Source organism: Streptomyces sp. NPDC048484, assembly GCF_040651415.1.
In the GTDB taxonomy this organism is placed as follows: Bacteria; Actinomycetota; Actinomycetes; order Streptomycetales; family Streptomycetaceae; genus Streptomyces.
This window is the reverse complement of record NZ_JBEZJY010000050.1, coordinates 1-56,860: the sequence shown is the minus strand read 5'-3', so window position 1 is coordinate 56,860 and position 56,860 is coordinate 1. Positions and strand designations below refer to the sequence as shown.

At 70.6% G+C, this 56,860-nt stretch carries 50 protein-coding genes (1 of these 50 cut by a window edge); 25 read left to right on the top strand and 25 right to left on the bottom strand.

What is annotated here, in order from left to right:
- Positions 1–1,164, bottom strand: partial view of a hypothetical protein gene (locus tag AB0D14_RS36835; protein WP_362787477.1) — the 5' portion only. It extends 504 nt beyond the left edge of the window; only the first 1,164 of its 1,668 coding nucleotides appear in the window; the start codon lies at positions 1,162–1,164; its stop codon lies off the left edge, out of view.
- 176 nt (positions 1,165–1,340) lie between these two features.
- Positions 1,341–2,015 carry a PH domain-containing protein gene (locus tag AB0D14_RS36830; RefSeq protein WP_362787476.1) on the bottom strand — a complete coding sequence of 225 codons (675 nt, stop codon included), beginning with the start codon at positions 2,013–2,015 and terminating at the stop codon, positions 1,341–1,343.
- A gap of 218 nt (positions 2,016–2,233) precedes the next feature.
- On the opposite strand from AB0D14_RS36830, the gene deoC reads away from it, so the two are divergent.
- From deoC to AB0D14_RS36815, 3 genes are read left to right on the top strand one after another with little or no spacing between them, the layout of a single operon-like run.
- The gene (deoC, locus tag AB0D14_RS36825) at positions 2,234–3,223 is read left to right on the top strand and encodes a deoxyribose-phosphate aldolase (RefSeq protein ID WP_362787475.1); all 990 of its coding nucleotides are present in this window, start codon (positions 2,234–2,236) and stop codon (positions 3,221–3,223) included.
- 6 nt (positions 3,224–3,229) lie between these two features.
- Entirely contained in the window at positions 3,230–4,666 is a 1,437-nt protein-coding gene (locus tag AB0D14_RS36820; RefSeq protein WP_362787474.1) for an aldehyde dehydrogenase family protein, read from the top strand.
- The gene (locus AB0D14_RS36815) at positions 4,659–5,648 is read left to right on the top strand and encodes an aldehyde dehydrogenase family protein (RefSeq protein WP_362787473.1); all 990 of its coding nucleotides are present in this window, start codon (positions 4,659–4,661) and stop codon (positions 5,646–5,648) included. The genes AB0D14_RS36820 and AB0D14_RS36815 overlap by 8 nt, the downstream gene beginning before the upstream one ends.
- A 160-nt stretch (positions 5,649–5,808) precedes the next feature.
- Here the strand turns inward: AB0D14_RS36815 and AB0D14_RS36810 are convergent, their stop codons facing one another.
- Positions 5,809–6,222, bottom strand: coding sequence for a hypothetical protein (locus tag AB0D14_RS36810; RefSeq protein WP_362787472.1), 414 nt, complete (start codon positions 6,220–6,222; stop codon positions 5,809–5,811).
- A 127-nt stretch (positions 6,223–6,349) separates the two neighbouring features.
- Between AB0D14_RS36810 and AB0D14_RS36805 the strand changes: the two genes are divergently transcribed.
- Entirely contained in the window at positions 6,350–7,006 is a 657-nt protein-coding gene (locus AB0D14_RS36805; RefSeq protein ID WP_362787471.1) for a uridine kinase, read from the top strand.
- A 336-nt stretch (positions 7,007–7,342) separates the two neighbouring features.
- Here AB0D14_RS36805 and AB0D14_RS36800 read toward each other — a convergent pair whose 3' ends face one another.
- A complete protein-coding gene (locus AB0D14_RS36800) occupies positions 7,343–8,104 on the bottom strand; it encodes a SigE family RNA polymerase sigma factor (RefSeq protein ID WP_362787470.1) in 762 nt (253 codons plus the stop codon).
- A gap of 330 nt (positions 8,105–8,434) precedes the next feature.
- On the opposite strand from AB0D14_RS36800, the gene afsQ1 reads away from it, so the two are divergent.
- The 5 genes from afsQ1 (at position 8,435) to AB0D14_RS36775 (ending at position 12,581) form a co-directional block, all read left to right on the top strand.
- Positions 8,435–9,112, top strand: a complete 678-nt coding sequence (afsQ1, locus tag AB0D14_RS36795; RefSeq protein WP_159027094.1) for a two-component system response regulator AfsQ1 — start codon at positions 8,435–8,437, stop codon at positions 9,110–9,112.
- Positions 9,109–10,758: a HAMP domain-containing sensor histidine kinase gene (locus AB0D14_RS36790; protein ID WP_362787469.1), complete on the top strand. Its 1,650-nt coding sequence runs from the start codon at positions 9,109–9,111 to the stop codon at positions 10,756–10,758. The genes afsQ1 and AB0D14_RS36790 overlap by 4 nt, the downstream gene beginning before the upstream one ends.
- Positions 10,758–11,405 (top strand): hypothetical protein, encoded by a 648-nt coding sequence (locus tag AB0D14_RS36785; RefSeq protein WP_362787468.1) that lies wholly within the window; start codon positions 10,758–10,760, stop codon positions 11,403–11,405. Before AB0D14_RS36790 ends, AB0D14_RS36785 begins: the two co-directional genes overlap by 1 nt.
- Before the next feature lie 301 nt (positions 11,406–11,706).
- On the top strand, positions 11,707–12,276 hold the full coding sequence (locus AB0D14_RS36780; RefSeq protein WP_362787467.1) for a VanZ family protein: 570 nt from the start codon (positions 11,707–11,709) through the stop codon (positions 12,274–12,276).
- Positions 12,277–12,377: 101 nt separating this feature from the next.
- Positions 12,378–12,581: a PspC domain-containing protein gene (locus AB0D14_RS36775; RefSeq protein WP_362787466.1), complete on the top strand. Its 204-nt coding sequence runs from the start codon at positions 12,378–12,380 to the stop codon at positions 12,579–12,581.
- Positions 12,582–12,675: 94 nt separating this feature from the next.
- Here AB0D14_RS36775 and AB0D14_RS36770 read toward each other — a convergent pair whose 3' ends face one another.
- Positions 12,676–13,020 (bottom strand): ATP-binding protein, encoded by a 345-nt coding sequence (locus AB0D14_RS36770; RefSeq protein ID WP_362787465.1) that lies wholly within the window; start codon positions 13,018–13,020, stop codon positions 12,676–12,678.
- A gap of 125 nt (positions 13,021–13,145) precedes the next feature.
- Entirely contained in the window at positions 13,146–14,318 is a 1,173-nt protein-coding gene (locus AB0D14_RS36765; protein ID WP_362787464.1) for an adenosine deaminase, read from the bottom strand.
- 113 nt (positions 14,319–14,431) lie between these two features.
- Between AB0D14_RS36765 and AB0D14_RS36760 the strand changes: the two genes are divergently transcribed.
- The gene (locus tag AB0D14_RS36760; RefSeq protein ID WP_362787463.1) at positions 14,432–15,193 is read left to right on the top strand and encodes an alpha/beta hydrolase; all 762 of its coding nucleotides are present in this window, start codon (positions 14,432–14,434) and stop codon (positions 15,191–15,193) included.
- On the opposite strand, the gene AB0D14_RS36755 is transcribed toward AB0D14_RS36760, so the two are convergent.
- The gene (locus AB0D14_RS36755) at positions 15,190–16,674 is read right to left on the bottom strand and encodes an MDR family MFS transporter (RefSeq protein WP_362787462.1); all 1,485 of its coding nucleotides are present in this window, start codon (positions 16,672–16,674) and stop codon (positions 15,190–15,192) included. The genes AB0D14_RS36760 and AB0D14_RS36755 overlap by 4 nt on opposite strands.
- Positions 16,675–16,765: 91 nt before the next feature.
- On the opposite strand from AB0D14_RS36755, the gene AB0D14_RS36750 reads away from it, so the two are divergent.
- Positions 16,766–17,326, top strand: coding sequence for a TetR/AcrR family transcriptional regulator (locus AB0D14_RS36750; protein WP_362787461.1), 561 nt, complete (start codon positions 16,766–16,768; stop codon positions 17,324–17,326).
- Between the two features lie 99 nt (positions 17,327–17,425).
- Here AB0D14_RS36750 and AB0D14_RS36745 read toward each other — a convergent pair whose 3' ends face one another.
- Positions 17,426–18,385 (bottom strand): LysR family transcriptional regulator, encoded by a 960-nt coding sequence (locus AB0D14_RS36745; RefSeq protein ID WP_362787460.1) that lies wholly within the window; start codon positions 18,383–18,385, stop codon positions 17,426–17,428.
- A gap of 62 nt (positions 18,386–18,447) precedes the next feature.
- On the opposite strand from AB0D14_RS36745, the gene AB0D14_RS36740 reads away from it, so the two are divergent.
- Together AB0D14_RS36740 and AB0D14_RS36735 are read left to right on the top strand one after the other, a co-directional pair.
- Positions 18,448–19,740 (top strand): MFS transporter, encoded by a 1,293-nt coding sequence (locus tag AB0D14_RS36740; protein ID WP_362787459.1) that lies wholly within the window; start codon positions 18,448–18,450, stop codon positions 19,738–19,740.
- Between the two features lie 219 nt (positions 19,741–19,959).
- Positions 19,960–20,967 carry a sigma-70 family RNA polymerase sigma factor gene (locus tag AB0D14_RS36735; protein ID WP_362787458.1) on the top strand — a complete coding sequence of 336 codons (1,008 nt, stop codon included), beginning with the start codon at positions 19,960–19,962 and terminating at the stop codon, positions 20,965–20,967.
- Here the strand turns inward: AB0D14_RS36735 and AB0D14_RS36730 are convergent.
- Positions 20,860–21,246 (bottom strand): STAS domain-containing protein, encoded by a 387-nt coding sequence (locus AB0D14_RS36730; protein WP_362787457.1) that lies wholly within the window; start codon positions 21,244–21,246, stop codon positions 20,860–20,862. The genes AB0D14_RS36735 and AB0D14_RS36730 overlap by 108 nt on opposite strands.
- Positions 21,247–21,417: 171 nt before the next feature.
- Between AB0D14_RS36730 and AB0D14_RS36725 the strand changes: the two genes are divergently transcribed.
- Positions 21,418–22,338 carry an AEC family transporter gene (locus AB0D14_RS36725; protein ID WP_362787456.1) on the top strand — a complete coding sequence of 307 codons (921 nt, stop codon included), beginning with the start codon at positions 21,418–21,420 and terminating at the stop codon, positions 22,336–22,338.
- Positions 22,339–22,554: 216 nt separating this feature from the next.
- Here AB0D14_RS36725 and AB0D14_RS36720 read toward each other — a convergent pair whose 3' ends face one another.
- The 8 genes from AB0D14_RS36720 to AB0D14_RS36685 all read right to left on the bottom strand — a co-directional run bounded on the left by AB0D14_RS36720 (position 22,555) and on the right by AB0D14_RS36685 (position 32,664).
- A complete protein-coding gene (locus tag AB0D14_RS36720) occupies positions 22,555–23,838 on the bottom strand; it encodes a thymidine phosphorylase (protein ID WP_362787482.1) in 1,284 nt (427 codons plus the stop codon).
- Between the two features lie 98 nt (positions 23,839–23,936).
- A complete protein-coding gene (locus tag AB0D14_RS36715) occupies positions 23,937–24,353 on the bottom strand; it encodes a cytidine deaminase (protein WP_362787455.1) in 417 nt (138 codons plus the stop codon).
- Positions 24,350–25,612 carry an ABC transporter permease gene (locus tag AB0D14_RS36710; RefSeq protein WP_362787454.1) on the bottom strand — a complete coding sequence of 421 codons (1,263 nt, stop codon included), beginning with the start codon at positions 25,610–25,612 and terminating at the stop codon, positions 24,350–24,352. The genes AB0D14_RS36715 and AB0D14_RS36710 overlap by 4 nt, the downstream gene beginning before the upstream one ends.
- Complete coding sequence (locus AB0D14_RS36705; protein ID WP_362787453.1) at positions 25,609–26,733, bottom strand: ABC transporter permease; 1,125 nt, start codon at positions 26,731–26,733, stop codon at positions 25,609–25,611. Before AB0D14_RS36705 ends, AB0D14_RS36710 begins: the two co-directional genes overlap by 4 nt.
- A complete protein-coding gene (locus AB0D14_RS36700) occupies positions 26,730–28,451 on the bottom strand; it encodes an ABC transporter ATP-binding protein (RefSeq protein WP_362787481.1) in 1,722 nt (573 codons plus the stop codon). Before AB0D14_RS36700 ends, AB0D14_RS36705 begins: the two co-directional genes overlap by 4 nt.
- Before the next feature lie 229 nt (positions 28,452–28,680).
- On the bottom strand, positions 28,681–29,730 hold the full coding sequence (locus AB0D14_RS36695; protein WP_362787452.1) for a BMP family ABC transporter substrate-binding protein: 1,050 nt from the start codon (positions 29,728–29,730) through the stop codon (positions 28,681–28,683).
- A 330-nt stretch (positions 29,731–30,060) separates the two neighbouring features.
- Positions 30,061–31,140 (bottom strand): BMP family ABC transporter substrate-binding protein, encoded by a 1,080-nt coding sequence (locus AB0D14_RS36690; RefSeq protein ID WP_362787451.1) that lies wholly within the window; start codon positions 31,138–31,140, stop codon positions 30,061–30,063.
- Positions 31,141–31,413: 273 nt separating this feature from the next.
- Positions 31,414–32,664, bottom strand: a complete 1,251-nt coding sequence (locus AB0D14_RS36685) for an amidohydrolase (RefSeq protein WP_362787480.1) — start codon at positions 32,662–32,664, stop codon at positions 31,414–31,416.
- A 494-nt stretch (positions 32,665–33,158) separates the two neighbouring features.
- On the opposite strand from AB0D14_RS36685, the gene AB0D14_RS36680 reads away from it, so the two are divergent.
- Positions 33,159–33,962, top strand: coding sequence for a class I SAM-dependent methyltransferase (locus tag AB0D14_RS36680; protein ID WP_362787450.1), 804 nt, complete (start codon positions 33,159–33,161; stop codon positions 33,960–33,962).
- Positions 33,963–33,997: 35 nt separating this feature from the next.
- On the opposite strand, the gene AB0D14_RS36675 is transcribed toward AB0D14_RS36680, so the two are convergent.
- The 4 genes from AB0D14_RS36675 to AB0D14_RS36660 all read right to left on the bottom strand — a co-directional run bounded on the left by AB0D14_RS36675 (position 33,998) and on the right by AB0D14_RS36660 (position 39,365).
- Entirely contained in the window at positions 33,998–35,224 is a 1,227-nt protein-coding gene (locus AB0D14_RS36675) for a hypothetical protein (protein WP_362787449.1), read from the bottom strand.
- 88 nt (positions 35,225–35,312) lie between these two features.
- Positions 35,313–36,251, bottom strand: a complete 939-nt coding sequence (locus AB0D14_RS36670; RefSeq protein ID WP_362787448.1) for an N-acetylneuraminate synthase family protein — start codon at positions 36,249–36,251, stop codon at positions 35,313–35,315.
- A gap of 14 nt (positions 36,252–36,265) precedes the next feature.
- Complete coding sequence (locus tag AB0D14_RS36665) at positions 36,266–37,798, bottom strand: N-acylneuraminate cytidylyltransferase (protein ID WP_362787447.1); 1,533 nt, start codon at positions 37,796–37,798, stop codon at positions 36,266–36,268.
- Between the two features lie 145 nt (positions 37,799–37,943).
- Positions 37,944–39,365: a DUF6716 putative glycosyltransferase gene (locus AB0D14_RS36660; RefSeq protein WP_362787446.1), complete on the bottom strand. Its 1,422-nt coding sequence runs from the start codon at positions 39,363–39,365 to the stop codon at positions 37,944–37,946.
- 198 nt (positions 39,366–39,563) lie between these two features.
- Here AB0D14_RS36660 and AB0D14_RS36655 point away from each other — a divergent pair, with 198 nt between their 5' ends.
- The 4 genes from AB0D14_RS36655 (at position 39,564) to AB0D14_RS36640 (ending at position 44,522) form a co-directional block, all read left to right on the top strand.
- Positions 39,564–40,541 (top strand): glycosyltransferase family 2 protein, encoded by a 978-nt coding sequence (locus AB0D14_RS36655; RefSeq protein WP_362787445.1) that lies wholly within the window; start codon positions 39,564–39,566, stop codon positions 40,539–40,541.
- Complete coding sequence (locus tag AB0D14_RS36650; RefSeq protein WP_362787444.1) at positions 40,538–41,896, top strand: polysialyltransferase family glycosyltransferase; 1,359 nt, start codon at positions 40,538–40,540, stop codon at positions 41,894–41,896. The genes AB0D14_RS36655 and AB0D14_RS36650 overlap by 4 nt, the downstream gene beginning before the upstream one ends.
- A 198-nt stretch (positions 41,897–42,094) precedes the next feature.
- The gene (locus AB0D14_RS36645) at positions 42,095–43,330 is read left to right on the top strand and encodes an acyltransferase (RefSeq protein ID WP_362787479.1); all 1,236 of its coding nucleotides are present in this window, start codon (positions 42,095–42,097) and stop codon (positions 43,328–43,330) included.
- Between the two features lie 277 nt (positions 43,331–43,607).
- Positions 43,608–44,522 carry a class I SAM-dependent methyltransferase gene (locus tag AB0D14_RS36640; protein ID WP_362787443.1) on the top strand — a complete coding sequence of 305 codons (915 nt, stop codon included), beginning with the start codon at positions 43,608–43,610 and terminating at the stop codon, positions 44,520–44,522.
- A 66-nt stretch (positions 44,523–44,588) separates the two neighbouring features.
- On the opposite strand, the gene AB0D14_RS36635 is transcribed toward AB0D14_RS36640, so the two are convergent.
- Positions 44,589–45,239: a TetR/AcrR family transcriptional regulator gene (locus tag AB0D14_RS36635; protein ID WP_362787442.1), complete on the bottom strand. Its 651-nt coding sequence runs from the start codon at positions 45,237–45,239 to the stop codon at positions 44,589–44,591.
- Positions 45,240–45,310: 71 nt separating this feature from the next.
- Between AB0D14_RS36635 and AB0D14_RS36630 the strand changes: the two genes are divergently transcribed.
- Positions 45,311–46,798: an FAD-dependent oxidoreductase gene (locus tag AB0D14_RS36630; protein ID WP_362787441.1), complete on the top strand. Its 1,488-nt coding sequence runs from the start codon at positions 45,311–45,313 to the stop codon at positions 46,796–46,798.
- 214 nt (positions 46,799–47,012) lie between these two features.
- Entirely contained in the window at positions 47,013–47,795 is a 783-nt protein-coding gene (locus tag AB0D14_RS36625) for a L,D-transpeptidase family protein (RefSeq protein ID WP_362787440.1), read from the top strand.
- A 207-nt stretch (positions 47,796–48,002) separates the two neighbouring features.
- Here the strand turns inward: AB0D14_RS36625 and AB0D14_RS36620 are convergent, their stop codons facing one another.
- Both AB0D14_RS36620 and AB0D14_RS36615 read right to left on the bottom strand, forming a co-directional pair.
- On the bottom strand, positions 48,003–49,397 hold the full coding sequence (locus AB0D14_RS36620; protein ID WP_362787439.1) for a hypothetical protein: 1,395 nt from the start codon (positions 49,395–49,397) through the stop codon (positions 48,003–48,005).
- Positions 49,397–50,116: an RNA polymerase sigma factor gene (locus AB0D14_RS36615; RefSeq protein ID WP_362787438.1), complete on the bottom strand. Its 720-nt coding sequence runs from the start codon at positions 50,114–50,116 to the stop codon at positions 49,397–49,399. The genes AB0D14_RS36620 and AB0D14_RS36615 overlap by 1 nt, the downstream gene beginning before the upstream one ends.
- A gap of 603 nt (positions 50,117–50,719) precedes the next feature.
- On the opposite strand from AB0D14_RS36615, the gene AB0D14_RS36610 reads away from it, so the two are divergent.
- The 3 genes from AB0D14_RS36610 to AB0D14_RS36600 all read left to right on the top strand — a co-directional run bounded on the left by AB0D14_RS36610 (position 50,720) and on the right by AB0D14_RS36600 (position 51,737).
- On the top strand, positions 50,720–50,986 hold the full coding sequence (locus AB0D14_RS36610; RefSeq protein WP_362787437.1) for a type II toxin-antitoxin system Phd/YefM family antitoxin: 267 nt from the start codon (positions 50,720–50,722) through the stop codon (positions 50,984–50,986).
- Positions 50,979–51,257, top strand: coding sequence for a type II toxin-antitoxin system RelE/ParE family toxin (locus AB0D14_RS36605; RefSeq protein WP_362787436.1), 279 nt, complete (start codon positions 50,979–50,981; stop codon positions 51,255–51,257). The genes AB0D14_RS36610 and AB0D14_RS36605 overlap by 8 nt, the downstream gene beginning before the upstream one ends.
- Before the next feature lie 312 nt (positions 51,258–51,569).
- The gene (locus tag AB0D14_RS36600; RefSeq protein WP_362787435.1) at positions 51,570–51,737 is read left to right on the top strand and encodes a CPCC family cysteine-rich protein; all 168 of its coding nucleotides are present in this window, start codon (positions 51,570–51,572) and stop codon (positions 51,735–51,737) included.
- A gap of 85 nt (positions 51,738–51,822) precedes the next feature.
- On the opposite strand, the gene AB0D14_RS36595 is transcribed toward AB0D14_RS36600, so the two are convergent.
- Positions 51,823–53,328 (bottom strand): ATP-binding protein, encoded by a 1,506-nt coding sequence (locus tag AB0D14_RS36595; protein ID WP_362787434.1) that lies wholly within the window; start codon positions 53,326–53,328, stop codon positions 51,823–51,825.
- A 478-nt stretch (positions 53,329–53,806) separates the two neighbouring features.
- Between AB0D14_RS36595 and AB0D14_RS36590 the strand changes: the two genes are divergently transcribed.
- Positions 53,807–56,605, top strand: a complete 2,799-nt coding sequence (locus AB0D14_RS36590; protein ID WP_362787433.1) for an FG-GAP-like repeat-containing protein — start codon at positions 53,807–53,809, stop codon at positions 56,603–56,605.
- The last annotated feature ends 255 nt before the right edge of the window (positions 56,606–56,860 follow it).

The following is a 56,860-nucleotide window of genomic DNA, read 5'->3' as shown; positions in this document are numbered from 1 at the left end:
CGCTCGCCAGCGGCGCATACGGGCGGGGACGCGGCCCACAGCCGCTTCCCGTGCCCGCTCCTCCAGTTCGCGGTTCTGCTCCTCTCTCACCTTCTCCCTGGCGATACGCCGTACACCGGCGCTCGGCGACAACGGGCGGACCGGTCCCGCCGACCACTCCGTCAGCGGCGGCTGGTCCGGGTCCTCGTCGGCGCTGAGGACCACGACCTCGGCACCGTCGAAGGGGGCGCCGAAGAGGACGGCCTCCCGGACCGGTCCGGGAGTGTCGTCGTCCACCGCGTCGAGGAGCCGCTCCAGTTCCTCCTCGGCTCCGGCGTCGGCCTCGGCGGCGGAATCCGCCTCGTCCTCGTCGTCCTCCTCGGCTTCACCGTCGTACGACGTCAGGTCCACCGTGAACAGCGGCCGCGTCACCGCGAGGTCGTCCGCCGCGTACACCTCGGTGGTGCCCTGCGCGTCGTCGCGTACGAGAACGCGCAGGACGGGTGCGGGGGCCCGGCGCAGCGCGACGGCCCGGTGCCGGCCGAGCCACGCCGAGACCAGGGCGGTCGCGCCGAGCCCGGCCAGGAAGTAGGCCATGACCCAGGAGCCGCGGTGGTCGTCGGGCGTGCCCCACAGTTCCGCGGTGGCGCCGGTGAGCACACCGAGCCCGAGCACGGTCAGGCCGAGCGGGAGCAGGAAGCGGCCACGCCGCACCGGGGCGTCCGCGCCGGGTATCCGTGCCGTGCCGTCCCCGGAGACCTCCAGTGCCCGCTCCAGCTGGGCTCCGCGGGACCGCAGGCGTACGGCGACGGCGGCCCAGGAGGCCACCACGACCAGCGCCCCGAAGGCCGTCACGGCCCATGGCAGCGACGGCGCCTCCACAGCGAGCCCGAGCAGCAGCGCGGGCGCCCCGACCCAGACCAGTTCGGGCCGCGCGAGCACCCACAGGACGTACACGGCGAGGCCCGCCGCGACGAACGGCCACAGTCCGCCGAGCATCGCGGCCCAGGCGCCCGCGCAGAGCGCGAAGGTGGTCACGGCTCCGGCGATCGACCTGCGCACCCGCAGGAAGGTCCAGCGCGGCGGCAGCGCCGCCGACCAGCCCGCCGCCCGCCCGGCCGTCCAGTCCCGGCAGTCGTCGGGTATCGCGGCCGCGGGCAGCCGCAGCGGCTCGTCGTACGACACATGCACTCCTGGATCGCGTGGAAACGCCGGTGCCGACACCAGCGCGGGCACCGGTGGTGACAGTAGCGACCAAAACGCACCACCCAGGCCGGCGTACGCCCCGGCCCCCGGTACAGGTGCCACCCACTCGTACGGCCGAACGTGTCCATCGCCTCAAGGCCGCAGGCTCAAGACTCCTACGTCAACTGCAGGATGACCAGCAGTACGGCCCCGGCCGCCGCGGGTGCCACGACCTCGTAGGCCCACCGCACCGAGACGTCACCCTGGGCCCGCGGATCCTTGCCGCGCGCCTCCATCAGCTCGCGCAGCTCGTCCATGATCTGGTCGCCCTGGGCGCGTACGGGGCCGTCGGCCGTCGGTGCGGGCTGGGGTGACCGGCCGCGGCCGGCGCCCGCCGCGTCCCCCCGGGCCGCCCCTCGGGCCTCCCCCCTCGCCTCCCTGCGAGCCGCTCGCTTACGTCCCCGCAGGGAGACCGGCACGGCCCACACCTGGTACTTGGTGCCGGCCGTGTCGAGCACCTCGTTCGAGTAGCCGGACCGGAACGTCTCGACCGTTCCCCAGGGCAGCGTGATCACCCGGAAGGGATTACGGATGCGCAGCCGCTGTTCGTTCGCGTACACGGCCGGGCGCAGGGTGAAGGCGGCGACCAACGGCACCAGCAGAAGCAGCGCGGCCAGCGCCACCCACGGTGCCCGGCCCTCGCCCGTGACCAGCGCGTCGATGCCGAGCCAGCCCGCGATCGCGAGCAGCAGCGCGCCGCCCGCGATGCCGGACGGCGACCGGTAGACCCGGTCCTTGAACTGGGGTTCCGGTGTGTCCGGTGCGGGTGGCTGGTGGTCCGGGGTCGTCATGGTCCCGATTCTGCCCGACCGCCCCCTCGGCGCTCGCGGGGGTGCCGTTCGCTCGGCGGGCGTTCGCTCGGCGGGGGCCGCCACGATGGCCGCCTGTCCCTTGCCGCCCGTCACCTGACCTGTCGCCCGTCACCGTCACCTGTCACCCGCGGGCCCGAGGGGAAGCAGATCCGGGGGTGTACAGCCGCTACGCGCGTAGATATGCTCGTCTGGTGACCATGCCCACCACTGCATCCTCCCCCACCGCTGAGCGCGCGGGAGGTACCCCCAGCGCTCACGCACTCACGGACGTGACCGGGTCAGACAGTTCGCTGCGCCGCTTCCTCCACGGACTGCCCGGCGTCGACACGGTCGGCCTGGAGGCACGCGCCGCCTCGCTCGGTACCCGTTCCATCAAGACGACCGCGAAGGCGTACGCCATCGACCTCGCCATCTCGATGGTCGACCTGACGACGCTGGAAGGCGCGGACACCCCCGGCAAGGTCCGGGCGCTCGGCGCCAAGGCGGTCCACCCGGACCCCACGGACCGTACGGCCCCGACGACGGCGGCCGTCTGCGTCTACCCCGACATGGTGACCGCCGCGAAGGAGGCCGTCGCCGGTTCCGGTGTGCTGGTCGCCTCCGTCGCGACCGCCTTCCCGGCGGGCCGCGCCGCGCTCGACGTGAAGCTGGCCGACGTGCGGGACGCCGTCGCCGCGGGCGCCGACGAGATCGACATGGTCATCGACCGCGGGGCGTTCCTCTCGGGCAGGTACCTGAAGGTGTACGACGAGATCGTCGCCGTGAGGGAGGCCTCGGGCGCCGCACGGCTGAAGGTCATCTTCGAGACCGGTGAGCTGTCGACGTACGACAACATCCGGCGCGCGAGCTGGCTCGGCATGCTGGCGGGCGCGGACTTCATCAAGACCTCGACGGGCAAGGTCGCGGTCAACGCGACGCCCGCGAACACCCTCCTCATGCTGGAGGCCGTCCGCGACTTCCGCGCGCAGACCGGGGTCCAGGTCGGCGTGAAGCCCGCCGGCGGCATCCGCACCACGAAGGACGCCGTCAAGTTCCTGGTGCTGGTCAACGAGACCGCGGGCGAGAACTGGCTGGACAACCACTGGTTCCGCTTCGGCGCGTCCTCACTCCTGAACGACCTGCTGATGCAGCGCCAGAAGCTGGCCACCGGCCGCTACTCCGGCCCCGACTACGTGACGGTGGACTGATCCCTCATGGCTTCCGCATTCGAGTACGCACCCGCGCCCGAGTCCCGCTCCGTCGTCGACATCGCGCCCTCCTACGGCCTGTTCATCGACGGCGAGTTCACCGAGGCCGCCGACGGCAAGGTCTTCAAGACGGTCAGCCCGAGCACCGAAGAGGTCCTCTCCGAGGTCGCGCAGGCAGGCACCGAGGACGTCGACCGCGCGGTGCGGGCCGCCCGCAGGGCCTTCGAGAAGTGGTCCGCGCTGCCCGGCTCCGAGCGCGCCAAGTACCTGTTCCGCATCGCGCGGATCATCCAGGAGCGCAGCCGCGAACTGGCCGTCCTGGAGACGCTGGACAACGGAAAGCCCATCAAGGAGACGCGTGACGCGGACCTCCCCCTGGTGGCCGCGCACTTCTTCTACTACGCGGGCTGGGCTGACAAGCTCGACCACGCCGGTCTCGGCGCGAACCCGCGCCCGCTCGGTGTCGCCGGCCAGGTCATCCCCTGGAACTTCCCGCTCCTGATGCTGGCGTGGAAGATCGCCCCGGCGCTCGCGACCGGCAACACGGTCGTCCTGAAGCCCGCGGAGACCACTCCCCTGTCGGCCCTGTTCTTCGCGGACATCTGCCGTCAGGCGGGCCTGCCCAGGGGCGTCGTCAACATTCTTCCCGGTTACGGGGACACGGGCGCGGCGCTCGTCGCGCACCCGGACGTCAACAAGGTGGCCTTCACCGGCTCCACCGCCGTCGGCAAGGCCATCGCGCGCCAGGTGGCCGGCACGAAGAAGAAGGTCACGCTCGAACTCGGCGGCAAGGGCGCGAACATCGTCTTCGACGACGCTCCCATCGACCAGGCCGTCGAGGGCATCGTCACCGGGATCTTCTTCAACCAGGGCCAGGTCTGCTGCGCGGGCTCCCGGCTGCTGGTCCAGGAGTCCCTCCACGACGAGCTGCTCGACTCCCTGAAGCGCAGGCTCTCGACCCTGCGCCTGGGCGACCCGCTCGACAAGAACACCGACATCGGCGCGATCAACTCGGCCGAGCAGCTCGCGCGCATCACCTCGCTCGTCGAGCAGGGTGAGGCCGAGGGCGCCGAGCGCTGGTCCCCGTCCTGCGAACTGCCGTCCTCCGGCTACTGGTTCGCCCCGACGCTCTTCACGAACGTCACCCAGGCGCACACCGTCGCCCGCGACGAGATCTTCGGCCCGGTCCTGTCCGTCCTCACCTTCCGTACCCCGGACGAGGCGGTCGCGAAGGCCAACAACAGCCAGTACGGCCTCTCGGCGGGCATCTGGACCGAGAAGGGTTCCCGGACCCTGGCCGTCGCGAACAAGCTGCGCGCGGGCGTCATCTGGTCCAACACGTTCAACAAGTTCGATCCCACCTCGCCGTTCGGCGGCTACAAGGAGTCGGGTTACGGCCGCGAGGGCGGTCGCCACGGCCTGGAGGCGTACCTCGATGTCTGACAAGCCGAAGAACACCGAGAAGACTGAGAAGACCGACAAGAGCTCCAGGAGCTCCAAGAACGACAAGGCCGAGAAGGCAGCGAGGACCGAGACGTCGGAGCAGCGGCGCCTGAGCGTCTTCAAGACCTACAAGCTGTACGTCGGCGGGAAGTTCCCGCGTTCGGAGAGCGGGCGGGTGTACGAGGTGACCGACTCGAAGGGCACGTGGCTGGCCAACGCGCCCCGGGCGAGCCGCAAGGACGCCCGTGACGCGGTCGTCGCCGCCCGCAAGGCGTTCGGCGGCTGGTCCGGCGCGACCGCGTACAACCGCGGCCAGGTCCTCTACCGCGTCGCGGAGATGCTGGAGGGCCGCAGGAGCCAGTTCGTCCACGAGGTCGCCGACGCCGAGGGCCTGTCGAAGGCCGAGGCCGCCGACCAGGTCGAGGCGGCGATCGACCGCTGGGTCTGGTACGCGGGCTGGACCGACAAGATCGCCCAGGTGGTCGGTGGCGGCAACCCCGTGGCGGGCCCGTTCTTCAACCTCTCGACCCCCGAGCCGACGGGCGTGGTGACGGTCCTCGCCCCCCAGGAGTCGTCCTTCCTCGGCCTGGTCTCGGTGATCGCCCCGGTGATCGCGACCGGCAACACGGCGGTCGTCATCGCGAGCGAGCGCTCCCCGCTCCCCGCGCTGTCGCTGGGCGAGGTGCTGGCGACCTCCGACCTGCCGGGCGGCGTGGTGAACGTCCTCACCGGCGGGACGGCGGAGATCGCGACCCCGCTCGCCGCACACCAGGACGTCAACGCGATCGACCTGGCCGGCGCCGACGAGGCCCTCGCGAAGGAACTGGAGATCGCGGCCGCCGACAACCTCAAGCGGGTCGTCCGCCCACAGCCTGTGGATTACTTCGCCACGCCGGGCATCGAGCACCTCACCGCCTTCCTGGAGACGAAGACGGTCTGGCACCCGACGGGCGCCCTGGGCGCGTCCGGCTCGTCGTACTAGGACAGGCCACCAGGGCGCGAGCCCCCGTACGGGAGAGCCGTGCTTCCCCTCCGTCCGGGGGAGGCGCGGCTCTCTCTTCCTTTTCGTCTTCCGTCTTGCCGTCTCTCACGAGTCCGTACGGTTCACCTCATCCGTACGGACTCGGCCCGTCCGTACGGTTTCAGCTGCCCAGCACTCTCGCCAGGTGGTCCAGCACCGGAACGCTGCCCAGCGACGGGGCCTGCGTGACCGGCGCCGTCAGCATGGTCGTCGCCAGCGGGGGGAAGTCGGCCACCTTCGTGCTGACCCCGTTGTCGAGCGGGTCGACGCCCGTGCCCGCCAGCGGGTTGGGCTTCAGTGCCGCGACCGGCCCGGTCACGTACCTGACGGTCCCGGTCATCGCCTGAAGTCCGGACCGCGGGTCGAGCTTGCCCGCCGAGGTCGGCCGGGCAAGGATCGCGTCCACCCCGGGTGCGACGTCAGCGGCCGCCGAGGTCGCGCCCCCGCCCACCGCGACCCCAGCGATCCCCGCGGTCGTGAGGGCCAGCAACGCGCGCCGAGCGGTCGGGGTCTGGAAGGCCGAATGTCGTGCCATGGCTGCCGCCACCTTCTGCTGCTCAAAGTAATCAGGTCGATACACAGGGTAGTTGAGGAGTGACGTGCACTCCAAAGGCGACCCGCGGGCTCGGCCGTGCGCGCGGGATGCCGCACACTGGTGTCTCGTGAGTTCTTATCCTCCGAATTCCGCGACAACCGCGCGCGTCGTACTGCTGTGCGGTCCCTCCGGCTCCGGCAAGTCCCTCCTCGCGGCCCGCTCCGGCCTTCCGGTGCTGCGGCTCGACGACTTCTACAAAGAGGGCGACGACCCGACGCTGCCGCAGGTGGAGGGGAGTTCGGACATCGACTGGGACCACCCGCTGTCCTGGGACGCGGACGTCGCCCTCGCGGCGATAACGCAGCTCTGCGGGACGGGGCGTACAAGTGTTCCGGTGTACGACATCTCCCTGAGCGCGCGTACCGGCTCGGAGACCATCGACTTCGGAGGAACGCCGGTCTTCATCGCCGAGGGCATCTTCGCCGCGGAGATCGTGGAGCGGTGCCGGGAGGCCGGAGTGCTGGCCGACGCGCTGTGCCTCAGCCGGGGCGCGGTGACCACGTTCCGCCGGCGGTTCCTGCGGGATCTGCGCGAAGGCCGCAAGTCCGTGCCGTTCCTGCTTCGGCGGGGATGGCGGCTGATGCGGGACGAGCGGTCGATCGTGGCCCGGCAGACGGCGCTCGGCGCGTACGCGTGCGGCTGGGGCGAGGCGTTGGACCGCCTGGCCTCCGCGGCCACGGAACAGCGCGCGGCGCCGGTCCCGGCGCGAAAGACGCCGGCCTAGAGGCGCGAAAGGCGCCGGTCCAGGCGCAAGAGGCACCGGCCCAGGCGCAGAAGAACCAGGCGCAAGAGACGCCGACTCAGACGCAAAAGAAGAAGCGGGACCGGATGGACCCCCCGGCCCTCCGGTCCCGCTTCTCTTTGTGCTCCCCCGTGTGTTTCCCCCGCGGTCCCCCGTGACCCCGTTGGTTCCCCCCGGTGTTGCTTCCCCGAGTCGTCCGCCGCCTCCCCCGAAGTGACGGACTCCCCCGTGGTGTCCGCCGCCTCCCCCCGGAGTGACGAACTTCCCCCCCTGTCGTCCGCCGCCTCCCCCGAAGTGACGGACATCCCCCCACAGCCTTCAGGCGACGAGCTCCCCGAAGGACTCCTCCTCGTCACGGCCGAAGCTGAGGACGTCGTCCTCACGCAGCCGGCGGAGCGACCGCCAGATGCTGGACTTCACCGTGCCGACACTGATGTCGAGGATCTTCGCGATCTCCGGGTCCGTGCGGCCCTCGTAGTAACGGAGGACGAGCATGGTGCGCTGGAGTTCGGGAAGCCGGGCGAGCGCCTGCCACAGGACCGCGCGCAGCTCGGTGCCACGCATCGCGTCCGTGTCGCCGGCCGTCTCCGGCAGCTCCTCGGTCGGGTATTCGTTCAGCTTGCGGCGGCGCCACGCGCTGATGTGCAGATTGGTCATGGTGCGGCGGAGGTAGCCCCCGACCGCGGCCTTGTCGCTGATCCGGTCCCACGCCCGGTACGTCGAGAAGAGGGCGCTCTGCAGCAGATCCTCGGCCTCGAAGCGGTCGCCGGTCAGGTGGTAGGCGGTTGCGTACAGGGAGGCGCGGCGCTCCTGGACGTAGGCGGTGAACTCCGCCTCCGACTCCGAGCGACGCTCCCCCGTGACCTCCCCGTACGCTGCCCCGGTCCCCCCGTGGGCAACCCCCGTACCGCTTCCCCCCGTACGTGCGTCAACCACCGTCATGTACGACCCGGTGTGCTGACGCCCGGTGCCGCGAGCGCACCCCCGCCCGCTCACGGCACCGGACTTCTCCGCACTCTTCGTGACGTCGTGGAGCCGCGTGACAACTGCGCCAGTAATGGTGCTGTGCAGCGTGTTCATCTCGCGCCCCCCGTCGTTGAGTGCCGGCAGTCCGGTACTTCGTGCCGCGCTTGCTTCGTGTCGTGCTTGCTTCGTGTCGTGCTTTCTTGCTTGTGACGAAAAGCTTGCCGGGGCCACTTCATGACGGTGTCCTCCGACTGTCACAGACCTGTCACAGGGGAGCCGGCCAAGGCTCCCCACCGATCGACCACCGATCGACCACCGATCGATCACAGAGAAGCGTCGTACGGCTACTCATCCGACACACTCGCCACGCACTCGTAGGTGGGACATGTGTGGGAGCGCTCCAACAGTCGATACGCACCCACGTCATGGGACAGAATGACGTCCGTGCCTTCCCTGTTGCTGATCGAGGACGACGACGCCATCCGGACGGCCCTGGAGCTCTCGCTGACGCGCCAGGGACACCGGGTGGCTACCGCTGCCACCGGCGAGGACGGTCTGAAGCTACTGCGCGAGCAGCGGCCGGATCTGATCGTTCTCGACGTGATGCTGCCAGGCATCGACGGATTCGAGGTGTGCCGGCGCATCCGGCGAACGGACCAGTTGCCGATCATCCTGCTGACCGCGCGCAGCGATGACATCGACATCGTGGTCGGGCTGGAGTCCGGGGCCGACGACTATGTGGTGAAACCCGTGCAGGGCCGGGTGCTCGACGCCCGGATCCGGGCCGTGCTGCGGCGCGGTGAGCGCGAGGCCAACGACGCGGCGACGTTCGGCTCGCTGGTGATCGACCGTGCCGCGATGACCGTGACGAAGAACGGCGAGGACCTGCAGCTGACGCCCACCGAGCTGCGTCTGCTGCTGGAGCTGAGCCGGCGGCCCGGGCAGGCCCTGTCCCGTCAGCAGTTGCTGCGTCTGGTGTGGGAGCACGACTACCTCGGCGACTCACGACTCGTGGACGCATGCGTGCAGCGGTTGCGCGCGAAGGTGGAGGACGTGCCGTCCTCGCCGACGCTGATCCGTACCGTGCGTGGAGTCGGCTACCGGCTGGACTCTCCTCAGTGACCAAACCGCAAGACAAACTCCGTGGCTGGGCCGCGGCACGCAGGACGATCATGGCCGGCCTGCGTTTCACCAGTCTTCGGCTGCGCCTGGTCGTGGTGTTCGGGCTCGTCGCGCTCACCGCCGCCGTGTCCGCGTCCGGGATCGCGTACTGGCTCAACCGCGAGGCCGTGCTCACCCGTACGCAGGACGCGGTGCTCGGCGACTTCCAGCAGACGATGCAGACCCGCGCCAGCACGCTGCGGCAGCATCCCACGCAGGAGGAACTGCAGCGCGCCGCGGGGCAGATGGCGAACAGCAGCCAGCGCTTCAGTGTGCTGCTGATCGCCGAGGACGAGAACGGCGAAACCGTCCGCGGCAACTCCGACCTGGACACTTTCACGCTTCAGGACGTACCGCCGTCCCTCCAGAAGGCCGTGAACAAGGAACAGACGATCTCCTCGAACAACAAGTACGCGTACCACCTGTACTGGCAGCGGACCGTGCAGGACGACAAGCCGTACCTCGTGGGCGGCGCGAAGGTGATCGGCGGCGGTCCGACCGGGTACATGCTCAAGTCGCTGGAGCCGGAGGCCAAGGATCTCAACTCGCTCGCCTGGTCGCTGGGGATCGCGACCGGGCTCGCGCTGATCGGCTCGGCGCTGCTCGCGCAGGCCGCCGCGACGACCGTACTGAAGCCGGTGCACCGGCTGGGCACTGCCGCACGGCGGCTCGGCGAGGGCAAGCTCGACACCCGGCTGCGGGTGTCCGGCACGGACGAACTCGCCGACCTGTCACGGACGTTCAACCGCACGGCCGAGGCGCTGGAGAAACGGGTCAAGGACATGAGCTCCCGGGACGAGGCGTCCCGGCGCTTCGTGGCGGACATGTCGCACGAGCTGCGGACGCCGCTGACCGCCATCACCGCCGTGACCGAGGTGCTGGAGGAGGAGCTCGACGCCGAGACCGGCAGCGTCGACCCGATGATCGAGCCCGCCGTACGGCTCGTCGTCAGCGAGACCCGGCGGCTGAACAACCTCGTGGAGAACCTGATGGAGGTGACCCGTTTCGACGCGGGCACCGCCCGGCTCGTCTCCGACACCGTCGACATCGCCGACCAGATCACCGCGTGCATCGACGCGCGCGCCTGGCTGGACGCGGTGGACCTGGACGCCCCGCGCGGCATCATGGCGCACATCGACCCACGCCGCCTGGACGTCATCCTGGCGAACCTCATCGGCAACGCCCTCAAGCACGGCGGCTCCCCGGTGCGCGTGCGCGTGTGCGCGGAGGGCACCGACCTGCTGATCGAGGTCCGGGACCATGGCCCCGGCATCCCCGAGGACGTCCTGCCGCACGTCTTCGACCGCTTCTACAAGGCGAGTGCCTCCCGGCCGCGCTCCGAGGGCAGCGGCCTCGGCCTGTCCATCGCCCTGGAGAACGCCCATATCCACGGCGGCGAGATCACCGCCGCGAACTCGCCCAAGGGCGGCGCGATCTTCACCCTGCGTCTGCCGCTCGACGCCTCCGAGCCCGAGCCGGAGGATCTGGAAGACCCGGACACTCCCGGCCCCGGCCTCGGGGCCAGGACCGGCGCCGGGGACGCGATCCGGGCCGGCGCCGACACAGACACCGATGCCGATGCCGACCGCAGCGAAGGGGGCGTGTGATGTCCTCCGAACAGGACACCTGGGGCATACGCGGGACGCGTGCGGCCCGTCTGGCTTGTCTGGCCCTCGCCGTGCCGGTGCTCGCCGTGGTGCTGGGCGGGTGCGGTATCCGGGCGACGGAGGTGCCGACCGACTTCGGGCCCGCGCCCTCCCGGGTACCGTGCGCGCTGGCCGGTCCCGGCATCGGGACGCAGTCCTCGCGCGGCATCCCCGTCCAGGTCTTCCTCGTCTGCTCCTCGCAGCTCGCGCCGGTCGACCGGACCGTGCGCATCGAGGCCGGGCCGGCGGAGACGGACCGGGTGCGCGCCGCCCAGGCGCTCCTCGACGAGCTCACCGAGTTCCCGTCGGAGCCCGAGAAGCAGGCGAACTACGCGACGACCGTGCCCAAGGGCCTGACGGTGGCCGGTCCGCAGCGCGGCGACCCGGCCGACGCGCTTCGACTGAGCATGGCGCCCGCGGACCTGACGCCGTACGCCCTGGCGCAGATCATCTGCACCTTCAGCGACTCGGAGGCCGCCTCCGACGACGGCACGGTGACCCTGGGCGGCCCCGGTACGGCGGCTTCGCGGCGCTATCAGTGCACGGAGGCCGTGCGCACCCGGCCGGGCACGGAGACCCCGCCGTCGACGCGGGCCGACGGGGCCTGAGAGGGCCCGAGACGGCCGCAACAGCCGCAGCAGCCGCACTGACCGAGATGGCCTGAGCGTTCCGGAGGCCGGGACGTACCGGAGGCCTGCCTGTCGCCTTCCTGTCGCCTCCCGGAGGCCTGCCTGAGGTCTTCTGCGGCCTTCCTGTGGCCTTTTGAATGCCTTCCGAGGCTCTCTCAGGCCTTCCGAAGCCTTCCGAGGCCTTGGGCCGGAGCCCGTCTGTGGCGCACGCCTCACCCGTGCGGGCCAAGCGCCGCCGTCACACGGAACCGATCCTGCCGGTGCCCGCGTCTTGGGCTTCGTGCAGCGTCAAGGCTCGAACGGCGGAACCGCCGTGATCCGCGTCCGTGCGGCGGGAGGTCTCCTCCTCGTCGCACACCTCGCGCTTGTCGCCTGGGTCACGCTGCGGCCCCTGGATGTGCCCTGGGTGAGCGCCGCGAACCTGCGTCCGTTCGCCGGCATCAGGGCCGATCTGGCGATGGGCCCCGAGGCGGCGGCAAGGGCTATCGGGAAGGGCCTGCTCCTGCTCGCCCCGCTCGGGGTGCTGCTACCCCTGGCGGGCGGCAGGCTCGCCGTCTCCCCCCTCCTGTCCCTGCTGCGGACGGTCGCCGCCGGTGCGCTGCTGTCGCTTGCCATCGAGCTGCTGCAGACCGGGGTGCCGGGCCAGGTCGTCGACGTCGACTCGTTGCTGCTGAACACCGTGGGCGTGGCGCTGGTCCATCTCGCCGTCGTGCCCGCCGCCCGCGCCGGGCTGCGCCGCCGGGCCCGGACGCGGAGCAGGGCCGCCTCGGTCCACCGCCGCGGGCAGCCGGCGCAGGAGACGGCTCAGGGTCTGACCCCGACGATTCCCAGGGTCGGAGTCGCCCCCTAGAGCGACGCTTTGTCCCTTTCGTATCCGTAACGTGGATGTCAGACGAGGCAGCCGTACAGGAAGCCTCGAAATCATCTGACGACGCTCACGAAGGAGCCTTCATGAACCGCCTTGCCCGCCCCACCGACGGCCGGATGATCGGCGGAGTGTGCGCAGCGCTGGCTCGGCGCTTCGGCACCTCCGCGACCACGATGCGGGTGATCTTCCTGGTGTCCTGCCTGCTGCCGGGCCCGCAGTTCCTGCTCTACATATTGCTGTGGATCCTCTTCCCCTCCGAGGGCAGGACCTCCCGCACGGCCTGGTGACCACACGCGAGCACGTCTTGCGAGCACGCAGATGGGGCGCGCCCGACCGAGGGCGCGCCCCATCTGCGCGTACGTGGGTGGCGGGAGCCGGGGGTCAGCCCAGCGGAATGCCGTTCACCGGCAGGCCCTGCGTGGGCAGGCCCTGGACGGGCAGTCCGCCGAGCAGACCGGCCGGACCCTTGGCGAGGAGGTTCATGACGACCGGCTGGGCGGCGGCGACTGCAGTGCCGAGCGTGTTCTGGCCCTGGGTGAGCGACTCGCCCGAGGCGGCGGGCAGCGTCTTGGCGACCCCGCCCACCGGCAGCGCGCTGGTGGCGGTGCCGAGCGCCGGGGCGGCGTCAGGGACCGCGGGGGCCGCGTTGGCGGCGCCTGCGCCGGCGGCGGCGAAGGCGGCACCGAGAGCGGCGACGCCGAGGGTCTTGGCAGCAGACTGCTTCATCTTCGTCCTTGCATGCTGTGACGGGGATTCGAGCGGTTCGAAACGGTAATCACGTACGAGTTCGCCTCGCAAACATCGAAAAGCGGCCGAGCCGTCACCACCCGGCCGCTTCCCGCCCTTCGCTCTCAGCCCTCTTCGTGCACAGAACCGCTGGTGGAGGCGGTCTGCTGGAACAGCCATTCGGACTTCAGTTCGGCATAACCAGGCTTGATCACGTCGTTGATCATGGCCAGCCGTTCATCGAAAGGAATGAATGCTGATTTCATCGCATTGACTGTGAACCACTGCATGTCGTCGAGTGAATAACCGAAAGCATCGACAAGGTGCTCGAATTCCCGGCTCATACTGGTGCCGGACATCAGACGGTTGTCGGTGTTCACGGTCGCCCGGAAGTGCAGCCGCCGCAGCAGCCCGATGGGGTGCTCGGCGTACGAGTCGGCGGCGCCCGTCTGGAGGTTGGAACTGGGGCACAGCTCCAGGGGGATCCGCTTGTCGCGCACGTACGAGGCGAGGCGGCCCAGTTTCACGGAGCCGTCCTCCTGCACCTGGATGTCGTCGATGATGCGCACGCCGTGGCCCAGCCGGTCGGCGCCGCACCACTGCAGCGCCTGCCAGATGGACGGGAGCCCGAAGGCCTCGCCCGCGTGGATCGTGAAGTGGTTGTTCTCCCGCTTCAGATACTCGAAGGCGTCCAGGTGCCGGGTGGGCGGGAAGCCCGCCTCGGCACCCGCGATGTCGAATCCGACCACTCCGCCATGGGGTCCGGGGCCGGGGCCGCGGTAGCGGTTGGCGAGTTCGGCGATCTCCAGGGCGCGGGCCGCGTGCCGCATGGCGGTCAGCAGCGCGCCGATGCGGATGCGGTGGCCGTTCTCGCGGGCCCGCCGCTCACCTTCCCGGAAGCCCTCGTTGACGGCCTCGACGACCTCTTCGAGGGTGAGCCCGGCTTCGAGGTGCTGCTCGGGCGCATACCGCACCTCCGCGTAGACGACGCCGTCCTCGGCGAGGTCCTCGGCACACTCGGCCGCGACGCGCACCAGTGACTCACGGGTCTGCATGACGGCGCAGGTGTGCGCGAACGTCTCCAAGTACCGCTCCAGGGAACCGGAGTCGGCCGCTTCCCGGAACCAGATGCCGAGCTTGTCGGCGTCCGCCTCCGGTAGGCCGCTGTAGCCCGAGTCACGGGCGAGGTCGACGATCGTCCCGGGGCGCAGGCCCCCGTCGAGGTGATCGTGCAGCAGGACCTTCGGCGCCCGGCGGATCTGCTGCGAGCTCGGGGTGTTCTTGGTCTGGCTCGTCATCTCCGCACTCTAACGCCTACGCGCGTAGATCTTCCCTTGCACGGATCCGTCGATATGTAACGGTGACCGTGTGGACGGATGGCGTACCCCATCGCTTCTGACACTGTTCTGTCATGGCACAGCAAGCGACGCCGGTTCGCACGGCCCGGCTGGGGCGGGCGCTCGGTACGGAGCCGACGGCGGTGAGCGGCGTGGTGCTGCTGCTGCCGGGCGGCGAGGAGACCTCTGCCCGCAGGCCGTCACCGATGCTGGCGGCCGCGTCCGTCCGGGCGTTGGGGCGCCGGCTCGCCCGCGCGGGACGCGAGGAGGGGCTTGTCGTGCACGTGGTGCACTACCGGTACCGCGGCTGGAACGGGAGCGAGGCGCATCCGGCGCAGGACGCCGCGTGGGCCGCGGACGAGGTCGTACGGCGCTACGGGGACGTGCCTGTGTGTCTCGCCGGGGTGGACATGGGCGGGCGGGCCGCCGTGCACGCCGGAGGCCACAGCGCCGTCACCTCCCTGCTGGCACTGTCCCCTTGGCTGCCCGAGGAGGATGTCGCGGCGCCGCCCGAACCGGTGAAGCAGCTCGCGGGGCGGCGGGTGCTGATCGTGCACGGCACCAACGACGAGCGGACCGACCCCGAGTTGTCGTTCCGGCTCGCGGCGCGCGCGAAGAAGGCAAACCGGGACATCTGCCGGTTCGAGGTGCACTCGGACCGGCATGCGCTGCACGCGTTCCGGGACGAGGTGCACGCGCTGGCGGAGGACTTCGTGATGGGGACGCTGTTCGGGCAGCCGTTCTCGCGGCCGGTGGAGGACGCGCTGGCGGCTCCGCCGCCCCTGGGGTTGCGGATGCCGCTCGCCTCCGGCTTCGGTCAGTCTCTTCGCCGTTAGCCGGTCTCTTCGGCGCTGGTTGCCCTGGCCGTGTGCGGTGCGTGTTCGGCTTCGGCTTTGCCGGCGGGGGCCGGTGGCTTGGGGCGGCCGGGCAGGAACAGGCACAGCGGGACGGCGACGGCGGTGAAGGCCGCCGACCACCGAAAGGCGTCGCCGAAGCCGTCGGCCAGGGCGCCCGGGGCGCGGGTCCCGCCGGCGGTGTGCTGGAGGACGACGGCAATGACCGCCGTGCCGACCGAGCCGCCGATCTGCTGGGCGACGCGGGTGATGATGCTGGCGTCGGGGATCTCCTCGTGCGCCAGGCCGACGTAGGCGGCGCCGGACAGCGCGATCATGACGGCCCCCATGCCGAAGCCGCGGACGAGCAGGGCGGCCAGGAGCGGGACCTCACCGGTGTCGGCGGTGACGAGGGCGAACGGCACGGTGGCCGCGGCGACGACGGCGAATCCCGCGAGGGCGACCCGTCGGGGGCCGACGCGGTCGGTGTACCTGCCCGCCACGGTGCGTGCGAGGAGCGCGCCGACGCCCTGCGGGATGAGCAGCAGCCCGGCGCCGAGGGCGTCCTCGCCGCGGACCTGTTGGAAGTACAGGGGCAGCAGCAGCATCGCCCCGTACAGGGTGATACCGGCCAGGAAGCCGAGGGTGGCTGCGGAGGCGAGCGCGCGGTGGCGGAAGAGCCGCAGGTCGACCAGGGCCCCGCTGCTGCGAGCCAGTGCCCGGGCGGTGAAGGCGCCGACCAGGGCGAGTCCGCCGATCAGCGGTACGAGGACCTCGGCGCCGGTGAAACCCGCGCTGCCCTCGACGCGGGAGAGTCCGTAGATGACGGCGGCGACACCGGGAGAGAGCAGGAGCAGGCCGATGGCGTCCAGAGGGGCGCGCGGGCTGTCGGGCGCGGGCCGGTCGTCGGGCAGGTTGCGCCGGGCGAGCCAGCCGCCGACGACGCAGAAGGGGATGTTGACGAGGAACATCCAGCGCCAGTCGGCCAGATGCAGGATGACGCCGCCCAGGACCGGGCCGAGGATCGGGCCGAGCGCGGTGGGCAGGGTGACGGCAGCCATGACCCTGCCGATGTTGCGGCCCTTGGCCGCCTGCATGATCAGCGTGACCATGAGCGGCATCATCATGCCGCCACCGATGCCCTGGACGACGCGGAAGGCGATGAGGGCGGTCACGTTCCACGCCAGCGAGGACAGGATCGAGCCGAGCAGGAACACGCCCAGGGACGCGATCCACAGACGTTTGCCGCCCAGGCGGGACTGGGCCCAGCCGGCGAGCGGGATGGTGACGAAGACGGCCAGCAGGTAGCCGGCGCTCACCCACTGGATCGTGGACAGCGGGGCGTCGAGCTCCTTCGCCAGGTCGTTGAGGGCGACGGTGACGATGGTGGTGTCGAAGACGACGGCGAGGGCGCCCACGATGAGGGTGAACGCCATGCGCCACACGGCGGGGTCCATCCGGCCGGGGTCGCGGGTAGTGCTCATGAACAGCCACCTAAGATAGAGAGTCGTATCTTACGGCCGTCAGAGTAGGATGCCGGATTAAGATAAGCAAGCCTATCTAAAGGAGATGGGGATGCCCGAGCGACGCCGCGGAGCGGCACTGGAGAAGGCGCTCCTCGACGCGGCCTGGGAAGAGCTCACTGCCGGCGGCTACGCCGCGTTCACCATGGACGCCGTCGTCCGGCGCGCGGGCACCAGCCCGCCCGTCCTCTACCGCCGCTGGTCCGACCGCGACGCACTCGTCCGGGCGACGATCGCCCACATCCTGGAGAAGCACCTGCTCGACGTCCCCGACACGGGAAGCCTGCGGGAGGACGTCCTCGGCCTCATGCGGGAGATCAACGCCACCCGCGTACAGCTCATCACGGTCATGAGCGTGCACCTGGCCGCCTGTCACCGGGAGACGGGCATCAGCCCGGGCGACCTGATCCCTCCAGGGCCGGAGAAATCGGCCGACGTGCTCTTCGACCGCGCCGTGGAGCGCGGCGAGGCCACACCGGAACGCCTCACCGAACGCATCAAGTCCCTCCCCTTCGACCTGCTCCGCCAAGAGATCCTGACGACCTTCGCCCCCGCGAGCGACCACGTCCTCGAAGAGATCGTCGACACGGTCTTTCTGCCCCTGGTGCGCTGACGCCGACCGCGAGGGGCCGAGGCGCTGACCGCGGGCGGACTTCGTGACGTACACCGTCGGGAGCCGACCGGCACGGCCTCACCGCACTCACCGCACTCACTACGGGAGCAGAGTTCCCCTCTTCGAGAGGAGGAACTTCTTGAAAGCCGCCACCGGTGGGGTGTCGGGGTGGCCGTCCAGCCAGGCCACGCCGATCTCCCGCGCCGCTCTCGGGGCCGTGACCGTCAGTTCCACGACCCCCGGGCGCGGGACCGCCGGCGGGGGCAGCAGGGCCACCCCCAGGCCTGCCGCGACCAGGCCCCGCAGGGTCTCCGCCTCCTCGCCCTCGAAGGCGACCCGGGGGCGGAAGCCCGCCTGTTGGCAGAGGTCGTCGGTGATGCGGCGGAGGCCGTAGCCGGGTTCGAGGGTGACGAAGGTTTCGTCGGCGGCCTCGGCGAGGCGGATGCGGCGGCGGGAGGCCAGGCGGTGGTCGGCGGGGACCACCAGGCGGAGTTTCTGCTCGTCCAGTCGGCGGCCCACCAGGTCGGGGGCGTCCGGCACGGGGGACGTGAGGCAGAGGTCGAGTTCGCCGGAGCGCAGGCGGTCGATCATCGCCTCGCCGTAGTTCTGGACGAGGCTGAAGCGGACCCGGGGATGGTCGGCGCGGAAGGCGCGGATCAGGGCGGGGACCGTCTCGGAGCCCATGGTGTGCAGGAAACCGAAAGCGACCTTGCCGGTGGCCGGGTCGGCGTCGGCCCGCACCTCGTCGGCGGCCCGCTCGATCTCGGCGAGGGCCCGTTCGACGGAGCCGAGGAACGTGCGGCCCGCCGGGGTGAGGGAGACCGTGCGGCCATGGCGGGCGAAGAGATCGACGCCCAGGTCCTGTTCGAGGCGGACCATCGCCCGGGACAGCGTCGACTGCGGGACCTGCATCTCCTGCGCCGCCCGCGTGACGTGCTCGGTGCGGGCGACCCCGGCGAAGTACGCCAGGCGCGGAGCGAGCAGCCTCGACATGCCCGCGCTGTCTTCTGTGTCACTGGACGGTGACAGTCGACCCTCTGACCTCTGCTGATGCATCACAGGAACGATTATGGCAATTCCATGCATTGGACGGATGAAGGGGAGGTCCTTAGGTTCGAAGCATGCCTTCCGCCAGTACCGGGGCGCCCACCACCGTGGTCGCCTCCTCCGCCGCCGTCACTCCCACCGAAGTGGTCCCCGTCGACACCCGGCTGACCCCGGGCGGGCCCGGCTACCGGCGGATGAGCTTCGCGCTCTTCCTCGCCGGTGTCGCGACCTTCGCGCTCCTCTACTCCACCCAGGCCCTTCTCCCCCTGATCTCCGGCGACTTCGGGGTGACGGCGAGCACGGCGAGCTGGACGGTGTCCGCGGCGACCGGCGCACTGGCCCTGTTCGTCCTGCCGCTGAGCGCCCTCTCGGAGCGGTTCGGGCGGCGTACGTTGATGACGGCGTCCCTGGCGATCGCCGTGACCGTCGGCCTGCTCGTGCCCTTCGCCCCCTCGGTCGGCTGGCTGATCGCGCTGCGCGCCGTCCAGGGCGCGGCGCTGGCCGGGCTGCCGGCCTCGGCGACGGCCTACCTGGCGGAGGAAGTCCGCCCGAAGGCACTGATCACCGCCATCGGCCTGTTCGTCGCGGGCAACAGCGTCGGCGGGATGAGCGGCCGCGTCATCACCGGCTGGGTCGCGCAGGAGTGGGGCTGGCGGGTCGCCGTCGGGGTGATCGGCGTGATCGCGGTGGGCTGCGCGGTGGCCTTCCGGCTGCTGCTTCCGGCGCCGAAGCACTTCAAGGCCGGCTCGCTGCGGCCCGCGGTGCTGGTCGGCACGGTCCGCTCCCACCTCGCGAACCCGCTGCTGCGCAGGCTGTACGCGATCGGCGCGCTGTTCATGACGGTGTTCGGCGCCGTCTACACGGTGATCGGCTACCGCCTCACGGACGCCCCGTTCTCCCTTCCCCAGGGGCTCATCGGGTCGATCTTCCTCGTCTACCTGGTCGGTACGGTCTCGGCGTCGACGGCCGGGAAGCTGGTCGGCCGGCTCGGCCGGCGCGGCGCCCTGTACCTGGCGGGCGCGACCACGACCTCCGGTCTGCTGGTGTCGCTTGCCGACTCGCTGCCGTTCGTACTGCTCGGCCTGGTGCTGATCACGGCGGGCTTCTTCGCCGGCCACGCGGTGGCGTCCTCCTCGGTCAGCCACACGGCGAAGGAGGGCCGCGCACAGGCCTCGGCGCTGTACCAGTCCGCCTACTACCTGGGCTCCAGCGCGGGCGGCACGCTCGGCGCGGTCGCCTACCACTCCGGCGGCTGGGCCGGGACGGTGGCACTCGGCCTGCTGGCGGTGTTCGGGGTCGTGGCGATCACGGTGCTCGGGTCCCACGCGGCCCGGGCGGAACGGCGGCTGGTGGCCGTTCCGCACTGACACACCGGGGGCCAACCCGGGATCTGCCGGCGACCAATCAGAGAGCAACCGGGGATCAGCCGGCGGACACGCGGGTGCAGGTCAGGACAGTTACTGTCCTGACCTGCACCTTTTTCATCTCGGGGGGCCATTGTCAGTGCGCTGCGGTAGCTTCCGAAGTGCCGGCGCCGCAATGAGGCGGTGCCTGGCACCGGACGGAGCCACAGGGGTGGGTTGGCTATGAGTGACGGTACGGCGACGGTGGAGGATCTCGACATCCGGCTGGAGAAGCACCGGGTCGAGCTGACGGGGTACTGCTACCGGATGCTCGGCTCGTCCTTCGAGGCCGAGGACGCGGTCCAGGACACGCTGGTGCGCGCCTGGCGCAGCTACGACAAGTTCGAGGGCCGCTCCTCGATGCGTTCGTGGCTGTACCGGATCGCGACGAACGTCTGTCTGGACATGCTGACCGCCGGCAACAAGCGGGCCCGGCCCATGGACCTGACGGACTCGACACCACTCGCGCGGGCCGCCCTGACCCCGCGCCCGGACAACACCTGGCTGGAGCCCATGCCGGACGCGCGCGTGCTGCCGACCGTCGAGGACCCGGCCGAGGCCGCCGTGGCCAAGGAGTCGGTGCGCCTCGCCTTCATGGCCGCCCTGCAGCAACTGCCGCCCAAGCAGCGGGCCGTGCTCATCCTGCGCGAGGTCCTGGCGTGGAAGGCGAGCGAGGTCGCCGAGCTGCTCGGCACCACGGTCGCCTCCGTCAACAGCGCGCTCCAGCGGGCCCGTGCCACGCTCGCGGAGAGCGAGAGCGCCGCGGCCCGGGCCGCCACCTCCGACCCGCTCGACGAGGAGCAGCAGAAGCTCCTGGAGCGCTATGTGGCCGCCTTCGAGGGGTACGACATGGCGGCGTTGACGGCGCTCCTGCACGAGGACGCGGTAATGACGATGCCGCCGTTCGACCTGTGGCTGACGGGCCCCGAGGACATCACAGGCTTCATGACGACGCTCGGCGCGCCCTGTGCGAACTCGCACCTCGTGCCGGTGGCGGTGAACGGCCTGCCGGGCTTCGCCCAGTACAAGCCGGATCCGGAGACCGGCGGCCGCACGGCGTGGGCCGTACAGGTCCTGGAGATCTCAGAGGGGCGGATCACCGGGTTCCACTGCTTCCTCGACACGCAGCGGTGGTTCCCACTGTTCGGGCTGCCCCTCCACCTCGAAGGGGAGGCCGACCAGAGCGAGTAGCGCCCGCAGGGCGGGGTCCGGGTCGCGCAGTCTGATCCGTCCCCCCGCGCGCCGGGCGGCCAGCTCCAGCCGGGCCAGTACGTCGACGGTCGTCAGGCCCGGTGGTCCGAGCCCGGCGACATCGCAGACCACTACATCGGCTCTGCTGTGCTTCAGTCGTGTGCGCACGTCCTCGCACAGCCCCGGCACCTCGTCTCGGGCGACGGGGCCGGGCAGTACGAGTACGGCGGGTGTCATGGCGTCCACATCCAGTAGACCCAGCGGCGGCACGGAACTCATCGCTGAACCGGGGCCGACCGCGTGGTTTCGTCGCTCAAAGTCACATTGACCAGGGCATGTCCTACCCCGGAGGGTTAGGTGTATGCCCCACCAATGGCCTCGCGCATCAGTACCCGCCGCACGACGAATACCTGAACCGGACCGCCGGACGCCTCTCCTGCGGGAGGTGCCGTGCAGGGGGTGCTGAACGGCTTCGCGGTCATCGCCGTCGTCATCGGCGTCGGCTATCTGATCGGGCGCCGGGGGTATCTGGGCGACAACGGCCGGGAGGTACTGACCAAGCTCGCGTTCCACGTCGCCACGCCCGCGCTGCTCTTCACGACCCTCGCGCAGGCCGATCTGTCGGTGATCCTGTCGAACCGGCTGCTGGTGACGGCGGTCAGCACGTTCGCGGTTGCCGGGGTCTTCGTCGCGGTCGGTGCCGTACGCCGCTGGGGCGTGGGCCGTACGACGATCGGCGCGCTGTGCTCCAGCTACGTCAACGCGGGCAATCTCGGTATCCCCATCGCCGTGTACGTCCTCGGCGACGCCTCGCTCGTGGCCCCGGTCCTGCTGTTCCAGCAGATCGTGATGACCCCGGTCGCCCTGACGGTCCTCGACCTGTCGGGCTCCGGCGAGAAGCCCTCGCTCTGGCGGCGGGTGACCACGCCCGTCCGCAACCCCGTCGGCATCGGTTCCCTGTCCGGGGTGGCCGTCTCGGCGACCGGTCTGACCGTCCCGGGGCCCGTCATGGATCCGCTGACCCTGATCGGCAACATGTCGGTGCCGGCCGTGCTCCTCGCCTTCGGTATCTCCCTGTGCGGCAGCACGATGCCGGGCCGGGGCGCCGACCGGACCCCCGTGCTGCTCTCCGTCGCCCTGAAGTCGGTGGGCCAGCCCCTCGCTGCGTGGGCACTCGCGGCGGGCGTCTTCGGCCTCCGGGACGAACACCTGCTCGACGTGGTCGTCACCTCGGCCCTGCCGGCCGCGCAGAACCTCTACACGTACGCCTCGCGCTACCGGGTCGGTGAGGTACTGGCCCGCGAGTCGATCCTGCTGTCGACGATGCTGGCGGTGCCGGTGCTGGTGGTGATCGCGGCGTTGTTGGGGTGAGGTCCCGTGGCCGACGCTCAGTGGACGGGAAAGACGCTTGTGTCGAGCTTGAGGTCGAAGGGCTCCGGCAGCACGATCAGCTCGCCGAACTTTCCCGCGTGCAGGACCCGGTAGACATCGCCCTGGGGCTCGCCGTAGAGCGTGAGTGATCCAACATGCCGAACGGGACCGGCGGCCGTCCACCGATCCCGTTCACCCGTACGAGGAAGGCGCAGATCAGGCGATACGTTCCAGCACCACCGGAGCCGCCGTGAACGCCGTGCCGGGCGCGCCCACGTCGTACGAGCCCGCCACCGCCTCCAGCGCGTACTCGAAGCGTTCCGGGGTGTCCGTGTGGAGGGTGAGGAGCGGCTGGCCCTCGGTCACCGTGTCGCCGGGCTTGGCGTGGAGTTCGACGCCCGCGGCGGCCTGGACCGGGTCATCCTTGCGGGCGCGGCCCGCGCCCAGGCGCCAGGCCGCGATGCCGATGTCGTACGCGTCCAGGCGAGTCAGGACGCCCGAGGCTCCCGCCTTCACCACGTGCTGTTCCTTCGACGTGGGCAACGGCGCGTCCGGGTCGCCGCCCTGGGCGGAGATCATGCGGCGCCAGGCGTCCATCGCCGAGCCGTCGGCAAGGGCCTTCGCCGGATCGGCGTCCTTCACGCCCGCCGCGTCCAGCATCTCGCGGGCCAGGGCGAGGGTCAGTTCGACGACGTCGGCCGGGCCGCCACCCGCCAGGACCTCGACGGACTCGCGGACTTCGAGGGCGTTGCCGGCGGTCAGGCCGAGCGGGGTGGACATGTCGGTGAGGAGCGCGACCGTCCGTACGCCGTGGTCCGTGCCCAGGCCGACCATCGTGGAGGCCAGTTCGCGCGCGTCCTCGATCGTCTTCATGAAGGCGCCGGTGCCGACCTTCACGTCCAGGACGAGCGAGCCAGTGCCCTCCGCGATCTTCTTCGACATGATGGAGGAGGCGATCAGCGGGATCGACTCGACCGTGCCCGTCACGTCACGGAGCGCGTAGAGCTTCTTGTCCGCGGGGGCCAGGCCGTCGCCCGCCGCGCAGATCACCGCGCCGACCGAGTCCAGTGCGGAGAGCATCTCCTCGTTCGAGAGCAGGGCGCGCCAGCCGGGGATCGACTCCAGCTTGTCCAGGGTGCCGCCGGTGTGGCCGAGGCCCCGGCCGGAGAGCTGCGGGACGGCCGCGCCGCAGGCCGCCACGAGCGGTGCGAGCGGGAGCGTGATCTTGTCGCCGACGCCGCCCGTCGAGTGCTTGTCGGCCGTCGGGCGGGACAGGGACGAGAAGTCCATGCGCTCGCCGGAGGCGATCATCGCGGCCGTCCAGGTGGAGATCTCCCGGCGGTTCATGCCGTTGAGCAGGATCGCCATGTTGAGGGCGGCCATCTGGTAGTCGGCGACCTCACCGCGCGTGTACGCGTCGATGACCCAGTCGATCTGCTCGTCGCTGAACTCGCCGCGGTCCCGCTTGGTGCGGATGACGGAGATGGCGTCCATGGGCAGTGGCTTCCCTTCAGAAGTGCAGCGGCCCCTCCCGGTGTTTTTGACGACACACGATACGGAGGGGCCACACGTGAATTGTCCGGTGAGGTGCCCCGGAATTACCTGGTGAGGTGCTCCGGCCCGAAGGCCTGCGGCAGCATCTCGGAGAGGGGCAGGAGACCGGCCGGGGTCTCCAGGACGAGATCGGGGCCGCCGAACTCGTACAGCAGCTGGCGGCAGCGGCCGCACGGGACGAGGATCTCGCCGTGGCCGTCGACGCACGTGAAGTGCGTGAGCCGGCCGCCCCCGGTGTTCTGGAGCTGCGAGATCAGGCCGCACTCGGCGCACAGACCGAGCCCGTACGAGGCGTTCTCCACGTTGCATCCGGAGACCACCCGGCCGTCGTCGACCAGGGCCGCGACTCCGACCGGGTAGCCCGAGTAGGGGGCGTACGCGCGGGACATGGCCGCGCGTGCCGCCTCCCGCAGGGCTTCCCAGTCGACGGCCGCGGGCGTGGAGCCGGCCGCTGTCGTCACTTGCCCTGCCCCCGCCGGTACGGCATGCCGTCCGCCTTCGGCATCCGCAGGCGCTGCGCGGAGAGCGCGAGGACGAGCAGCGTGACGACGTACGGGGTCGCGGTGACGACCTGGTTCGGGACCTCGTTGGTGGTGCTGTACCAGAGGAACACCAGCACCCCGACGACCGCGGTGATCGCCGCGTGGACGTAGCGCTTCTTCCACGCCAGGTAGGCCGCGCCGATGATCAGCAGCAGCGCCAGAAGGAGCAGCAGCGCGTGGACGTTGGTGCCGCCGCCGCGCAGCTTGAGGCTGTCGGTGTAGCCGAACAGGCCCGCGCCGAGGGCGAGTCCGCCCGGCATCCAGTTGCCGAAGATCATCGCGGCGAGGCCGATGTAGCCGCGGCCGCCGGTCTGGCCCTCCAGGTAGATGTTGGAGGCGACCAGGGAGAGGAAGGCGCCGCCCAGTCCGGCGAAGCCGCCGGAGATGACGACGGCCAGGTACTTGTACTTGTAGACGTTGACGCCGAGCGACTCGGCCGCCACCGGATTCTCTCCGCAGGAGCGCAGCCGGAGTCCGAAGGAGGTGCGCCAGAGCACCCACCAGGTGATCGGGACGAGGGCGACGGCGACGACGGTGAGCGGCGACAGGCCGGTGAAGATGCCGCCGACGAGTCCTGCGAGGTCGGAGACCAGGAACCAGTGTTTGCCGTTGAGGGTCTGCAGCCAGTCCGAGAGCCCTGGGATGTCGAAGGTGCCGAGCGAGTCGACGGGCGGCGACTGCTTCGACGTACCGCCCTCCTCGCCCTCGAAGGCGAAGGTCGACAGGTAGCGGGTGACGCCGAGGGCCAGGATGTTGATGGCCACGCCGGAGACGATGTGGTTGACGTTGAAGGTGACGGTGACGACCGCGTGCAGCAGGCCGCCGAGGGCGCCGCCGATGATGCCGAAGGCGACACCGGTCCACGGGCCCCACTGGAAGCCGGCCCAGGCACCGAACCAGGTGCCGAGGATCATCATGCCTTCGAGGCCGATGTTGACGACGCCCGCGCGTTCGGCCCACAGTCCACCGAGTCCGGCGAGGCCGATCGGCACGGCCAGGCGCAGGGCGGTGGACATCTGGCCGGTCGAGGTGATGCCGTCCGCGTCGGTGATGAGCCGGACGGCGGAGACGAGGACCAGCAGGCCCGCGATGAGCAGGAGCAGGACCGGGAGCGAGATACGGCGGCGGCCCCGGGCGGGCTTTTGAGCCTGCGGCTTGGCGACGGTCGAGGTGCTCATCGGGCAGCCACCTCCTTCTTGGAGTTGTCGTTGGCGGCGGCCGCGGCGAGTTCGGCGCCGACGCGCCGCTGCTGGCGGCGCAGGCCCCAGACGCGTACGGCCTCGTAGGAGACGACGACCGCGATCACGATGAGGCCCTGCATGATCACCGCGATCTCCTTGTCGTACGCCACCGGGGTGGCGTAGTCGAGGGCGGGTGAGGCCTTGTCGAGGAAGGCGACCAGCAGGGCGGCGAAGGCGATGCCGACCGGGTTGTTGCGGCCGAGCAGCGCGATGGTGATGCCGGTGAAGCCGAGGCCCGTCGGGAAGGACAGGCTGTAGGTGTGGGCGTCGCCGAGGAGGATCGGCAGGCCCGCGAGTCCCGCCATGCCGCCGGAGATCAGCATGGCGGTGAGGACCATGCGCTTGGCGTCCACGCCGGAGGCGGCGGCCGCGGTCTCGGAGGCGCCGGTGGCGCGCAGGTCGAAGCCGAAGCGGGTGCGGTTGAGGACCAGCCAGTAGAGGACACCGGCGAGCACGGCGATCAGGGTGAAGCCGTAGATCTCGCCCGCGTCGCCCATGTCGAAGCCGGGGAACCAGCCGGACTCCTTCATCACGCCGGTGGTCTGGTTGTTGCCGAGCGGCCGGCCCCAGACCTCGGTGAGGGTGAGGTAGCCGATGAGGCTGGTGGCGATGGCGTTGAGCATGATCGTCGCGACGACCTCGCTCACTCCCCGGGTGACCTTGAGGACGCCCGCGACACCGGCCCAGAAGGCGCCGGTGAGCACGGCGATCAGCATCAGGAACGGGATCTGCAGGGCGGCCGGCAGCGAGACGTGCGCGCCGACGACCGCGGTCATCATGGCGGCGAGGCGGTACTGGCCGTCGACGCCGATGTTGAAGAGGTTCATGCGGAAGCCGACGGCGACCGCGAGGGCGGCGAGGTAGTAGACCCCGGCCTGGTTGATGATCAGGACCTGGACGTCGGCGAAGCCGGCCTGCTCGAACATCAGGGTGTACGGCTCGATCGGGTTCTTGCCCGAGGCGATCAGTACGAACGAGGTCAGCACCACGGCCGCCACGAGCGCGATGACCGGTCCGGCCACCGCGAGGAGCACTCGCTCCTTGTCGAACTTCTTCATCGGGCCTCGTCCTCCGGGGCTTCCACTACCTGGCTTGCCTGTTTTCCGTGCTCTACGTGCTCCAGGTGTCCGGAGGCGGCGCCGGTCATGGCCGAACCCAGCTCCTCCGGGGTGATGGTCGCCGGGTCGGCGTCCGCGACGAGCCTGCCGTTGTAGATCACCCGGAGGGTGTCCGAGAGGCCGATCAGCTCGTCCAGGTCCGCGGAGATCAGCAGCACGGCGAGGCCCTCGCGGCGGGCCTCGCGGATCTGGTCCCAGATCGCGGCCTGCGCGCCGACGTCCACCCCTCGGGTGGGGTGGGCGGCGATCAGGAAGCGCGGCTTGTGGCTCATCTCGCGGCCGACGATCAGCTTCTGCTGGTTGCCGCCGGACAGGGAGGCGGCCGTGACGTCGATGCCGGGCGTACGGACGTCGTACTCCTCGACGATGCGGCGGGTGTCTTCCTGGGCGCCCTTTGTGTCCAGCCAGATGCCCCGTTTCCCATACGTGTTGGGCTTCTCGGTGACGTGGCCCAGGATGCGGTTCTCCCACAGCGGGGCTTCGAGGAGCAGGCCGTGCCGGTGGCGGTCCTCGGGGATGTAGCCGACGCCCTGCTCACGGCGCTTGCGGGTGGGCCAGGAGGTGATCTCCTCGCCGATGAAGCGGAGGGTGCCCGCGTCGGCGTTCTTGAGGCCGATCAGGGCGTCGATCAGTTCGGTCTGGCCGTTGCCCTCGACACCGGCGATGCCCATGACCTCGCCGGCGTGGATGGTGAAGGTGACGTCGTCGAGGACGCGCTTGGCGTCACCGCCCGCCGCGACGTCAGCGAGCTTTCCGGCGGCGGTCCCACCGGCCGCCCCCGCAGCGCCTGCCGCCCCGACCGCCCCGGTCTCGCCGAGCGAGGCGCCGCCGACGGCGTACACGGTGAGGTTCTCGACCTCGATGACGGGCTTGTCGGTGACCGTCGACTCGGCGGTCTCCGGCGTGGGCAGTTCGCTGCCGACCATCATCTCGGCGAGCTGACGCGAGGTGGTCTCGGCGGGAACGGCCGTGCCGACCGTCGTGCCCCGGCGGATGACGGTGATCTCGTCGGCGACCGACAGGACCTCGCCCAGCTTGTGGGAGATGAAGATGACGGACAGGCCCTCGGCCTTGAGTTCGCGGAGGTTGTCGAAGAGCGCGTCGACCTCCTGCGGCACGAGGACGGCGGTGGGCTCGTCCAGGATCAGGATGCGGGCGCCGCGGTAGAGGACTTTGAGGATCTCCACGCGCTGGCGGTCGGCGACCCCGAGGTCCTCGACGAGAGCGTCCGGGCGTACGCCCAGGCCGTACCGTTCGGAGATCTCCTTGATCTTCTCGCGGGCGCCGCCGCCGATGCCGTACAGCTTCTCGCTGCCCAGGACGACGTTTTCGAGGACGGTGAGGTAGTCGGCCAGCATGAAGTGCTGGTGGACCATGCCGATGCCGCGCGCGATGGCATCGGCGGGGCTGGCGAAGGTCACCTGTTCGCCGCCGACCGCGATGGTGCCCTCGTCCGGCTTCTGCATGCCGTAGAGGATCTTCATCAGGGTCGACTTGCCGGCGCCGTTCTCGCCGACGAGGGCGTGCACGGTGCCCTGGTGGACGGACAGGTGGATGTCGTGGTTGGCGACGACACCGGGGAATCGCTTGGTGATCCCCGCCAGTTCGACCGAGACGGTCGATGGTGCGGCGAGTGGAGTGCTGCTGGACGCGTCGATGGCGTACTCCTTGGAAAAGGGGCCATCTACGCGCGTAGCGCCCCTGCTTCAACTTCTCCTGCTGCGGAGTCGAGCGTTCCGGGCATATCCATGACTTCCGGACAGACCTGGATCATCCGCCGCGCGAACGGGGCGCGAGAAGGCCATCCTTCCCACACCCCGTTTTCGCGACCGTAACGCTGCCATTACAGCGCCCGATTGACCACGGTTACCACGGCTGGTGCTGTGACTACGAGGTCTTGACCTTGATCGTGCCGTCGTTGATGCCGTCGGTGGCCTTCTTCAGGGCGTCCTGCAGCTTGGCGTTGCCCTTGAAGTCGGGGTTCGAGTCCGCCAGGGCCACGCCGCCGGTCTTGAGGGAGGCACGCACGACACCGGTCTCGGGCTTGCCGTCCTGGATCGACTTGGCGAGGTTGTAGACCGCGCCCGCGACGTCCTTGGTGGCCGAGGTGAGGATGTACTGCTTGTACGCCTTGAGGGCGTCCTGGCTGTACTGGTCGGAGTCGACGCCGATCGCCCACACCTTCGCGGCGGAGGCGGCCTCGATGACGCCCTGACCGGACAGGCCCGCGGCGTGGTAGACCACGTCGGCGCCGTCCTCGATCTGGCCCTCGGCGGCGGTCTTGCCCTTGTCGGGGCTGGCGAAGCCGCCGTCCTCGGCCTTCTCGGTCAGGAACTGCGAGACGACCTTGACCTTCGGGTTGGTCGCCGCGACGCCCTGCTTGTAACCCGCCTCGAACTTGTGGATCAGCGGGTTGTCCACGCCACCGACGAAGCCGACCGTCTTGGACTTGGTGGTGAGGGCCGCCGTGACACCCGCGAGGTAGGAGGCCTGCTCCTCGTGGAAGACCATGTCCGTGACGTTCTTCTTGTCGATCGTCTCGTCGTCGACGATGCCGAACGTTGTCTTCGGGAACTTGTCGGCGACCTCGGCGACAGCCGGCGCGTAGGCGTAGCCGACGCCGATCACCGGGTTGTAGCCGGCCTTGGCCAGCGTCTCCAGGCGCTGCACCTTGTCGGCGTCCGACTCTCCGTCGGTGGGCTCGACAGCCTTGGAGCCGTACTTGAACTCCCCGGCGGCCTTCTTCATACCGGCGGTCGCGGCGTCGTTGAAGGACTGGTCACCCTCGCCGCCGACGTCGTACGCGAGGGCGATGCCCTTGCTCTTGCCGTCGCCGCTGTCCGCGGCGTCGTTGGACGTGCCGCCGCAAGCAGCGAGGGCGGCGGTGAGGGTAGCGGTTGCAACGCCCGCAACAGCGATTCGGGACACCCGGCGCATGGAACGTGACTCCTTGTGTGCAAGCGCCCATACCAGGCGCTGGTTCCGCCGCAGCGTAACGCGCGTAGACCAGACGGAAAACCCCTTCTGTCCGGTCCGTTATCGAGCTGTGGCCACAGATGCCACCAAGACTACGGAACGTCGTACGCCCCTTGCGGGAGGCAAGGGGCGTACGACCTGCGAAGGGCCCACGAAGGGCCTACTGGCGAGGCAATCGGCCAGTACGTGCGGGCGCCCGGTACGCGCCGGGCGGTCGGCGCGTACCGGGCGCCCGGCGTGTGTCGGGCGTCACCCGGTCTCAGTCGGGCGTCACCCGGTCCCAGTTGGGCGTCACTCGGTTTTGACGGTGACCTTGCCGCTGACGATGTCTTCCTTGGCCTTGTCGACGGCCGCGACGACCTCGGTCATGGCCTTGTACTTCGGGTTGGAGTCGGCGAAGCCCACGCCGCCCGACTTCAGGTCGCCGCGGTGCTCGCCGGAGAGCGGCTTCCCGTCGACGACGGACTTGGTGACCTCGTAGACGGCGCCGCCGACGTCCTTGAGGGCCGAGCCCAGGATCCATTCCTTGGACGCGGCGAGGGGCTTCTGCTTGTACTGGTCGGAGTCGACGCCGATCGCCCAGACCTTCTCGGCCGCGGCCTCCTGGATGACGCCCTGGCCGGACAGACCGGCGGCGTGGTAGATCACGTCGGCGCCGGACTCGATCTGGCCGCTGGCGGCCTCCTTGCCCATGCTCGGGTTGGCGAACCCGCCGTCCTCGGGCTTCTCCGTGAGGTACCGCTTCTCTATCTCTATCTTCGGGTCGACCGACTTGACGCCCTGGACGAAGCCCGCCTCGAACTTGTGGATGAGCGGGATGTCCACGCCGCCGATGAAGCCGACGTGGTCCTTCTTGCTGGTCTTGGCCGCGGCGACACCGGCGAGGTAGGAGGCCTGTTCCTCGGCGAACACCATGTCGGCGACGTTCTTCGCCTGCACCTGGGCGTCGTCGATGACGGCGAAGGTGACCTTCGGGTACTTGGCGGCGACTTCCTTGACCGCCGGGGCGTAGATGTAGCCCACGCCGATGATGGGGTTGTAGCCGGTCTTCGCCATCTGGGTCAGGCGCTGCACCTTGTCGGCGTCCGACTCCCCGTCGCTCGGCTCGATGTCGTTGCCGCCGATCTTGAATTCCTTGCGGGCCTTGTCGAACCCGGCGTAGGCGGCGTCGTTGAAGGACTGGTCACCCTTGCCGCCGATGTCATAGGCGAGGCCGATGCCCTTGCCCTTGTAGCCGGACCCGGAGTCGGACCCGGTGTCGCTGTCCGACGACTCGTTGCTGGTCTCGCCGCAACCGGCGGCTGCGACGACGACGACCGCGACGGCGACAGCGGCTTGAGAAAGCCTGGTTCTCCGAGAAATCCGACGCATGAGAGAGCACCCCTTACATTCCCCAACGGCGCCGTTGACGACGCTGACTGCGGCGCACAGTAACGCGCGTAGACGGGTAGGGGAACGGGGTTCCTCACGGCCGTTATCGATTCGTGCCGACGACTGGTTACGAACGCCCACCGCCGGTTACGTACGAGTGACGCAAGAGGACGAAGGGGACCGACCGGTCACCCCTCCGCCCGTGAACCGCTCGCCGCCCGCGTCGGCCCCGGGCCTCCAGGAGAGCGTCAGCCCCGGGCCTCCAGGAGAGCGTCAGCCCCGGGCTTCCAGGAGCGCGGCCGCGGTGAAGAGCTCGACGCCCACCGCGATGGCCGACTCGTCGGCGTCGAAGTCCCCCTGGTGCAGGTCCCGCATGGTCCGCTCGCCCGGCGGACGCACCCCGAGCCGGGCCATGGCACCGGGCACGTGTTCCAGGTACCAGGAGAAGTCCTCCCCGCCCAGGCTCTGCTCGGTGTCCTCCACGGTGTGGGCCCCGAACCGGGCGGTCATCGCGGCGCGCAGCAGGTCGGTCGTGCCCGGACCGTTGACGACCGGGGGCACCCCGCGCACGTAGTTGATCACGGACTTGGCCCGGTGGAGGGTGGCGACCTCGTCGATGGCGGCGTGCACCAGGTCGGGCGCGGTCCGCCAGGCCGCCAGGTCCAGGCACCGTACGGTCCCGGAGAGTTCGGCGTGCTGCGGGATCACGTTGCAGGCGTGGCCCGACTCGATACGTCCCCAGGTCAGGGAGAGCCCGGAGCGCGCGTCCGCCCGCCGGGCGACGACGGCCGGCACGTCGACGGCGACCCGGGCGGCGGCGGTGACGAGATCGGTGGTGAGGTGCGGCCGCGCGGTGTGCCCGCCGGGGCCGTCCAGCGAGACCTCGATGCGGTCGCAGGCGGAGGTGATGGGCCCGTACCGCAAGCCGATGCGTCCGGCGTCGACCTTCGGGTCGCAGTGGACGGCGACGATCCGCCCGACACCGTCGAGGCCTCCGCCCTTGATGACGTCGGGAGCGCCACCGGGCAGCACTTCCTCCGCGGGCTGGAAGATCAGGCGTACGGCCCGGTCGAGCAGGCCCTTCTCATGGAGGTCCGCGAGGACGAGCCCCGCGCCCAGCACGACGGTCGTGTGCACGTCGTGCCCGCAGGCGTGGGCCCGGTCGGGCACGGTCGACCGGTACGCGCACTCGGTCTTCATGTCCGGAATGGGCAGGCCGTCGATGTCCGCGCGCAGGGCGAGCATCGGGAGCGCGGGGTCCGGTACACCGATGTCACAGATGAGCCCGGTCCCCGTGTCGAGCACGCGGGGCCGCAGACCGGCCCGCTCCAGCCGCTCCTTGATCGCTGCGGTGGTACGGAACTCCTGGTTCCCCAGCTCCGGGTGCATGTGCAAGTCACGTCGGAACGCGACGAGTTCGGCGCGCAGCGCCTCGGACAGCACGCCGGGAAGCAGTTCCTCCCCGGACGAAGCTTCTCCGGGCGAAGCTTCCCCGGACGAATCGGCCTCGGACTCTTGGGGCATCAGTCTGTTCACCCTCTGAAGGGTAGGGCGACGCGGCGGCCAACTGCCCTGCGATCAACAAAACTTCAACCCGTTCGGGACAGATTATTTAGCCGCGTGGCGCATAGAAATTGACTGGGCTGGGTAGACTCGCCCGGTTTTTCGGGCTACTGGGTCCTGCACCTGCCCAGCGGGATCTGGATCCGGCCTTCCCCGGGCCTTCCTCCGACGTTCCTCCGGCCTTCCTTGTGGGAAAACCTCCGAGCAGCGACGCCCCTTCCCGGGTCCCCGGGAACAGGCTCTCTACGCATACCACGCATACGGACCCCCACACGGTTCTGTTCATCTGCCGGACATCGGCCACGGCGAGGGGCGGCGGGGGCCGCCACGGAGACCGGCCCAGGTCTGCTGGGTGTCTGCTGGGTGGGGGGCGTCGGCCGGATTCGATCCCCGTGACCCCGTACGGCCCCGCTCCACCGGCAGGGCGCCGACACGGCCCGCTATGGTCGCCCACCGTGACCGAACCGGACTTCATCATGAGCACACGCGCTTCCTACGACGCGATAGCGACGGACTACGCGAAGACCTCCCTGGCCGAGTTCGCCGCCCCGCTGTTCGCCGGCCCGCTTCTGGACCGAGCGATCATCACCACGTTCACCGAGTCGGTGCGGACCGAGGGGCCCGCCTCCTGGGCCCCGGCGGCCACCGGCCCCGCGGCCTCCGTCGGCTCGACCGCCGGAACGGCCGCTCTCGCGTCCACGGGCGCTGTCGCCCCCCTCGCGCCCGTCACGCCCATTGCGCCGGTTACGCCCGTCGCGCCCGTTGCCGACATCGGCTGTGGGCCCGGCCACATAACGGCCTACCTGCACGCGCTGGGCGTGCCGGTGTTCGGCATCGACCTCTCCCCCGCCATGGTCGCCCGGGCCCGCGAGACGTACCCCGGGCTCCGCTTCGAGGTGGGCTCGATGACGGCCCTCGACATCCCGGACGGCGCGCTGGGCGGTGTCGCGGCCCTCTACTCCACGATCCACGTCCCGGACGACGAACTACCCGCGGTCTTCCGGGAGTTCCACCGGGTACTGGCCCCCGGTGGACACGTACTGCTGGCCTTCCAGACGGCCGACGAGCAGGCGCGTCTCACCGAGTGGTTCGGCCATGCCATCTCGCTCGACTGTCACTGGCGGCAGCCGGAGGCGGTGGCCGGGCTGCTCGACCGGGCGGGGCTGACCCCGCGGGCACGTGTCGTGCGGGAGGCGTACGAGAACGAGACGCTGCCCCGCGCTTTCCTGCTGGCCCGGAAGCAGTCGACCGACCGCTGATGCCGGTGGATGCCGGTGACGGACTCGGGTGACTTTCAGGTGGCCGTCGTGACCGCCGACAGGCGGTGGACGTCGCGGGCGGTGTCCGTGACGCCCGACAGGAAGCCCTGGGCGCGGGGGGAGGCGTTCGCCGTGAGCCAGGACGGGTCGATGTCGAAGACGGCGACCTTGACCTCCGTGCCGGCCAGGGCGAGCGGCAGGGTGTGGACCACCGTCGACGGGAAGCTCAGGATCGTACGGCCGATGGGGCCGCGGCGGGCGATCAGTTCGAGGGGGAGGTCCGGCCGGACGATCTCCAGGCCGGTCTCCACGGCCAGCCGGTGCAGCTTCTCAGGGCTCTCCCTGCGGTGGGCGAAGTAGCGGGTGGCCCCGTAGGTGCCGACCAGTCCCTTCACCGCTTCCAGGTACCGGTCGGGGTCCACGACCCCCGTCTCCACCAGGGAGGTTCCGACCAGGTCGGCGCCCTTCGTGATGCGGGGAGGACCGAACCGGGCCCGGGTCCAGGCGAAGTCGTTGGCCGTGATGTCGACGCCGTCGGGCGTCTCGGTGATCGGCATGGAGGAGAAGACCTCCACCCGCCGTCCCGTGCCGGGGGTGAGCCGGCGGCGGGCCCGGGCCGAGACCGGTGCGAAGAGCAGGTCACGGGCCCCGAGCCGCCCGCCGCGCCGGTGCCACCGCACCAGGCGTTCACCTCGTGCGAGCTGGGAGACGAACTCCATGGTCGCGGTCCCGTCGTCCACGACGACGAGATCGCGGGCGCGGGTGATGGTCAGCAGCAGCTGCACGTACCGCGAGAAGGGGTCGCCCATCACGATGCGCCGGGCACGCCGCAGCAAGGGTGCGAGCCCGCCGACCGTGTGGAAGGGAGCGGACGCGCCGCCCCGTGCCTCCTCCCACCGCACCTCGTACCCCTCGTCCCTGGCCAGCTCGGCCATGCGGCGCAGCTGTCCGCGGGTCATCGGGTCGGTGGGCGACAGGACGACGAGCGTGAGGCCGCTGCCGGCCTCGGTGGTTTCGGCGTCACCGGATGTGTCAGGCCTGCCGGAGCGGCCGAACCTGCCGATTCCGCCGGGCCGGCCGGCCCCCAGCTCCGGGCCCGGGGGCCCGGAGGTCTCGCCCGTGATCCTGAGGGCGGCCGCCCTCAGGGCATGCGCGTGCGCCCACTCCAGGACGTTCAGGAGCTGCACCGGGCTTTCGACGAAAGCCAGGGTGGCGGGTGACGCGGGTGACTGGGGGCCGGTGGACCCGGCGCGGGGACTCATCGGCGTACGACCGTCGCTTCCCTGGAATCGGAAGGGGTGGGAGTCGGGAGGGCTGGGAGTCGGAAGAGGCGGTAGTTGTGGCAGTGGCTCAGACCGCGACCGGCTCGCCGGCTGCCGCGGCGATCTCGGCCTCGGCGACGACACCCGAGACGCGGCGCAGCTTCTTCATCGGGCCCAGCTCGGACTCGTAGACCTTCTTGACGCCGTCGCCGAGAGACGCCTCGATGGTGCGGATGTCGCGGACGAGGCGGGTCAGGCCCTGCGGCTCGACGGAGGCGGCCTGGTCGGAGCCCCACATCGCGCGGTCCAGGGTGATGTGGCGCTCGACGAAGGCGGCGCCGAGGGCGACCGCGGCGAGCGTGGTCTGCAGGCCCGTCTCGTGGCCGGAGTAGCCGATCGGCACGTTCGGGTACTCGGCCTGCAGGGTGTTGATGACGCGGAGGTTGAGCTCCTCCGCCTGCGCCGGGTAGGTCGACGTGGCGTGGCACATCAGGATGTTGTCGCTGCCGAGGACCTCGACCGCGTGGCGGATCTGCTTCGGCGTCGACATGCCGGTGGAGAGGATGACCGTGCGGCCGGTGTCGCGCAGGGCGCGGAGCAGCTCGTCGTCGGTCAGGGACGCGGAGGCCACCTTGTGGGCCGGGACGTCGAACTTCTCCAGGAAGGCGACGGCCTCGGTGTCCCACGGGGAGGCGAACCACGCGATGTTCTTCGACTTGGAGTAGTCGTCGATCTGGCGGTACTCGTCCTCGCCGAACTCCACGCGGTGGCGGTAGTCGATGTAGGTCATGCGGCCCCAGGGGGTGTCGCGCTCGATGTCCCACTGGTCGCGCGGGGTGCAGATCTCCGGAGTGCGCTTCTGGAACTTCACGGCGTCGCAGCCGGCCTCGGCGGCCGCGTCGATCAGCTTGAAGGCGTTGCCGAGGTCGCCGTTGTGGTTGATGCCGATCTCGCCGACGACATAGACGGGGTGGCCGGGGCCGGCGGTCTTCGAACCGAAGGTACGCAGACGGGAGTTGGAGCTCATGGTGGTGACGTTCCTTACTTGTTGAGGGAGTCGAGAGAAGGGCCGAGGATCCAACTGGCGATCTCTCGGATCGCGCCGTCGCCACCGGGGACGGTGGTGACCGCGCGCGCGGCGCCGCGTACGACGTCGTGGGCGCTCGCGACCGCCACGGGCCAGCCCACGAGGGCGAAGCACGGGAGGTCGTTGACGTCGTTGCCGACGTAGAGCACGCGCTCGGGCACGATGCCCTGTTCCTCGCACCACTGCTTCAGTGCGAGGTCTTTCCGGTCGATGCCGTGCAGCACGGGGATCTTGAGCTTCCGTGCGCGGGCGGCGACGACCGGGTTCTGTTCCGTGGACAGGATCAGCATCGTGAGGCCGCTCTTGCGAAGGGCCGCGACGCCGAGTCCGTCTCCGCGGTGCACGGAGACGAACTCCCGTCCGTCGGAGTCGATCAGCACCCTGTCGTCGGTCTGGGTGCCGTCGAAGTCGAGGACGACCGCGTCGATGTCCTCGGCGGTCGGGAGGGTGCCGGGCCGGTTCGCGTCGAAGAGCGGCGCGAGGGCCCGGGCACGGGCGAGGTCGTGCGGGTCGTCGATCTCCAGGACCCGCGCGGGGTCGGTGCGGACGAGTTCCGTCCGGCCGAAGAAGCGGTGCTTGTGCTCACGCAGGCCCGCCGCGTCCATGGCGTACGCGGCGCCGGTCTCCAGGAGGTCCTGGGGACGGTCCTGGCGGCGCGGGCGGAAGGACTTGTCATGGTTGACGCCGTAGCCGCCTGCGGCGGAGGGCGCGGGGCCGCCTGCGGCGGAGGGCGCGGAGGCGGCTCGGCGGGCGCCCGCCGCGTCGAGCGCTACCGCCGGACGCTCGGCGTCGGCTGCGCCGAAGGCGCGCGCGGTGTCGCCGGGGGCGGCGGAAGATGCGGGAACGGCTCGGGGGGCGCCCGCGGTGGAGTGCGCGACCGCCGGGCGCTCGGTGCCGGCTGCGCCGAAGGCGCGCGCGGTGTCGGTGGCCGGTATCGTCGCGGGGCGTTCCGCACCGGCCGCCTGGCCGTGCTCGTCGCCCGCGGCGAACTCGTCGTCGGCGTCCCGCCAGATGAACCCGTGGAAGGGCGCCACGGTCAGCGCGGTGTCCGCGCCGTTCTCCACGACCGCGCCCGCCACCCCGTCGATGTCCTCGCGGACGATGAAGGGACTGGTGCACTGCACGAGGAGTACGGCGTCGACGGCAGAGCCGTGCAGCGCCTCGTGGGCGGCCATGGCGTGCAGGACGGCCGCCTCGGAGGTCGCCGTGTCGCCGGCGATGGCGGCGGGCCGCAGCACGACCTCCGCTCCGGCCTGGCGGGCGGCGGCGGCGATCGCCTGGTCGTCGGTGGAGACCACGACGTCCGTGACCAGCCGGGCCGCACGGCACTCGCGCACCGCTCGGGCGACAAGCGGCACTCCGCCGACGGGGAGGAGGTTCTTGGAGGGGACGCCCTTGGAGCCGCCCCGCGCGGGAATCACGGCGAGCACACGCGGCACCGACTTCAGCCGCCCGGCTGTCACCCGGCCCGCTTCCGAGTTGGTCATTGGCTGTACTCCTTGGTTGACGGTCGCGTGGAAGGGGGCCGCCGTACGGCGCCCCCGCAGGGGCGCGGGGAACTGCGCGACCAGCCACGACGAACCCGCGGGTTCAGGACGGCGGTGGGACGCCGGGCCTCCGGCGAGGGGAATCTCACAGCTCCCCCATCCGCCGGATGACGGGAGCCACCCGCTGCACCCCGTGCCGGTAGGCACCCCGCGCGGCCCGCCGGACGATCTGCCGGACCGGCCCCGGCTCCCGGTCGGCGTCGGGCGCGCCGGGCAGCGGGCTGCCGTCCGGGGCGAGGTGGTGGCGGGCGAGGATGCCGGGCAGGTAGCCGGGCGCGGTGGCGGGCGTGTAGTAGGGGGCGAGGGTGGGGAGGACGCCTTTGCCGAGCAGCTCGGCGATGCGCTCGCGGGCCGCGTCGAAGGCCGTCTCGTACGAGCCGCCCCCGGCTGGGGAACCCTCAGAGCTTCCAGATCCCCCAGATCCCCCAGATCCCCCAGCGCCTCCAGCGCCTCCAGAGGGGGAGCCCGCGGCCGCCACGCCCTGCCGGGCGACCCACCGCTCGTCGGGCGACGGTGCGTGCCCGTCGTCGAGCTGGTCCCAGGAGGCGAGGCAGCCCGAGCCCACGAAGTGGTGGTTGCCGAGCGACTCGCGCACCCCGAGGTCGGTGAGGACGACCGTGGGTATCCGGCGGTGCAGGGACTCCAGGGCCGCCGTGGAGCTGACGGTGACCAGCAGGTCCGTACGGTCGAGGACCTCGCCCATGTGCCCGTACACGAGGCGGAAGTTGGCGGGCAGCCCGCCCGGTATCCGCTCCGCGAGGCGCTGGTAGGGCTGCTCCTCGATGTGTGTGGTGTGCTCGCCCGGCCTGGACCTCAGCTTCAGCAGGACCTCGCGGTCCGGGTGCAGCCTGGCGTGCTGGACCAGCCGGTTCAGCAGGTACGTACGGTCCTTGCGGCTCTCCGGCACGGAGGGCTGCGCGGCGAAGACCACCGTGTACGGGTCGTGCTTCTCGTACGGGTCGCCGCCGAGGAACGGCAGCGCGACCTCGGTCACCGAGGAGGCGTCGGCGCCCACTCCCTCGTACACGGCGGTGAAACGGTCCGCGTCCTGGCGGGAGTTGGCGAGGACGAGGTCCGCGCCGTGCCGCAGCAGCAGCCCGTCGGCGAGCTTCTCGTAGACGACGCCGACATAGCCGGTGACGACCACGGGCCGTTCGGTACGGCCCGTCACGGCGCGCTCCCGCCACTGGTGGGAGAGCCCGTGCAGCATCGCCTGGACGCCGCCCCCGACGAGGGAGAGCACGAGGACGTCGTACGCGGCCTCCTCGCGGGCCATCTCCCGAAGGAACTCGACCGAGGTGACCTCCCGGAGGGAGTCGGCGCGGACGCCGACCTCTTCGAGCTGACGGGCGGTGGGGGTCGCACGGCCCCTCAGGAGGTAGCCGTCGAGCCTGATGTCCGAATCGGCCGGTGCGATACGGTTCGCGGTGAGCGCGCCCCATTTCCACCGGGTATCGGAATCGGCGAGGACGGCTACTCGCAGGGACTTCGTGGTACTTGCTGGCACACCGAAGACGCTAGGAAGCAATTCCGATCCGCGGCCCAACCGGAATACAACAACGGGTTAACAGCGCACCGCCGAATGACGAACCGACCCCCGATCGGCCCCCAATAAGACCCGGTTCACCATTCCGCCATGTGTCGTTCACCTGGCATCTCACCAACGGTCAAGACGAATGCCGGGCCGCCGCCTAACGTCACGTGGGTGGTCAAGCTCTCCGTCATCGTGCCGTTCTACAACGTGCAGCAATATGCGCCCGACACCCTGAAAAGTCTGCGTGCGAACGCGCGCCAGGACTTCGAATTCATTCTCGTCGACGACTGCTCCCGCGACGAGACTCCGGACATCCTCGCGCGCGCGGAGCGCGAGCTCCCGGGTGCGGTGTATGTCAGACACGAGCAGAACGGGGGGCTGGCCACCGCGCGCAACACAGGCATCGACGCGGCGCGTGGCGAATACCTCACGTTCCTCGACGGGGACGACTGGCTCGCCCCCGGCTACTACGAGCAGCTCCTCGCCTCCATCGAGGACCTGGGCTGCGACTTCGTACGCACGGACCATGTCCAGTGCACCGCGCGGGCCCGCGCGGTGCACCGCGTGCCGCACGGCAGGCGCGGTGTCGTACTGAATCCGCGCGAGGCGATCCTGCCCGCCGACCGCTCCACGTCCGTCGACTACGCGTACGCGTGGGCCGGCATCTACCACCGCCGGCTGGCCGACCGGGGCCTGCTGCACTTCACCGACGGGCTGCGCACGGCCGAGGACCGGCCGTGGATCTGGAAGCTGCACCGGGAGGCGGATTCGTTCGCCACGGTGGGCCTGCTCGGTGTGTTCTACCGGCGCGGCGTCGCCTCCTCACTGACACAGATCGGTGACGTACGGCAGCTGGATTTCATTCGCGCGTTCGACCAGGTGGTAAGAGAAACGGCCCAGGACCGGGAGGCGGATAAACTCCTGCCGAAGGCCGTGCGGACCTACTGCGCGATTATTTCCCACCACCTGGGATCCATCGAAAGGTTCGAGCCGCCCGTGGCACGGAAACTGAAGTCGATGAGTGCCGTCGCATTGCGGCGTATGCCGCAGGACGTCCTCGATGACGCCCTCGATTCCATGGACATACAGCGCGCGACGCGGCTGCGTCGGCTGCGTCGCCGTCCGGCGGCCGCGGGGGTGTCCGCGTGAGCGTCCAGATCTTCATGGCGTCGACGCTGTACGGCACGGCGACGCTCGCCGCGGCCGTCGACTCCGGCTGCTTCCGCCCCGTGGACCGTCGCGTCCTGCTCGTCTCCAACAACTCGGCGACGCCCGAGACGACACCCGGCGTCGACGAGATGCCCGGCTTCGGGCAGCTGCTCGGCCGGTTCGACGACGTGATCTCCTGGAACGAGACCATCTCCCCGTTCCACCCCGGCGGTTGGGCCCCACGGCTCGACGACGTCCCGCTGTGGGAGCGGCATCTGCGGCTCGCCTGGGGGCTCGGCGACGACGACGTGGAGCTGGTCGTCGAATCGATCCAGGTGAACCCGGCGCTCGGCGTCACGCAGATCTTCACGGGCGCGCCCGTCACCGTCTATGCGGACGGCCTGATGAGTTACGGCCCCACCCGCAACAAGCTCGACCCGCTGGTCGGCACCCGTATCGACCGCCTCCTCCACCTCGACCTGGTGCCGGGCCTGACACCCATGCTGCTCACGGAGTTCGGCGTCGAACCGGAGATCGTGCCGACCTCCGCGTTCACGGAGGTCCTCACCGAACTCGTGAAGACGGGCAGTGATCTACCGGAGCCCGCCGTCGAGGAACCGGCCCTGCTGCTCGGCCAGTACCTCTCCGCCCTCGGCATCCTCACCACCGAGGAAGAGGAGGACCTGCACGTACGGATGCTCAAGGGCGCCGTCGAACTCGGCCACAACCAGGTGGTGTTCAAGCCGCACCCCAGCGCGCCGGCCCGCTGGTCGCGCGCCCTGGAGAAGGAGGCGGAGCGGATCGGCGCCGACCTCACGGTGCTCGACACCCCGGTCCTCGCCGAGGTGCTCTACCAGCGGATGCGTCCCGCGCTGGTCGTCGGCTGCTTCTCCACCGCGCTGCTCACCGCCTCCGCGCTGTACGGCCTCCCCGTCGCCCGCATCGGCACGGGGCCGCTCCTCGAACGCCTCACCCCGTACGAGAACAGCAACCGCGTCCCGGTCACGATCGTGGACGCCCTGCTCCCTGAACTGACGGACCGCGAGGCGGTCACCGGGCAGCGCCAGGGCATGGGCCCCGACGACCTGAGTGGAGTGGGTGAGCTGGGCGAGCTGGTACGGGCCGTGGGCTTCGCCATGCAGCCGAGGATCTACCCGGACGCCAGGCCGGACGCCGAGCGCTACCTGACACGGCATCTGAACGCCCGCACCTGGCGGTACTTCAAGCGGCGGCGCCTCACCTCGCTGGGGCTGCCCGGCGCGGTGCCGTCCCAGCTCGCGTTCATTCCGCGCAACGCGACGGTGCGCCGGGTGGCCCGCCGCGCACGCTCCCTGAAGAAGGCCGTACGTGGCTGACGCCCTGCGCCCCCGCGAGGTCCCTACGAGGCTCGCATGAGGCCCGCCCAAAGCCCGCCCAAAGCCCCGGGTCACGGAAACCACGGCAACCTACGTCGACCACGGCCCGCAATCCGCGATCCGCACGCATCCGCCCGCAGAACGGCCGTTGAGGGGAAACCCGTGACCGACACTCCCGAGGACATACGCGCGACGTCCATGGGCACGATGATCCGCACCGTCCTGCCGGCGCCCGACCCGCCCCAGCCACCCGCCGCGCCGACGCGACCGAAGCCACGGGAGAGCCGGCTGCGCGCCCTGGACGGGCTGCGGTTGATCGCCGCGCTGATGGTGGCGGCGTACCACTACGGCGGTCGCGACGGCGAGGTCGGACAGGCCTGGGGAAGCTCGCCGAAGGTCCAGTTCCCCACGCTGCACTCGTGGTTCGCCTACGGCTGCCTGGGCGTGCAGATCTTCTTCGTCATCAGCGGCTTCGTGATCTGCATGAGCGGCTGGGGGAAGCCGCTGCGCTCGTTCTTCGCCTCACGGGCGTCGCGGCTGCTGCCCTCGTACTGGGCTGCGGTCGTCATCGTGACGGCGGTCTTCGCGCTGCCGGTGGTGGCGTACAACGCGGTCTCGCCCAGCGACGCGCTGGTGAACCTGACGATGATGCAGCAACCGCTGGGCGTGGACCGGGTGCTGGGGGTCTGCTGGACGCTCTGGGCGGAGGTCCGCTTCTACGCGCTGTTCGCCCTGTGCGTCGTGGTGCCGGGCGCGACCCGGCAGCGCGTCATCATGTTCTGCGCGGGCTGGACCCTGGCCGCGGCGCTCGCCGAGGCCGCGAACGAGCCGCTGCTCGACCTCGTCCTGATGCCCGAGTACGCGCCGTTCTTCATCGGCGGCATAGGCCTCTACCTGGTCCACCGCGACCGGCACGACGCGCACGCCTGGGGCATCGTGATCGTGAGCTGGCTGATCGGCCAGCACTACGCGATGCGCGGGCTGTGGCACGCACCGAACCCGGACTTCTTCTCCTACCGCACCTCGTTCGGGATCATCCTGGTCGTCACGTTCGGCTTCGTCGCCGTCGCCGCGATCGCACTGGGGTGGCTGAACTGGGCGAACTGGCGGTGGCTGACGGTCGCGGGCGCCCTGACGTACCCCTTCTATCTGGTGCACGAGCACCTGGGCTGGGTCGCCATCGAGACGTTCCACCAGCGGCTGAACATCCCGTCGTACGCGACCCTGGCCCTGACGGTGCTGTCCATGCTCACCCTGGCCTGGCTCCTCAACCGGTTCGTCGAGGACCGGCTGGCGCCACGGCTGCGCTCGGCGCTCCTGAGAGGGGCCGGGCGGGCGGGGGCCAGGCGGACTGAGGACCGAGGTCGAGGGCCGGGGGTCGAGGTGCGGGGGCCGGGAGCCGGGGTTGCGGTGAGCGAATCGACTCTTCGGTGAACTCACGGCGATGATCGCGAGAACAGTGGCTCTGTCACACGAGGTTGAGCTGTCAATCGAACCCGGTGTGCTGTGTGCTGGAGCGGCCGGAGACGTGCGGACCCGTTCGGACGTGTGCGGCCTCGGCTCCTGTGCCCGATGGGGGGAACCGGGCGCGAACGCGGTGGATGGGGTGCTGGCTCCCCGGCACGTCGGATGCGGTCGGCCAACGGGCGATGCCCTGAGTCATCCACTTCACCCGATTATCTGCCCGATTATCTGTGGGGGTCACAGAATCATGCGAACGCTACTCACCACCAAAGTCACCCGGCGCGCCCTGCGTCCCATCGCCGATCTCATCGATCAGCGCATCGAGCGGCAGATCCGGCGTTCTCTCGGGGGCGGCTCCGACAACAACGGGCTGCACGAGCTGATGACACTGAGGAACCGCCAGCGCCCCCTTGAGCTGCTGCTCGACGGAACCGGGCGTGGCGTGTCACGGCTCCCGGCCCAAGTCCACCTCACCCGCGCGATCGACGAACTGGCGTCGGTGACCGGGGACAAGGAGGGCGCGGAGCGCAATATCGCCCAGTCGTTCCGCCTGCTCATCGCCCTGGAGTCACTCGGAGTCGGCCGGATAGCCGGTGGGACCATGAACATCTGCGGCAAGCTCTCCGCCGTACCGCTGCTGGATCCGCCGAACGACGAGATCCTGGAGATCGGCACCCTGTACGGGATGTTCGGCGCGGCTCTGATCCGGATGATGGAGCGCGCGGGACGCGACCCGCACCTGACGATCGTCGACCCGCTGGCGGGGCTGCAGTTGCAGCCCGGCACGACCGAGGGCGCCGACCCGACGGGCGTCCCCGTACGCGAGGCCGCAGTACGCACCAACCTGGGCCTCGCGGGCTCGGCCGGTGCCGAGGCCCGTGTCCAGCAGGGCTTCTCCGAGGACCCGGAGGTGCGTGCCCTGGTCTCCGACCGCAGTTACGGAGTGATCATCGTCGACGGTGACCACTCCGCCTCGGGAGTCAAGGCGGATCTGGAATGGGCCGAGCAGATCGCCGCGCCCGGCGGCATCGTGGTCCTGGACGACTTCGGACACGCCAAGTGGCCCGGTATCAAGGAGGCCTTCGACAAGCACATGGCCACGGACACCCGGCTGACGTTCCTCGGCCAGGTGGCGAACTCGGGCTATCTGCGCGCGGCGTGAGCCCCGGGGCCTCCGGGCCTCTTGGGCCTGCCTCTGGGCCTCTCTTTGGGTCTGCCTTCGCGCCGCTCATCTGATCCCGTACCCCGCCTCGACGCCGGCGATCACCAACGCCAGCCCCTCCTCGAAGTGCCGGTCGTAATCAGCGAAGATCTCCGCGCCCGCCTGGGCCGACAAGGGAAAGTCGGCCATCAGGCGGGCGCGTTCGTCTACGTCGTAGCCCTCGCGCCGGTCGCCAGGCAGCGGCTCGACGCCCTGTTCCTCGATGACGAACCCGAGTGTGTAGAGGTGCGCCGTCGAGGCCGCGCGGACCGCCTGGGCGAGGGTGAAGCCGGCGGCCGTGAACAGGCGCAGGTTCTCCTCCATCTGCTCGGCGTGCTCGATCCCGGTGAAGCGGGAGCCGCTGAACACCTTCGCGCCGTCGCGGTGGCCGAGCAGCGCCGTGCGCAGGCCGCGGTTCGACCTGAGCAGTCGCTCCTGCCAGGTGTCGCCCGGGTCGAGCGGGATCCCGGCGACCATCCGGCGGTACATCTCCGTCGCCATCTCGTCGAGCAGCGCCTGTTTGTCCTTGAAGTGCCAGTAGAGGGCGGGCGCCTTGACGTCCAGCTCCTTCGCGATGACCCGCAGGCTGAGGCCGTCGAGGCCGACCTCGTTCAGCAGCCGCAGGGCGGTGTCCGCGACGCGCTTGCGGTCCAGGGGGGCTCGGCGTTCCGTATTCACGCTTGACAGCTTAACGCCGTTAAGGCCACTCTGGGAGGACGGTGAACTTAACGGCGTTAAGGAGTCTGATCGTGACCACTCACACGGACGTGCTCATCGTCGGCGCGGGCCCCACCGGGCTCGCCCTGGCCGTCGACCTCGCCCGGCGCGGAACGCACGCGCTCGTCGTCGAGCGGGCCGACGCACTCTTCCCCGGCTCACGCGGCAAGGGGATCCAGCCCCGCACGCAGGAGGTCTTCGACGACTTCGGCGTACTGGACGCGCTCCGGGCGCAAGGCGGCACGTACCCCGTCGGGATGATCTGGCAGGACGGACAACGGCAGGGCGAACACCGGATGTTCGACGAGGTGGAGGCGACGGAGGCCGAACCGTACGCGGGCCACGCGCTGATGGTGCCGCAGTGGCGGACGCAGGAGATCCTGTTCGCGAGACTCACGGAACTGGGCGGCAGTGTCGCCTTCGGCCGGGAGCTGGTGGGCCTCGCCCAGGACGCCGACGGCGTGACGGCGAGCTTCGCGTCCGGCACTCCGGTGCTCGCCCGCTACGTCGTCGCCGCGGACGGCGGCCGTTCGGCGGTGCGGCGCGCACTCGGCATCGGCATGACCGGCGAGACGGTGGACCCGGCTCCGGCACTGGTCGCGGACATCCGCGTCACCGGACTGGACCGCGACAACTGGCACTTCTTCCCGCCCACCGACGCGGCCGACAGCGAGGGCGGCTTCCTGGCGATCTGCCCCCTGCCGCACACCGAGGACTTCCAGCTGGCGGCCGGCTTCGCGGACCCGTCGGCCCGGCCGGACCTTTCCCTCGACGGCATCCGCAAGCTCGTCGCCACACGGACGCACCTCGCCCCGGACGACGTGACCGAGGTGCGCTGGGCTTCCGACTTCCGGCCGCGCGCCGCGATGGCGGACCGCTTCCGGCAGGGCCGGGTCTTCCTGGCGGGTGACGCGGCCCACGTCCACTCACCCGCGGGCGGTCAGGGCCTCAACACCAGCGTCCAGGACGCCTACAACCTGGGCTGGAAGCTCGCGGCCGTACTCCGGGAGAACGCCCCGGCCGCCCTCCTCGACTCGTACGAGGAGGAGCGGATGCCCATCGCCGCGCAGATGCTGGGCCTGTCCACCGGCGTCCACCGTGGCGAGGTCCGGCGCGGCGTCGCCACCCAGCAACTGGGCCTCGGTTACCGGGGCTGCGCCCTCGCGGTGGAGACCCGCGTGGGCCTGCCCGAGGGAGCCCTCCGCGCGGGCGACCGCGCACCGGACGGCACCCGGGCCGGGGTACACCTCTTCGACGCCTTCCGGGGCCCGCACTGGACACTGCTCACAGTCGGCACGGAGGGCACAGCCGACACGGACGGCACGGACACCGGTGTGCCGGCTCTCCCCGGCACCTGCACCAGCACCGGCGTCCGGGCCGTCCGCATCCCCGCGTACGAGGCGTACGGGTCCGGAGTGTTCCTCGTCCGCCCGGACGGTTACGTGGGCTGGGCGGGCGAGTCGGCGCGAGGGCTCGCGGAGTACGCGGCGCTCGTGGGCCTCACCGTGCACGTCTCGTAGTACCGGACAGTGCCGCCCTGTTCGCAACCGGGCACACGCGGGAACCTTCTCAGGTGGACCATCTCAGGTGGACCATCTCAGGTAGACCATCACAGGTGGCACCACGGCACATCGCCGGCGTCGTCGACGGCACGTCGAGAACTGGTTCGGTGAGCAGCGAGGGGTTCGGATGCGTACAAGGGTCATGCGGAGTTCAGTCGCGACGGCATCGGCGATGGCGACGGCGTTGGCGGCGCTCGTCGCGGTGAGCGGATGCACCATCCAGACCGTCGACCCGACCACCAGGTCGTCGGCCGGTACGCCGACGCCGGCCGGCCGCTCCCCCGGCGACGCGAAGCCCCCGAAGCCCGCCGGGCAGTCCGCGCCCGACGTCCTCTGGTCGCCCGGCGACCGGGGCGGGGACGTACGGGAGTTGCAGGCCCGGCTGCGTCAGGTCCAGTGGCTCTTCCAGGGGCCGACGGGGACGTACGACACCTCGACGGCCGCCGCGGTACGCGGATTCCAGGGCAAGCGGGGCCTGCCGCAGACCGGGTCCACGGACTCGGTGACCTGGCAGCGACTGCTGGGGATGACCCGCGAGCCGGGCAAGTGGGACCTGTACGCGTCGGGCGGCCAACCGGCCGCGAAGCCGGACCCGCGCTGTATGACGGGCCGGGTGCTGTGCATCAGCAAGACCAGCCGCACACTGCGCTGGATGATCGACGGCCGTACGGTCTCGACGATGGCTGTGCGCTTCGGCGCGCAGTACACGCCCACCCGCGATGGTGTCTTCAACGTCTACTTCAAGTCGCGTCATCATGTGTCGACGCTCTACGACTCACCCATGCCGTACGCGATGTTCTTCAGCGGCGGGCAGGCGGTCCACTACTCCTCCAACTTTGCGGCGACGGGCTACTACGGGGGCTCGCACGGCTGTGTGAACGTACGGGACGAGGGGAAGGTCTCGGCACTGTTCTCGCAGGTGAGGAACGGCGACAAGGTCGTCGTCTACTGGTGAGGACCCGGCGGCGGAGAAGTGTGCGGGCGCGGGCGGGACCGGGGGAACCTGTCCCGCCCGCGCCTGTGTGCACTGAGCCGTGGGTACGGGGGGAACCCCGGCTCGTGCGACAGCCGATGACCAGTCGGCTCGATTATTACTGCGTCGGGACGGCTGAAAACGTCACACCGGGACGACAGAAGCGTGTAGGCGGCACGAAATAGCAGGTCAGGAGCGCGACGAGGACGTCGAGAGTGTCGAGGGCGTCGAGGGCGTCGTCGAAGGCAGCCGCCGGGCGGAGGCTGCTGCAGCGCCCGCTGCGGGGTGGGCCCGGTCGGAGACCGCGGAGGCAACCGGAGAAGGCACCGCGGAGGTCACCGGGGAAGCCACCGGTGAAGTCACGGAGGCCGGGGGCTTCCACTTCCGCGAGGCGCTGACCTGCGGGGCCGGAGTCCGCGCCGAATCGTCCGACACCGGGGGCAGGGCGGGGGCGAAGCCCGACGGCTCGGCGGCGCCGCCTTCGCGGTGGGCCGTGCCGTCGTCGCCGCGGAAGGTGCCCTGCCCTATGTGGCTGTGGTCGCCGCCGTCGTGGTCCCCACCGTCACCGCCGTCGCCACCGCCACCTTCGTCGCCGCCCTTGCCCCTGCCGCTGCCGCTGTCTCCCTTGCTCGCATCGCTGTGCCCGGACCCGGCCCCGTGACCACGCCGGTCGTCGTCGGAGTCGTGGCGGTCCCAGTTCTTCAGAATGCCCTTGCAGTACCTCTGCACCTGCTCGGCGCCGTGGGCCGCGTCCTCCAGGGCGCGCCTGCGTCCCGAGTCGAGATCCTTGCCGTCGCTGAGGTCGCGGCAGGCCGAGGCGATCCTGGCCCACCGCTGCCCCGGCCGGTTCGCGCGCCGGGTGTCGTCGGAGTCGGGCTGTGCTCCCGTGTCCGCACCCGTGTCCCCGCGTGCTTCGCCGCCCGGGACGGAGTTCTCGCCGGTCGGTGAGCCGGCGCTGCCGTCGGGTCGCGGCTCGTCGGCGCCGCCGCGGGTCTTCCCGGGAGACGGCTCGACGAACGAGCGGTCCGGAGTGACGGCGACCGTCGCGGAGGCGCCGGGTTCCGGTTCGTCACCGCCGAAGGCCAGGACGCCCGCGGTCGCGACCACGGCGACCCCGCCGAGCATCCCGGCGGCCAGCGCGGAGGCGAGGCCGTAGCGCACCGGGCGGCCCCAGAGGGAGCCCCGGAGAGAGGGGGCACGGCGGTCCGTGGCGGCGCGGCCGAGTCGGACGAGGCCCGCGTCCAGGGAGGTTCCCGGAGGTGAGGAGGGCGCCGGGGAACGCGTACGGACGGCCCGGCCGAGGTCCGCCTTCGCCTCCTCGGCGTTCCGGCCGGTGCGCGCGGCGTGGAATGCGGCCACCGCGGCGGCCTCACCCGGAAGTTCGGTACTGGTCGGCACGGTTTCGGCGGTCAGCGCGCCCAGGGCGTCGAGTGCTTCGGCGAGTCGGTCGGCCTGGTCGCGGCTGTCGGCGTCGAGGGCTTCGAATCGCTCTCCGCGCAGCAGCCGCTCCGCCGCGTCGCGGTCCAGCCACCGGCCGGGGGGCCGCGGATTACCCCCCGGGAAGACACAGCGCTCGTCGGCCATCACATGCCCTTCTGCGTCCGCGAAGGCGTATGCGTCACACCCGCGGACGTCACCACGCGGGTATGCGGCTGTACGTGCGGAGGTCTCTGCGGCGGCACCGAGCGCAGAGAGGCCACCGATTCCGGATTTACCGCTTCCGGGTCCGTCGCTTCCGGGTCTGCTGATTCCGGGTCCGGGCCGAGCAGCTCCGCGAGGCGCTTCAGACCGCGGTGCGCCGCTGTGCGGACGGCGCCCGGCCGTTTGCCGAGGGTGTCCGCGGCGGTCTTCGCGTCGAGGCCGACGACGACGCGCAGCACGACGGCTTCCGCCTGGTCCTGCGGGAGCTGGGCGATGAGGGAGAGGGTGCTGTTCGTGGCGAGGGCCTCGATGGCCTCACCCGCGGTGTCGGACTCGGCCGCCCTGCCGGTGAGTTCGGTCTCGTCGCCGCCTGTCGCGGGGCGCCGGCCGCGCATGCGTATGTGGTCGAGTGCGCGGTTGCGGGCTATCCGGGCCGCCCAGCCGCGGAACCGGTCGGCGTCCCCGCTGAACCGTTCCAGGTCGCGGGCGATCTGCAGCCAGGCCTCGGACGTCACGTCCTCGGCGTCCGGGTCACCGACCAGCGTCCGCACGTACCCCAGGAGCCGTGGATGCACGGCTCGGTACACAGTCCGGAACGCGGTCTCGTCTCCGGACTGTGCGGCAAGCACCGCGGCGGTCAGCTCCGCGTCGTCCCCCAGCACCGCGCCCCTCGTTGCGCCCAGCCGGTGCCGCTCTCGCGGACCGGATTCTCTCCGTCATGGTCTCCCGGTCGATGGTTGCGGTCCTGCCCCGCATCCGGCGCGAAATGCACGTTACGGCGTGAATCCGGGATGCGTCCATGTCCGTCCACCATGCAACCAAGTCGTTCCGGCGTGGGGTGTGACACAAAACGCACCGCCGACGCTGAGGAGAGTACGGGCCGCCGCGCGGCCCGTACCGCGCGACGGCCGGGGCCTCTCCTGTGGGGGGTGGCGGCTCCGGCCGTCTCCGCGTCGCCTCTGGCCCTGTCCCGGGCCGCCGGCATGCGGGCGCTGCCACCGCCCGCCGGGCGATCGAGCCCGCCCTGTGACGCACGCCGTCCGGCGCTCTCCGGTCCGGCGACTCCGCGCCCGTTCACAGGCGCCCCGTCGAACGCTTGGGGCTGCGGGACGGGAGGCGGACGGCGGCTCACCGAGGCAGCGTGCCCGTCATGCAAGGCAAGGGCGCGACGGGTGAAGCGTGAGCCCACCGGACCCAGCAGGACCCCGGAAGAGAACACACAACCGGCACTGTGTACACATGGAACATCCGGTACCTTTGAGCGCATGACGCAGATGCCCATAGAGTCCATCCGTGACGTCCGCGCGCACCTTGCCGAAGTCGTCGAGCGGGCCGATCGCGATGACCAGCCCACCGTGATCACGCGACGAGGAAAAGAAGTCGCCGCCATCGTCTCGATCGACGTCCTGCGCAAGTACCAGCAGTGGGAAGAGCGCGAGATCAATCGCATCATCGACGAGCGGATGGCGAACCGCTCGGCCGGCGTCCCCATCGAGGACATCATGAAGGAAACCCTGGCACGCGGTGAATGAGCACAGCGCGAGCGAGTACCGCACCGTCTTCCGGCCCGAGGCGCAAGCCGAGCTTCGGAAAGTCCCCCGCGACATGGCGCTGCGCCTCCTGGCCAAGCTGACGGAACTGGAGAGCGATCCGCTCGGATTCAGCACCACGGCGCTCGTGTCCCAACCCGATCGTCGTCGCCTCCGGATCGGCGACTACCGCGTCATCTACACCATCGACAACGGCGAACTGGTCGTATGGATCGTTCACGTCGGACACCGTTCCACGGTCTACGAGACGTGAGGCCCCCTCCAGCACGGGAAGAGACCAGGGGCTCGCCCCCAGAAGGGTGAGCCCGTCCTGACCTGCTTGTTTTGCCAGCTCGGCGACGTCCTCACCAGGTCCCCACCAGGCGTTGAAGCGGAGCGTCTGCCGGTTGATCCTGACCTGCGGCGGAGCCGCACCCAGGGCGCTGACCTTGGATTTCCTCGTTGGGATGCGTTGGCTCCCGACGGCCGTTTACGGGTGTCCTGCGGACTGGCCGCGGACTGGCTGGGTACACCGAGGCAGAGAAATCCATGGCACACCGGCGGGACCTGCAACGAGACTGCGCAGGTGAGCGGCTCCTACCCCTGTCCCTGCTGCGGGCACCGCGTGCTGGGCGCGATGCCCGGCTCGTACGAGATCTGCCCTGTCTGCTTCTGGGAGGACGACGGGGTCCAGTTCCGCTGGCCGGCCATGGGCGGCGGCGCGAACAAGGTCTCCCTGATCAGCAATCTCTGACGCCGGGCTGTCAGTTGTCCGGTCAGGAACCGCAAGGTGCGGTTGGGCGGATCAATCGAGGAGGGGTAGACCGGCGACTCTTGTGTCAGCCGCCGTAGAGGGTGGGCAGATCGACCAGGAGGAGGTCGTCACGACGGTCGGCCAGTTCGACCAGGTCGGGATAGAAGCCGTGCAGGGAGTACAGGGCCAGGGTAGTGGCAGTGGTGTCGTACCCCTGATCTGCGAGCAGGGCACGGATACGTTCCAGGCGCTCCAGGTCACCGGTCCCACGGCGGGCAGCGGTCGCCTTGGCCTCGCCCAACAGCGCGATCCTCGCGCGGGGAGCCTGCGGGCGCTCGCCGGCGGCCAGGGCGATGACGTCGACCTCGTGCTTCGTCCGGGCGGCCTGGTCGGCGACCTCGGTGGTACCGACCGGGCCGGGCAGCCCACCGGGCAACAGGGTGTGGGCGTAACGACGGGTGAAGTCGCGGGCCAGGTCTTCGAAGTGCGGCCCGAGGATCTTGGAGTTGAAGGTCGGGGCGGCCTGTTGCCACACCTGCTCGGCGAAGCCCTGCTCCACGGCGGCGGCCTGCGGGAGGGTGATGAGCTGGTTGAAGCGAATGACCGGGTCGGCGAGCGTGATGACGGGGTGCCTGGAGCGGAGGATGTCCTGTTCCCGCTGAATGTAGCCGGTGGATTCCAGCACTCCGAGCGGGTGAGCGACGGCGTTGCGCGGGCGTTCCAGGGCGGCACCGATCTTGCTGGGGGTGGTGGCTCCGTTCGCGATCGCGGTGAGGATGTCGTAGTAGAGCGTGTGCTGGGTGATCCTCGGGTCCTCGCGCAGCAGGTACTCGGTCTCGGTACGCGAGTACACCGCCCGCCCCGGGTCGAGCAGGGTGCGGGTGAGCCAGGTGCCGAAGCCGTCGTCCGGATGCGGCCGGGCAGCCACCGGCCGGTAGCCAGGTGCCCCGCCCAGGACCGCGTGCACCTTCAGCGCGGTCAGTGGGTCGGCGATCTGCCAGAAGGCCCGGCTGTCGCGGTAGTCGAAGGGACCCAGTCGTAGATCGACCACGGCACGTCCGCGAAGCGGCTTGGTTCCCGGGAGCAGTTCGTGCATGACGCTCATCGCGGAGCCGCACAGGATCAGCCGCGGCCCCGGCCCGGCACCGGGCCGGGCACCCCGCTGGCGTTCGTCGTAGAGCTGTTGCAGCAGTCCCGGGATCTCAGGCGAGTGCTGAAGCAGGTACGGCAACTCGTCGATCACCAGGAACGGGTGCGACAAACGGGCGGTCACCTCAAGGGCGTTGGACAGGACGTCACGCCAGCCGGTGAGACGGAGACTCCCCGGCCGCAGGCCGGCGTGGGCGGCGACCGCATCACTGAACCGCTGGATCGCGGGCAGCCGCCCCTCCTCCCTGACCGCTGTGACGTACAGGCCGCCGACCTGCTCCGACAGTGCCTGCAGAAGGTACGACTTCCCGTGCCGCCGCCGTCCCGACACGATGCCGAGCCGCATCGCCGGATCCGGGTCGGTGAGGAACTCCGCGAGCAGGTCCCACTCCCGGTCCCGGTCGACCACGTCGTCCGGCTTGACCGGCAGGCTCTCTTCCACTCTCTCTCCTATCTCTCATTGACTGCGACGTAATTTGTATAGGTCTACTTCGACAGAAAGCGTCGTACTGGGATTCGTCACTGCGCTTCGACTGGCGTGACCCCAGGCGCTCCTCGCCCGCCGCTCCCGGGCGGGCTGCCTCCGCAGGGGCCGACCTGAACGGCTGGACATGTGACCAGCGCGCCGCAGTCCGACCGCGCCGCCGGCGCGCATTCCGCCGCCAGAACCAGCGCGACACGGCGCCGGTACTGCCGCGCCCACTCAGCCGCGCCCACTCCCGCCGCGTCCCGCATGCCGTACTCCTCGGCCCTCGCCCCCCGCCTGAAGTGACGTACCCCACACCCGCGTTGGGTGATGTTTGGTTCTGAGATGGCGCTGAATAAGAAGCCACCCTTGTGTCGGGTGGGTTTTTTGTGAGGCTTTTCTAGGGGTGGGGTAATTGAGTCGCCGGACGACCCATGCGTACAAACCGCTGAGCATGAAGCGAAGAGCGTGGCTGACGATTGGGGCCGTGGTGCTGGGCGGGGCGGGCGCCGTGACATACGCCGTCGCCGACCCCAGCGCCGCTCCGTCGGTGGACGCCGCGCGCAGCAAGCGGCCTGTGAAGGTGCACGAGCTCACCATGCGCAGCGACGGCACGGGCCGGCGCGAGGTGGAGCGGACGAGCACCGAGCAGTTCTCGCTGCTCGGCATCTCCTGGACCGGCGCGAAGGCCGAACTCGACGGCACCGCACAGGTGCGGACCCGGGCCCTCGGCGCGGGCGAGTGGACCGGCTGGCAGAACCTGGACCTGGAGCCGCACCCGGTCGACAAGGCGGAACCGGGCGCCAAGGACGCGCGCGGTGCGTCCGATCCGCTGTGGGTCGGCCCGAGCGACGGCGTCGAGGCACGGGTCGTGGCCGCCGACGGGTCGGCGAGTTCCGGGCTGCCCAAGGGACTTGAGGTCAGCCTCGTGGACCCGGGTGTGACCTCGGCCGAGGCGAAGAACAAGGCGCTGGCCACGCCCACGGAAAGCTCCAAGGACACCGCCAAGGACACCGCCAAGGGCGACTCCACGGACAACGCCGCGGGCACCTCCACCGGCACCTCCGCCGTCTCCTCCATGGACAACGCCGCCTTCGTCGCCGAAGGTCCGACCGGCTCCGCCACCCCGGCCGCCGACGCGGCCACGGACTCCCCCCCGCCGTCGGAGTCCACGAGCACGGAGCCCGCGAACAGCGCCCCGGCGTCGCCCGCCGGGAGCGTCTCGGAAAGCGCCCCGGAGAGCAACTCGGCCGCCAGGACGCCCAACCCGGCCCCGTCCCCGCCGCCGTCCACCGTGACGCAGCCGCAGATCATCTCCCGCGCCCAGTGGGGCGCCGACGAGTCGACGGTCCCGGACCCGCCGGAGTACATCGAGAAGGTCAGCGCGGTCTTCGTCCACCACACGGCCGGCACGAACGACTACAGCTGCGCCGAGTCCCCTGCGCTGGTGCGCGGCATCATGGCGTACCACGTGCAGACCGAGAAGTGGAACGACATCGGCTACAACTTCCTGGTCGACAAGTGCGGCCGGATCTTCGAGGGCCGCGGGGGCGGCGTCGACCTGCCGGTGCGCGGCGCCCACACCTCCGGCTTCGACGGTGACTCGGCGGGCGTCGCCGTCCTCGGTGACTTCGAGGGAGCGGCCGCCACCTCCACCACTCCGGCGAAGCCCGCGGGCAAGCCGACCCGTGCCTCCCTGGAGTCCGTGGCGCGCGTCGCCGCGTGGAAGCTCGGCCAGTACGGCGGCAACCCGAGCGGCAAGGTCACGCTGACCGCCGCCGACGACACGGGGGTGTGGAAGGCGGGCGAGCAGGCCACGCTGAACACGGTCTCCGGCCACCGCGACGGTTTCGCCACCGAGTGCCCCGGCAAAAACCTTTACTCGAAGCTGAGCGAGATCCGCCGGTACGCGTCCAGCCCCGGCAGGAACGCCGCGGCCCCGACGGCCGACTTCAACCGTGACGGCATCAGCGACCTCCTCGCCGCCACACCCAAGCAGGGCAGCGGCTGGCTCACCCTCGTGCCCGGCGGCCTGAACGGCCCCGTCTCCGCCTCGAAGGTGAAGCTCAACCAGGGCACCGCCAACGTCCCGGGTACCGCCGAGTCGGGCGACCAGTGGGGCGCGGCCACGGCACTGGGCGACATAAACGCCGACGGCTACGCGGACATAGCGATCGGCGCCCCCGGCGAGAACGACACGACCGGTCACGCGGACCGTGGCGCGGTAACGATTCTTTACGGCCCGAAGTTCGACACCGGCGCCGACACCATGGCGCTGGGCGACGACTTCGAGCCGGTCGGCGCGAAGTTCGGCTCGACGGTCGCGGTCGGCGACTTCAACGCCGACGGCAAGGCGGACGTCTTCACGGCGGCCACCGGCACGGGCGGCAACTGGGCGGCCCGGTTCGACGACGGCCACGAGGTCGCCGGCGACCTCACCACGGCCACCGGCGCCCTCGCGTACGCGGACGCCGCGAGCGGTGACTTCAACCGGGACGGCTACGCGGACGTGGCGCTCAACTACCGTGACGCGTCCGGCGTCGGCAAGGTCACCTGGTTCAAGGGGTCCAGGTCGCTGGGTCTTTCGAAGGTGTCCACGATCTCGGTGAAGGGCGGCCGCTCCCTGGCCGCGGGTGACGTGAACGGCAACGGCTACGACGACATCGTCATCGGCCAGCCGTACACCGCCGAGTCCGGCGCCAAAGCCGGCGGCCAGGTCACGATGGTCCCGGGCGCGGCCACGGGCTTCACCACGACCGGGATGACGACGATCCACCAGGGCACCGCGGGCGTCGAGGGCGCCGCCGAGGCGGGCGACGCCATGGGCTGGTCGGTCTCGACCGGCGACTTCAACGCCGACGGCTACGCGGACGTCCTCACCGGCGCCCCGAACGAGGACATCACCCGCAGCGGCGCCAACAAGGCCGACGCGGGCGCGGTCTGGCTCCTCAAGGGTGCCTCGACCGGCCTCACCGGCACCGGCTCGCTCTCCTACTCCCAGGACACGACGGATATCGCCGGGTCCACGGAGAAGGACGACAAGCTGGGTTCGTCCGTCTCGCTGACGGACTTCTCCGGCCACGGCCGGGCGCACCTGCTCATCGGGGCCGAGGGCGAGGACACGGGCAACGGCACGCTGCTCTACCTGCCGAGCACGGCGTCGGGCGTCTCCCTGCCCGCGTCGGCGTACTACGGCGTCACCCAGCTGGGTACGGCGACGGCCGCGCGGCTGGGCCAGGTCCTGACCCCGTAACCACGCGACGTCGGCACCGCGGACGGCCACGGCCACCGCACCGCGGACGAACAAAGGCCGGGGCCCTGTGCGGAACAGGGCCCCGGCCTTCCGCGTGCCCGCGTAGCCCTAGATGTTCTGTCTCGGGAGGTTGTGGACGGTGACTGGATTCACGGGCGGATGATCTTGAAATGGGTGAGGGCCTTCTGGCCTGGTGTGGATTGCGACATCTGCACCAGTGATCAGAAAGGCCCTCGTGCCCCACCGTAATGCACC

What these genes read in the sequence shown, in the direction of transcription:
- AB0D14_RS36685 (WP_362787480.1), bottom strand. Translation starts at nt 32,664, where the DNA reads ATGCCCCAAGAGTCCGAGGCCGATTCGTCCGGGGAAGCTTCGCCCGGA.
- AB0D14_RS36810 (WP_362787472.1), bottom strand. Translation starts at nt 6,222, where the DNA reads ATGGCACGACATTCGGCCTTCCAGACCCCGACCGCTCGGCGCGCGTTG.
- AB0D14_RS36815 (WP_362787473.1), top strand. Translation starts at nt 4,659, where the DNA reads ATGTCTGACAAGCCGAAGAACACCGAGAAGACTGAGAAGACCGACAAG.
- AB0D14_RS36705 (WP_362787453.1), bottom strand. Translation starts at nt 26,733, where the DNA reads ATGAAGAAGTTCGACAAGGAGCGAGTGCTCCTCGCGGTGGCCGGACCG.
- deoC (WP_362787475.1), top strand. Translation starts at nt 2,234, where the DNA reads ATGCCCACCACTGCATCCTCCCCCACCGCTGAGCGCGCGGGAGGTACC.
- AB0D14_RS36690 (WP_362787451.1), bottom strand. Translation starts at nt 31,140, where the DNA reads ATGCGTCGGATTTCTCGGAGAACCAGGCTTTCTCAAGCCGCTGTCGCC.
- AB0D14_RS36665 (WP_362787447.1), bottom strand. Translation starts at nt 37,798, where the DNA reads ATGACCAACTCGGAAGCGGGCCGGGTGACAGCCGGGCGGCTGAAGTCG.
- AB0D14_RS36735 (WP_362787458.1), top strand. Translation starts at nt 19,960, where the DNA reads ATGAGTGACGGTACGGCGACGGTGGAGGATCTCGACATCCGGCTGGAG.
- AB0D14_RS36770 (WP_362787465.1), bottom strand. Translation starts at nt 13,020, where the DNA reads ATGAAGCAGTCTGCTGCCAAGACCCTCGGCGTCGCCGCTCTCGGTGCC.
- AB0D14_RS36670 (WP_362787448.1), bottom strand. Translation starts at nt 36,251, where the DNA reads ATGAGCTCCAACTCCCGTCTGCGTACCTTCGGTTCGAAGACCGCCGGC.
- AB0D14_RS36820 (WP_362787474.1), top strand. Translation starts at nt 3,230, where the DNA reads ATGGCTTCCGCATTCGAGTACGCACCCGCGCCCGAGTCCCGCTCCGTC.
- AB0D14_RS36740 (WP_362787459.1), top strand. Translation starts at nt 18,448, where the DNA reads ATGCCTTCCGCCAGTACCGGGGCGCCCACCACCGTGGTCGCCTCCTCC.
- AB0D14_RS36590 (WP_362787433.1), top strand. Translation starts at nt 53,807, where the DNA reads ATGAAGCGAAGAGCGTGGCTGACGATTGGGGCCGTGGTGCTGGGCGGG.
- AB0D14_RS36675 (WP_362787449.1), bottom strand. Translation starts at nt 35,224, where the DNA reads ATGAGTCCCCGCGCCGGGTCCACCGGCCCCCAGTCACCCGCGTCACCC.
- AB0D14_RS36610 (WP_362787437.1), top strand. Translation starts at nt 50,720, where the DNA reads ATGACGCAGATGCCCATAGAGTCCATCCGTGACGTCCGCGCGCACCTT.
- AB0D14_RS36760 (WP_362787463.1), top strand. Translation starts at nt 14,432, where the DNA reads ATGGCACAGCAAGCGACGCCGGTTCGCACGGCCCGGCTGGGGCGGGCG.
- AB0D14_RS36800 (WP_362787470.1), bottom strand. Translation starts at nt 8,104, where the DNA reads ATGAACACGCTGCACAGCACCATTACTGGCGCAGTTGTCACGCGGCTC.
- AB0D14_RS36830 (WP_362787476.1), bottom strand. Translation starts at nt 2,015, where the DNA reads ATGACGACCCCGGACCACCAGCCACCCGCACCGGACACACCGGAACCC.
- AB0D14_RS36625 (WP_362787440.1), top strand. Translation starts at nt 47,013, where the DNA reads ATGGCGACGGCGTTGGCGGCGCTCGTCGCGGTGAGCGGATGCACCATC.
- AB0D14_RS36755 (WP_362787462.1), bottom strand. Translation starts at nt 16,674, where the DNA reads ATGAGCACTACCCGCGACCCCGGCCGGATGGACCCCGCCGTGTGGCGC.
- AB0D14_RS36710 (WP_362787454.1), bottom strand. Translation starts at nt 25,612, where the DNA reads ATGAGCACCTCGACCGTCGCCAAGCCGCAGGCTCAAAAGCCCGCCCGG.
- AB0D14_RS36785 (WP_362787468.1), top strand. Translation starts at nt 10,758, where the DNA reads ATGTCCTCCGAACAGGACACCTGGGGCATACGCGGGACGCGTGCGGCC.
- AB0D14_RS36695 (WP_362787452.1), bottom strand. Translation starts at nt 29,730, where the DNA reads ATGCGCCGGGTGTCCCGAATCGCTGTTGCGGGCGTTGCAACCGCTACC.
- AB0D14_RS36730 (WP_362787457.1), bottom strand. Translation starts at nt 21,246, where the DNA reads ATGAGTTCCGTGCCGCCGCTGGGTCTACTGGATGTGGACGCCATGACA.
- AB0D14_RS36775 (WP_362787466.1), top strand. Translation starts at nt 12,378, where the DNA reads ATGAACCGCCTTGCCCGCCCCACCGACGGCCGGATGATCGGCGGAGTG.
- AB0D14_RS36620 (WP_362787439.1), bottom strand. Translation starts at nt 49,397, where the DNA reads ATGGCCGACGAGCGCTGTGTCTTCCCGGGGGGTAATCCGCGGCCCCCC.
- AB0D14_RS36750 (WP_362787461.1), top strand. Translation starts at nt 16,766, where the DNA reads ATGCCCGAGCGACGCCGCGGAGCGGCACTGGAGAAGGCGCTCCTCGAC.
- AB0D14_RS36765 (WP_362787464.1), bottom strand. Translation starts at nt 14,318, where the DNA reads ATGACGAGCCAGACCAAGAACACCCCGAGCTCGCAGCAGATCCGCCGG.
- AB0D14_RS36640 (WP_362787443.1), top strand. Translation starts at nt 43,608, where the DNA reads ATGCGAACGCTACTCACCACCAAAGTCACCCGGCGCGCCCTGCGTCCC.
- AB0D14_RS36645 (WP_362787479.1), top strand. Translation starts at nt 42,095, where the DNA reads ATGGGCACGATGATCCGCACCGTCCTGCCGGCGCCCGACCCGCCCCAG.